The organism is Phytobacter massiliensis JC163 (genome assembly GCF_000321045.1).
In the GTDB taxonomy this organism is placed as follows: Bacteria; Pseudomonadota; Gammaproteobacteria; order Enterobacterales; family Enterobacteriaceae; genus Phytobacter_A; species Phytobacter_A massiliensis.
The window spans coordinates 233,787-290,517 of record NZ_HE578947.1 but is presented as its reverse complement, the minus strand read 5'-3'; the positions used below and the strand labels follow the sequence as shown (position 1 = coordinate 290,517).

The window sequence follows — 56,731 nt, the reverse complement described above, 5'->3', positions numbered from 1 at the left end:
AGACCAGAATAGCCAGCAGATAAACGCTGTAGAAGACCGCAATTTGCGCATACAAACTGTTGAGCATCTCTAGCGCATCTGCGGCCCCCAAATATCTTGCCATTAGAAGGTTGCTGTAGATACCCATACCAAGGAACACCATCAACGCAATAAACGGAATCAGGATACAGAGCGACAATAAGCAAATAACGATGCATTTCTCTGCGCTAACGGTGATATTAAACTTATGAATACCAAACTGCCCGGATTTACCGGTTAAAGCGATCCATTTCGCATATACATAGCCGTTGATAAGGTTAATACCTACGAAGAATATAAGTGCCAGCAGAGCGCCTTTGACAATCATGCCGTTCAGGTCATAATCCCTGAACATTATTTGCGCAAGCACAAACACGACAAGAAACAACGCAAGAAGAAGTACCAGCGGTAGCCCCATCATCACCCACCAGGCGCTTTTCATTGAACAGTTGAAGGCGAAGCGCACATTATTTAAGGTGGTCATCATCGCGTTGTATTGCAGGCTTTTCACCATTAAAAACGGCATCACTAACATCAGTAAAAGCAGCGCCAGCGAGCCGAACGCCGGATGAATTAACCTCATGACGACAATAATGATTGAGTACAAGACAAAAAACAGCAGCCAGCTCGCCAGCAGCGCGCCGCCGGAGGCATGGTAATCAAAACGTACCCCGTTCAGCTCCATATTCTGATAGATATAGCGGCGGGAGCGCACCATTGCCCAGGGCACAAAAATGCCTAACGTCACGATCGATAATAAAAAATTAACCAGACAAATTCCGAAATATTTAAGCCCCTCGCCATGAAACCGAAACGTATGGCGTGAGCCATTATTACGATTAATGACATCGCACATAATTACCTCATCCTTAAAGTTATAAATAAATTTGGCAAATATTTACCATCACTTCCGTGAGCGGATTACGATAGCTTAATCATCTGTAAATAACATCTGAATTAAACCGCTTGCGCCGCTATTCAGAGAGTGCTATTAAATAAATCTATAAATAAGCAAGTTTCATTGAGTATGTGTATGAATGTAGCCGCTGAACAACGCCTGGCGTTACGTAAACTGAGCGCCCCGGATAATGCCGCCATTGCGTCGGTGATCCGCCAGGTCTCCGCTGAATATGGGTTAACCGCCGACAAAGGCTATACCGTAGCCGACCCCAATCTTGATGAACTCTATACGCTCTACAGCCAGCCGGGCCATGCCTATTGGGTAGTGGAGCAGGAAGGAAACGTGGTGGGCGGCGGCGGTATCGCGCCGTTGCAGTGCAGCGAACCGGGTATTTGCGAACTGCAAAAAATGTATTTCCTGCCCTGTGCGCGCGGTCAGGGGATGGCGAAAAAGCTGGCGCTGATGGCCATGGACTTCGCCCGTGAGCAGGGTTTTACCCAGTGCTACCTGGAAACCACCGCCTTTTTAAAAGAGGCGATTGCCCTGTATGAGCATCTCGGTTTCACGCATATCAGCGAGCCGCTGGGCTGCACCGGCCATGTGGATTGCGAAGTGCGAATGCTTAAAGCGCTTTAACGCCCCTTCTTTTCTTTCCGGCTTTCCTGTCGGGGAGTTGAATTCCCTGCGCTGGTCCGACAGCGCAGGGACTTATCGAAAATCTGCATGAATTTGATGCAAAAAATGGGTTATTCCCGGCCTGTTTTCCCCTTTACACTCTGCCCTCAGGATCTGCCGCTCCCGGCAGGCGTTGCTCAGGAAGAACATCATGAAAATATCCCCCCTTCTCGTCACCAGTAGTTTTTTATTGGGCTGTATGGTTACCAGCGTAAATGCCAGCGAGCTGCCTGGCTACACGCCGGGTGCCGAGGTTATCCATATTGATAAACAGCAGGGCCGCATTGATGCGCTTAATGACATTGTCTACAGCCAGGTGAAAAGCGCCACCGCCGTTCGCCAGCTTCATATGTCGCTGCTTGTGCCCCGCAATGACGCGCTTAAACCTGCCATTGTTTACTTCCCTGGCGGCGGTTTCACCAGTTCAGCGTGGAATAAATTTATCCAGATGCGGATGGCGCTGGCAGAAGCGGGATTTGTCGTTGCTGCGGCCGAATACCGCACCGTGCCGGATACCTTTCCTGCTCCGGTGATCGATGGCAAATCCGCCGTGCGCTATCTGCGTGAGCATGCCAGTGAGTACGGTATCGATCCGGCCCGCATTGGCGTGCTGGGCGACTCGGCGGGCGGCTATATGGCGCAAATGCTGGCGCTGACCAATGACGATCGGGCTTTTGATCGCGGCGATTATCTGGCGCGCTCATCCGCTGTCCAGGCGGCCGCCACGCTTTATGGTATTTCAGATTTGCTCAATATCGGCGAAGGCTTTCCTGCCGCTGTGCAAAAAGTTCATCAGTCGCCGGCGGTCACCGAAGCGCTGCTGGTCCATGGCAGCGCCTTTCGCAACTGGCCTGGCGCCGCTATAAGCAGCGACAAAGCGAAAGCGCTGGCCGCCAGCCCCATGGGGCATATCAGCGGCAAGAAACCGCCATTTTTAATTATGCACGGTAGCGCAGATACGCTGGTCTCGCCGGTACAAAGCCAGCAGCTTTACGATGCGCTGAAAAAAGAGGGGAATCCGGCAGAGTATGTTCTGCTGGAGGGCGCGGAACATGGTGATGACAGCTGGTATCAAAAACCGGTTATCGATCGGGTCGTCAGCTGGTTCAAAACCACGCTTGGCGCGCCAGTAGCCGCCAGCAAAACGGCAAAAGAGAAAAACGCAAATCTCTAAATTCAGCAGTAGCAGCGGCGCGCCGTGCCCTGTCGGTTATACCGGCACGCCGCTGTGGAAACGAAACGTCTCATCCGGCGATGTTATTAACGCCGCTTCGACCTCACCAAAGAACCGCACCCGCGCAGAGATATCCTCCTGCGAGACCTGCTGCGCCAGCGCCAGATAGTCCTGGTAGTGGCGCGCTTCCGAGCGCAGCAGCGACAGATAGAACTTCTGTAAATCCGCATCCAGATGCGGCGCAAGGGCGGCAAAGCGCTCGCAGGAGCGCGCTTCGATATAAGCGCCGCAGATGAGTTTATCAATCAGCGTCAGCGGTTCGTGAGTACGCACTTCGCTTAGCATCCCCTTCGCGTAACGGCTGGCGGTAATCTTCACATAGGGAATGTTGCGGGCGACCATCGCTTCCCGCACCTGCCAGAAGTGGTGCAGCTCCTCTTTAATCAGCAGCACCATGCTGTCAATCAGCTGCTGCCCCCACGGGTCATCCGTTTTCGGCATTGCGCTTTTAGCCAGCTGTTTATGCAGCGCGACGAAATCCGGCTCCGGCCCTTCGCGGAAGGTGAACGCTTCATAAGGTTTGAGCCATGCCAGTAGCGCGTCCGCCCCTGCTTTATCCGCCACATATTTACGCACCAGCAGCATCGCGGTTTGCGCCGCCTTTAATTCGCAGACCAGATGGTCAGTGAGCAACAGAGGAAGGTTCGCCGGATCGCGCGCCCGTTCGATCCAGGCCTGGGGCGTCGGGCAGTGCAGAAAGTTGAGTACCGGGGAGAGAATATGCGGGTAATCCATGCCAGTTCCTTGCATTGCGGCAGCCAGCGCTGCCGCAAGGGTAAGACTTAGTGACGCACGCCGTCGTCGTCTTCGTCTTCGAACTCTTCGTCGTCGTCGCCTTCTTCGCCGTTCGGGTCTTCGTAGTAGGTGCCCCAGCCATCGTATTCAACGTCGAATTTTTCAACCAGGTTGATCAGCTGTTCCACCTGCGCGTCGATCAGATCGGCTTTCAGGGCGCATTCGCTGACGATATCGCAGCAGATGACCACTTCGCCCTCTTCCAACTCCAGCTCTTCCGGCTCGGTCACTTCGTAGCCCAGTTTAAAGGCTTCAACCGCGACTTTTTCCAGCGTTTCGAAATCGTCTGCCGACAGGTGATGCTCAATGGTGTACAGCGCGTCAGGATCGCTGCCGTCTTCCAGCAATTCTTCAATAATCAGACGCGTCTCTTCGCGCTGCTCTTCCAGTAGTTCCGGGTTCGCCATGGCTCGTTCCTCTTAATGTGGCAGATAGACTTATTGTCACATACCGCCGCCATTGCCTCCACTCCTGGCGGAAAAGATTTATTGTTAGCGCTTGCAAATGCATATCCATCCATATAAATTGAATTTTAATTCAATAAGTGGCTTTAGCCAGGTGAGGGACCCATGACTACGTTTTATCAGAAGCACTTCTTAAAATTACTCGATTTTACCCCTGCTGAAATCAACGCCCTGCTGCAACTTGCCGCCCAACTTAAATCCGATAAAAAAAAGGGTGTGGAAGTACAGAAACTTAGCGGCAAAAACATCGCGCTCATCTTCGAAAAGGACTCAACTCGCACCCGGTGCTCTTTCGAAGTTGCCGCATTTGACCAGGGCGCCCGCGTGACATATCTCGGCTCAAGCGGCAGCCAGATTGGGCATAAAGAGTCAATTAAGGATACCGCCCGGGTACTGGGAAGAATGTATGACGGCATTCAGTACCGCGGCTACGGCCAGGAGATTGTCGAAACGCTGGCGCAGTTTGCCGGTGTGCCGGTGTGGAACGGTTTGACCGATGAGTTTCATCCTACCCAGCTGCTGGCGGATCTGCTGACCATGCAGGAGCACCTGCCCGGTAAAGCCTTTAATGAGATGACGCTGGTCTATGCGGGTGACGCGCGCAACAACATGGGTAACTCCATGCTGGAAGCGGCGGCGCTGGTAGGGCTGGATTTGCGCCTCGTCGCGCCAAAAGCCTGCTGGCCGCAGGAGAGCCTGGTTGCTGAATGCAAAGCGCTGGCCTTACAAAACGGCGGCAATATTACCCTCACCGAAGATATCGCCGCCGGGGTGAAAGGGGCGGACTTTATCTACACTGACGTCTGGCTCTCTATGGGCGAGGCGAAAGAAAAGTGGGCGGAGCGGATCGCCCTGCTGCGCGCTTATCAGGTGAACAGCCAGATGCTGGCGCTGACCGGCAACCCGGCGGTGAAGTTCCTGCACTGCCTGCCCGCCTTCCATGACGATCAGACGACGCTTGGCAAGAAGATGGCGGAGGAGTTCGGCCTGCATGGCGGTATGGAAGTGACCGACGAGGTGTTTGAGTCAGCGGCGAGCATCGTGTTCGACCAGGCGGAAAACCGCATGCACACCATCAAAGCGGTAATGGTGGCAACGCTGTCTCAGGGATAAGCCCCACGGTGCGCTGCGCTTACCGTGGCTACACTCAGGCGTAGCCCGGATAAGCGCAGCGCATCCGGGACCATTCCCTGCGTATCAAAAATTAAACTTATACCGCTCGGCAACAATAAGCTGCTCGCCGTAGTGAATTGGCTGGTAGTCCGCGTCCAGAATCAGCGTCTTCATTAAAAACAGCGGCTCGCCGGGGGATTGTTCCAGCAACGTCGCCGTCTCGCCGTGAGCGCGCACCATCTCCACGGTGGTCTCCCCGGCGTGGGTCGGCACGATCGCGTACTTCTCCCGTAAAAGCTGATACAGCGATCCGCTCAGATCCTCCTGCTGTAAAAACCCGAACCGTTTAAGCGAATAGTAGTTATTCTCCAGCATCAGCGGCAGATCCCCCGCCCGGCGCAGGCGCTGAATATAGAGCAGCGAATCGTCGTCAGCCAGGCGCAGCGCTTCGCGTACATGGTGGTAATCGTCAAGGATGGCGGTGCGCAGCACCTTACTGGCGGTGGGAAGATGGCTGCTGTCGCAGGCGTCGGTAAAGCTCAGCAGATGCACCACCTTACGCTCGATTTTCGGCAGGCAGACAAACGTGCCTTTCCCCTGCTTTTTCACCAGATAGCCTTCGTCTACCAGCTCTTTGATGGCGTTACGCACCGTCACGCGGCTGATGTCATAAAGCTCGCTCAGTTCGACTTCGGTCGCTATCTTCGCCCCTTCGGCGAGCTTGCCGGAAGAGATATCGCTGAGGATCTTATCCTTCAACTGTCTGTATAGCGGGACAGCGGTATGCTGTTGCAATCCTTTACTCAACATCGCGTTTTCACCAACAGGGCCAATGAGTTAAACCCGGATTATAGTCGATGCGCGCACGGCAAACTATGCCGGCGCGCATAGCCTGTTAAACCCAGGCAGAGATGGCCGCAAAGATCGCGCTGGTCAGCCACAGCAGCGGGAACAGGCGCATAATCACCCGCAGCCACTGGCCAAACCCGACCCGGGCGATAGAGAGCCCGGCCAGCAGCACCCCGCCGGTCGGTGAAATAAGGTTGGTCAGGCCGTTGCCGAACTGATAGGCCATCACCATCGCCTCTTTATTGACGTTGACCAGATCCCCCAGCGGCGCGAGCACCGGCATGGTTAACGCCGCCTCACCCGACGACGACGGCACAAAGAAGGTAATGATGTTATGGCTCACCAGCATCAGGGTGGTAAAAGCGTACTGCGGCAGGCCATCCAGCATCTCCGACAGGCCATACAGCAGGGTGTCGATGATTTTGCCGTTTTCCGCTACCACCAGAATGCCGCGCGCCAGGCCAATCACCACCGCGGCGTAGACGAACTCTTTACAGCCGTCGACAAAGCTTTCCGCCACGTCGCTGACGCGCATTTTATTGACCACGCCCGCAAACAGCCCCAGCGCTAAAAAGACCGTGCCGATCTCCACCATGTACCAGCCGCGGGTGATAAGCCCCCAGGAGATAACCGCCAGCGCCAGCACAAAAGCGATAATGATCAGTTTGTCGCTCAGGGAGAACTGCACGTTGCCGGATTGCGTGCCCATAAACAGCGCGCGGTTCTGGCAGTCGCTTTCATAGGAGGGCGATTTGGTCGGGTCACGCTTCACGCGGTGGGCGTACCACATGGTGAAGATAATCGACATGGCGGTAAACACCACCCAGGCAATGGCCCGTAGCCAGAGCTGCGGGTTGCCCTGAATACCGGCAACGCCCTGGGCGATAAGCACGGAAAAGGGGTTGGTCATCGCGCCGACGTAGCCAATCTGGGTGCCTAAAAACAGGATCAGAATGGCGGTCAGCGAGTCATAGCCCAGCGCGAACATCAGCGAAATGAAGATGGCATAGAGCGGGATCACCTCTTCGCTCATGCCGAAGGTGGCGCCGCCCAGGCTGAAAAGGGTCATCGACAGGGGGATAACCAGAATCCCCTTGCCCGCCAGCCGTTGCGCCAGCGCCAGCAGGCCGCGCTCGATAGCCCCGGTGCGCATAATGATGCCAAACGCGCCGCCCACCACCAGCACAAAGGCGATGACGTCCGCCGCCTTGATAATTCCCTCCAGCGGAGCGGCGAGGATAGCGAACAGCCCCTGGCGTAAGTCGCCATCGGCGGTCACTTTTTCCAGCACATGATAAGAGCCAGGCACGACCAGGCTTTTGGTCTCGCCGCCCGGTAACGTCACTGTGTGATAGTCAAAGCTGCCGCTGGGGATAAGCCACGTTAAAACGGCAACCACAATAATGATGAAAAAGATCAGAGCGTAGCAGTGGGGTACGGCCCATTTTATTGTTGGAATACGCATAATCTGCCTCGGTAAGAATTCGCTTTATTGCCTGTCGACACGTCCGCCAGGGGCGTGCTCGCGGGCGTCTATAAAACATCGTGCGTTGCACGGCCATCCATCAGCGTCAGCACCACGCGGGCCTGCCGCACGTCGTCATCGGCGCAGGCAAGCAGGTTGCGGTCGAATACGGCGATATCCGCACGCTTGCCCACGCGCAGGCTTCCGGTCTGCTCTGCCGTGCCGTGCTGAATAGCGGCATTCAGCGTCCAGGCTTTAAGGAGCTGCGTTCGCGTCATGCCCCGCTCGCGCTGCCACCCCTGCGGCGGCGTGCCGTCGGCAAAACGTCGGCAACAGGCGGCGTACATCGCATCGGGCACGCTGGTGATAAACAGCGGCAAATCGGTGCCGATGGTGACGAGCACGCCCGCGTTAAACAGCGCCGCATAGTCAAAAAACTGCCCCTCGCGGGCTTCACCGCCGCGCTCGCGCATGTAGGCGTCGGAGGCGCTTTGGTTTAGCAGCAGGATCTGCGCGTAAACCTCGGCAGATATCTCCAGCGCGGCAAGGCGAGGAATATCGTCCGGGTGCGGGCACTCCATATCGCTTAAGGCGTGGTGACGCACCCGTGGCGGGTTGGCGTGCTGGCATTCGGCAAAGATATCGATGCAGCGCCGGATGGCGGCATCCCCTTCGGCGTTGAGACAGCAGTCGAAACCCAGCCGGTCGGCTTCCAGCACCTGCTGGCGCAGGGCGGCGTAATCCACAGGTTTAAGGGTGTGGGTCTGCGGCCGGTCGGCGTAAGGCTCCAGCATATCCCCGGTATGATCGGCAATAACGCCGTCCACCATTAATTTAAAGCCGTGAAAACGGAGCCGGTCGGAGTGGAAACGGTCGCGCGCCTGGCGGGCAAAGGGGAAGTTCAGCGGCGCGGCCACCGGCTCGCTGACCAGGCTGACGCGCAGTGCTAATTCGTCGTTCGCCTCCAGTTCGGCCCAGGCGTCGAGCAGCGCGGGCGCGTCATCGAAACAGACATCTTTAATGGCCGTGACGCCGCGCGTCGCCAGCATCGCCATAAAAGCGCGCAGCTCTGCTTTCACCTGCGTGGCGTCGTTAAGCATTTCGGCAAGCAGGTGTACCCTTGCCTCGGCGTTGCAGGCGTCAGGGGTAAACCCGTAGCGCGCCATCGCCGCCTGGTTCATCCAGCAGTAGCTTTTATCGCTGTTGATAGCGACAACCGGGCGGTGCGGGAAAGCCGCATCCAGCGCCGCGCTGGCAGGCAGTTGCCCCCATCGCGCCGTAGACCATCCCCATGCGTAGAGGCTTTTCCCGGCGGGCAGGCTCTGCTCCGCCGCTTTGAGCAACAATAACGCCGCCGCGCTGTTGTCCGTGGCGCACAGATCGACGCCGCGATGCATACTCATATAGCCGGTAAAAAAGGTGTGATTATCGCAAATGCCGGGGCAAATCAGCTTATCGCCGAGGTCGTGATACCGGGTCTGCGGCCCGCGCCACGGGGTAATATCGTCGGCGGCTGGCAGCAGCGCAGCAATAATACCGTCAGCGATAACAATATAACCGGAAAAGAGTGTTTCGCTGTCGGCGGTAAATATACTCTCTGAGCGCAAAATAATATCCGCAGCTTGATGAATATTCATAACTCTGTCCTTGCTGGGGAAAAAGGGCGTAAAACCGCCCCTTCCCCTCACAATATGAGCGAAATAGTAAGTAAAAGCGGAGTTAATTAATAACGCACGCCGTAACCGAAAGCGCCCTCTTTAAGGCATATTTTCGCTGAGAATAGCGCCGCCTGTTTAAGGCTTGCGGGAATCGCCTCTTCATCCGCGACGTTTTGCTGCGCCAGGTAGTGGCACAGAAAAGCGGTGATAAAGGCATCACCCGCGCCCATGGTGTCGACAGGGGCCACATACTCCGGTGCCTGCTGATACCACTGTTTGCCATCAAACAGGATTGCCCCCTCGCTGCCGCGCGTGGCGCAGACGATTCGGCTGCCGCTCTGGTGCGCCTGCTGGATGATATCGCGGGTCTGCTCAAGGCTATAATCAGCGCAGGAGAAAAAGGCGAAATCGACATACCGGCAAAACGGCAGCGCCTCTTCGAGCACAAAGTCATCTGAAAAATCATACGAAACGGGAATACCCAACTGCTGTAATGTCGGAAGCTGCTCCTCCATATAGCTGTAGCAGCCGCTGTGTATCAGCGAAAATTCCCGCAGATAGTCCGTATGGTTAAATATAAAATCCATCGAGGTGGTTTTACGAATTCCCCCGGCGTTCGAGCCAAGAAATATTCTTTCGCCCTGCTCTATTTTAAGCTGCGCGCAGCCATTCTCACCGGCGACATATAAACAGTGCGGGTGTTTTACTCCCAGTTCGTCCAGCACGGAAATAACATGTCTGGCCGCGTTATCATTACCGAAAATACCTAAATACGCCGCCTCATGTCCCAGCATGGACGCATATGCCGCAAAATTCAGCGCATTGCCGCCAGGGTACATAGTGCGAATATGGGCATACTGATCGACGACATTATCGCCAACACCGATCACTTTCATGATGTTCTCCTTAATACGCGACCTGCCCCATATAGCGACGGGTTTCCAGCGGATGCTGACGGATGTCCGCCAGTGCCGCGCGGTACTCGCACATAATGCTGTAGAACAGCACCGGGTTAAAGAACTCCACCACCCGTGCCGGGATCACGCCGATGCCCAATTCTTTCGCATCCACCACTTCCACTTTTTCCGCATAGGTAGAGAGGAATGCGTTCGCCCGTTCGTCCATCACGCGGGTGCGGCCTTCGTTCATCAGCAGAATGAACGGCGTCTCTTTGTCGGTCACTTCAAACGGGCCGTGGAAATATTCCCCGGAGTGAATTGGCGCGGCGTGCAGCCACTGCATCTCCATTAACGAGCAGATAGCGAAGCCGTAGGCGTGGCCATAGGAGGCACCGCTGGAGAGGATATAGAAAAGTTTTTCGTGCTGATAGCGGCGGGCGAAGCGCTGGCAGCGGTCAGCCACCTGCTGACGGGCCTGGGCGATAACGCCGTTAATCTGCGCCATTCCCTGCTGGAAGTCGGCGTAATCAGCATACCCTTCCACCTGGTTTAGCACTTCTACGCACAGGCTGAGGATAATCGCCATCGGGTTATCCACCACATTGGTGTCGTTGCCCCAGGCATAAAGAATATTGTGGCTGGCGTACTCAATCAGCTTCGCCTGTTCGTTATGGGTCAGCGTCACGGTTTGCGCCTGATGCGCGCGCGCCAGTTTTGCCGCGGCCACCGATTCCGGGGTATTGCCGCCGTGGGAGCAGACAATCACCAGTGAATTTTCGCCCAGCGTTTTGGGCGTGGCGTAGACGAACTCATTGGCGGTGTACATGCCCACGTGCAGCGTGGTGGACTCGCTATCGAAGAAGTATTTCGTCGGGTACATATCCACCAGCGAACCGCCGCACGCCACCAGGAAAACCTGACGAATGCCGCCCTTATCTTTCACGTTGCCCGCCAGTTTTTCGATAATCTCTTTGCTATTCATAAGGCTGAAACTCTCCACATAAGTTAGACGCAAGGATGTTGAATTCGGGATAACATTAATACGTTATAATACGTATTAATGAGATCGCCATCATGTTTCTGTGATGAGTGCTGGAAGAGGGGCAGTGGCGTTTGAGAAGAAAACGGGCTGGGAGGGGGTTTCGCCCTCTCCAATTCAGAGAGGGCGGGATGAGGCGGTCAATGCGCGGCGTTTACGCCACCAGCAGCTTAACCACTACCTTACGCACCTGCGCAGGCGCGCCCACGGCGCACAGCGGCTTGTGCACTTCGCCAGGGTAGAAGACCACGAAATCACCGGCGTTCATGGTGAAGGTTTTTTCCTGCTCGCCAGCGCCCAGGAAGGCAATGTCTTTATCGGCCAGCCAGTCGGTATCCGGCGCGCCCGCAGGCAGGGTGCTGAACGTCATCCCTTCCTGCCCTTTCATCACAATCTGGATGTCCAGGTAACGGGCGTGGTATTCGGCACGGCGGTCAGCAAACGGCTCGGTCATATCTTCCGATACCAGGTAAAAGAGGCGGCTGCCGTCGATTTCATGTTTGCCGAGGGGGGTGGTGTCCGTTACGTGCGCTTTAATATGCTCAATAGCCTGACGCAGCTCCTGCGGCAGCCAGCTTTCCAGATGATGAATATTTCCAACGATCATGATTGCTCCTTAATATAAAACATCGTTTCAATTTTTAAGTCGTTATACGAAAAATCCACCCCGCCTACCACCCCTTTTTGCCAAAGATTTGCGGTAGCGCATGTTTATTCTATTCCACTCAGGCTTTTCTGAACTTGCGCAGAAGATACGCTTAAATAGCTATATTTTATGAATTTCTATGCAATTAAACCGTTTGCTTTTCATTTATGCTGCATTAAACGCTTGATCGGAAAATGCAGCTGCGTATAATGCCGGGCAATTTGCCGGGAGGAAGCATGAACCAGTCTGTTCGACAAACTGTCTCTCCGCGCCTGAAAAAAGGCGCTGGCCTGCCGTTTTTCTTCCCGTTGCTCACCCCATCCCAGAGCCCCTCTATTGAGGGGCTTTTTTTTGCGCCGTCGTCAGGAGATAACCATGAATCCGCTCTATCAAAAACATATCATTTCCATAAACGATCTCAGCCGCGAAGAACTCGAACGGGTACTGGCAACCGCCGCCAGCCTGAAAGCCAGGCCGCAGCCGGAACTGCTGAAACACAAAGTGATCGCCAGCTGCTTCTTTGAAGCCTCTACCCGCACCCGTCTGTCGTTTGAGACCGCGATTCACCGGTTGGGCGCAAGCGTGGTGGGGTTCTCCGACAGCAGCAACACCTCGCTGGGCAAGAAAGGCGAGACGCTGGCGGACACCATCTCGGTTATCAGCACCTACGTGGACGCCATTGTGATGCGCCACCCGCAGGAGGGCGCGGCGCGCCTGGCGACTGAGTTTTCCGGCGGCATCCCGGTGCTTAACGCAGGCGACGGCGCAAACCAGCATCCCACCCAGACCCTGCTCGATCTCTTCACCATCCAGGAGACCCAGGGGCGGCTGGAAAACCTCAATATCGCCATGGTAGGCGACCTGAAATATGGCCGCACCGTGCACTCGCTGGCCCAGGCGCTGGCGAAATTCAACGGCAACCGCTTCTACTTTATCGCCCCGGACGCGCTGGCGATGCCGCAGTACATCCTCGATATGCTTGATGAAAAAGGGCTGGCCTGGAGCATTCACGCCAGCATTGAAGAGGTGATGGCCGAGGTGGACATTCTTTATATGACCCGCGTACAGAAGGAGCGCCTGGACCCGTCGGAATACGCCAACGTGAAGGCGCAGTTTATCCTGCGCGCCAGCGACCTGGTCGGCGCGCGCAGCAATATGAAGGTGCTGCACCCGCTGCCGCGCGTGGACGAGATCACCACAGACGTGGATAAAACGCCGCACGCCTGGTATTTCCAGCAGGCCGGCAACGGCATCTTCGCGCGCCAGGCACTGCTGGCGCTGGTTTTGAATAGTGATTTAGCGCTGTAAGAGGATAAGCACATGACCCACGATAACAAACTGCAGGTTGAAGCCATCAAATGCGGCACCGTGATTGACCATATCCCAGCGCAGGTCGGGTTTAAACTGCTGACGCTGTTTAAGCTCACCGAGACCGATCAGCGTATCACCATCGGCCTTAACCTGCCCTCCGGTGAAATGGGCCGCAAGGATCTGATCAAAATCGAAAACACCTTTCTGACCGACGAGCAGGTCAACCAGCTGGCGCTGTACGCGCCGCAGGCGACGGTAAACCGCATCGATGATTACGAGGTGGTGAGCAAATCCCATCCGAATCTGCCGGAGCGCATCAACAGCGTGCTTATCTGCCCGAACAGCAACTGCATCAGCCACGCCGAGCCGGTGGCCTCCAGCTTTGCCGTCAAAAAACGCCCACACGATATCGCGCTAAAATGTAAATACTGTGAGAAAGAGTTTTCCCATTCTGTGGTGCTGGCAGGGTAATCGACGCCCATGAGTACGCCCGGTGCGACATGCCGGGCGCGGATGTATATAATAGCCCGCGAACTTATTACCGCTGTTATTGAGGAGAAAACATGAGCAAAACTATCGCCACGGAAAATGCACCCGCAGCCATCGGTCCGTATGTTCAGGGTGTCGATCTGGGCAGTATGATCATCACCTCCGGCCAGATCCCGGTCGATCCCAAAAACGGCAGCGTGCCGGACGATATTGCCGCCCAGGCGCGTCAGTCGCTGGAGAATGTGAAAGCTATCGTTGAAGCCGCTGGCCTGAAAGTGGGCGATATCGTGAAAACCACCGTTTTCGTAAAAGATCTCAACGATTTCGCGACCGTTAACGCCACTTACGAAGCATTTTTCACCGAGCATAACGCCACCTTCCCGGCACGTTCCTGCGTAGAAGTCGCGCGTCTGCCAAAAGATGTCAAAATCGAGATCGAAGCCATCGCGGTTCGTCGCTGATCGCTGGTAACGCAGATAATCCGCGTAGCCCCGGGCTAGCTTCTGTGTGCGCCATGGAGGGCCGATAATGGCGAAAGCCCGTTTTACCGATGAGCAAATCGCTGACTTTCTGCAGCAGGCTAAAAGCGGCGTTGCCAACAATGAACTGTGCGAAAAATATGGCTTTAGCCTCAGTTCGCTCAGGCGCTGGGAGGCGCAGCACGCCAGCCGCGTTCGCCAGCAGCTAAAGCAGCTGGAGTTTATCGGGAGCGCTGTTTACGCAGGCGGCTTACTTTTCGCGGTCATCCTTGCCGTCGCGGTCTCAAAAGCCGCCGCCGCGTGGACGCTCCCTCTCTTTTTGCTCTATTGCATCGGGTATATCTACCGCTTCCGCCAGCTATCCGCTCGCCATATCCGGGAAGCGGACACCTCTCTTTGCCGCTGGGGACCAGGGGCCTGCAATGCCTTCTACAAATTTTGCTGGGGCTGCGTGGGCATCGTTGTTTTAGCCCTTGGCTATATTGTTGTTTTGCAGTTCCAGTAGAATTATTGCCAGCCGTAGCGGCGGCTATAAAACCCTTTCACCAGTTGCGTTAGCGTCATATACCCCGCAAGGATGGCGACCAGCCACGGGAACCAGGCGAGCGGCAGCGCCTGCAGTTGCAGGAAGCCCGCCAGCGGCGAGAAGGGCAGCGCGATACCGACGGCGATAACAAGCAGGGTCATCACGGTAAGCGGCCAGGCGGCACGGCTCTGGATAAACGGCAGACGGCGGGTGCGGATCATATGCACAATCAGCGTCTGCGATAACAGCCCCACCACAAACCAGCCCGACTGAAACAGCGTCTGCGCTTCCGGCACGTTGGCCTGAAATACCCACCACATAACGCAGAACGTCAGAATGTCGAAAATAGAGCTGATGGGGCCAAAGAAGATCATAAAGCGGCCAAGATCCGTCGGATTCCAGCGCTGCGGCTGCTGGAGCTGTTCGTCATCCACGTTATCAAACGGGATCGCCACCTGCGACACATCGTACAGCAGGTTCTGCAGCAGTAAGTGCAACGGCAGCATCGGCAGGAAGGGCAGGAAAGCGCTTGCCACCAGCACGCTGAAGACGTTGCCGAAGTTTGAACTGGCGGTCATCCTGATATATTTCAGCATGTTGATAAAGGTCTTACGCCCTTCGATTACCCCCTCCTCCAGCACCATCAGGCTCTTTTCCAGCAGGATGATGTCCGCCGCCTCGCGGGCGATATCTACCGCCCCGTCCACGGAGATACCGATATCCGCCGCGCGCAGCGCCGGGGCGTCGTTTATGCCGTCGCCCATAAAGCCCACCACGTGACCGTCACGCTTAAGCAGCGTGACGATACGCTCTTTGTGCATTGGCGTCAGGCGGGCAAACAGCGTGGTACGGCGGGCAAGCGCGGCCAGCTCCGCGTCGTCCATACCCTCAATCTGGCTGCCGGTGACCCATACGCCTGGCTCCAGCCCCACCTCCTGGCACACTTTAGCCGCCACCAGCTCGCTGTCACCGGTAAGAATTTTGACGGTAATGCCGCTGTCGGCCAGCGCCTTTAACGCGGGCGCGGTGCTCTCTTTCGGCGGATCGAGGAAAGCGATGTAGCCTTCCAGAATAAGATCGGACTCCTCCACCCGCTGATAATCGCCGCTGCGCGCCGGCAGGTAGCGGGTCGCCACCGCCACCACGCGCAGCCCCTGACGGTTCTGCGTCGCAGTCACCCGGCGGATTCGGCGCAGCATGGTCTCAGTAAGAGGATGGATCTCTTCGTGATAGCGAACATGGCTGCAAACGCTGAGCACCTCTTCCAGCGCGCCTTTGCAGATAAGCAGATGGACCGCCTCATTTTCGGCCACCACCACCGACATCCGACGCCGCTCAAAATCAAAGGGGATCTCATCGATTTTGCGCCAGCGCGACGAGAGCGACAGCGCCGTCTGCGCCGTTACCCCTTCCAGCACCGCCGTATCCAGCAGGTTTTTCAGGCCGGTCTGATAATGGCTGTTGAGCCAGGCGGCATGCAGCACGCGGTCGCTGGTCTTGCCGACAATATCGGTATGCGTTTCCAGCACGATCTTATCCTGGGTCAGCGTGCCGGTTTTATCGGTGCAGAGGATATCCATCGCGCCAAAGTTCTGGATCGCATCCAGATGCTTGACGATCACTTTCTGTTTCGACAGCCTGACCGCGCCGCGCGCCAGCGTCGAGGTGACAATCATCGGCAGCATTTCCGGCGTCAGCCCAACCGCCACCGACAGTGAAAACAGCGCCGCTTCCCACCAGTCTCCTTTCGTAAAGCCGTTAATCAGCAGCACCACCGGCGTCATAACCAGCATAAAGCGGATGAGCAGCATACTGACGCGGCTGATACCCTGCTGAAAGGCATTCGGCTCGCTCTCCTGTTCCGCGACCCGCCCGGCCAGCTGACCGAACCATGTGCCAGCGCCGGTGGCGATAACCAGCGCCAGCGCGGTGCCGCTCACCACGCTGGTGCCCATAAAGCACAGGGTGTCGCACTCCAGGGGGTTGTTTTGCTCAGGCGCGCGGGTGTGCGCCACTTTTTCGACCGGCAGAGATTCACCGGTGAGCGAGGCCTGGGCGACAAACAGATCCCGCGCCTGAATCAGCCGCAGATCCGCCGGGATCATATCGCCCGCCGCCAGTTTCACCACGTCGCCGGGAACCAGCCGATCGAGCGGGATCGTCTGCCACGCGCTTTCTCCCTGCGCGTTCACCACCCGCAGCACCGTCGCGGTATTGCTGACCATCGCTTTCAGCGCATCCGCCGCTTTGGTGGATCGCGTTTCCTGCATGAAGTTCAGGAGGGTCGAAATCGCCACCATCAGCGCGATCACCCCGGCGGCGAAAAGATCCTCGGAGGCGTAAGAGAAGATGCCCAGACAGGTGAGCAGCAGGTTAAAGGGGTTGCGATAGCAGGCCCACAAATGGCGCCACCAGGGTAACGGCTGCTGTGCCGGAAGCTGGTTTGCGCCATGTTTTGCCCGGGCAGCGCGCACCTCTTTCGCGTTCAGCCCTTCCGGGTGGCTGTGGAGCTCCGTCCAGAGCTGTTCAGGGTTCATCTTCGCCAGCCGCAGACAGCGCTCGCTTAAGCCGGGCGGGATAGCAACGCCGGAAACAGCAGAAGCCTGCGCCAGCGGATCGCGCTGGACCAGGCGGCGGGGTAAATGGCGGTTAAGCCGGGCCAGAAGCCGGGTGATATTTTTCAACATAAGGGTCGTCCTTGCCCCCGCATCACGCGGGTGCATTACACGTTGGGTCCGCAACGGGCGCGACGGCGCCGCGTCGTCAGACGTTACCAGGCAAAGACGATAATGCGTCGCTGCCTGCCGTTTCCGGCAAGACAGCGCAGGCAGGCTTACCGGAAGAGAATTCTCCGTTCAGGGAGAGGGGTGGGATCGGGATCCATTGCGCCTCCGGTAAGGTTGAAAAAAAGGGGTTTGAGTAAAGCGCCGAGATAATAACGCTACTGAATTAAACCAAACGTAAACCAGATTTTACTCATAGGCGTTTGTTGCGGTTATAGCCACACTTGCTTAACCCGACTCTTCGTTTAATGAGGAACAGGACAGTACAGATGCCAAACCGGCTGACTATTAAAGACATTGCCCGCTTAAGCGGCGTGGGCAAATCCACCGTCTCCCGCGTGCTGAACAATGAAAGCGGCGTGAGCGACCGCACCCGGCAGCGCGTTGCCGCGGTGGTGAATCAGCACGGCTTCTCCCCTTCCCGCTCCGCCAGGGCCATGCGCGGCCAGAGCGATAAGGTGGTCGCGATTATTGTCTCGCGTCTCGACTCTCTGTCAGAAAACCGCGCCGTCCAGACGATGCTGCCCGCCTTTTACGATCGCGGCTACGACCCCATCATGCTGGAGAGCCGCTTTTCCGCGCAGCGGGTAGAGGAGCATCTGCATATGCTGCGTCAGCGGAACGTGGACGGGGTGGTGCTGTTCGGTTTTTCCGGGGTGGCGGAGAAACTGCCCTCGTTCTGGCACACCTCGCTGGTGCTGCTGGCGCGCGACGCGGAAGGTTTCGCCTCCGTGAGCTACGACGATGAAGGTGCGATTACGCTGTTAATGGAAAAGCTCTATGCGCAGGGGCACCGCCACATCAGTTTTCTTGGCGTGCCGCACAGCGACGCCACCACCGGCAAGCGGCGTCACGACGCCTACATGGCTTTTTGCCAGCGCCACGCCCTCAGCCCCCGCTATGCGCTGCCGGGCCTTGGGATGAGGCTGGGTTATGAACATGTCGCCAGCGTGCTCTCTACGCACACCTCTGCGCTGGTCTGCGCCACGGACACGCTGGCGCTGGGGGCGAGTAAATATTTGCAGGAGCAGCAGATAACCCGCCTGCAGCTGGCGAGCGTCGGCAACACTCCGCTGATAAAATTCCTGCATCCGGAAATTGTCACGGTCGACCCGGGCTATGCCGAGGCGGGGCAGCAGGCCGCCGCCCAGCTTATCGCCCAGATGAACGAGCAGGCCGAGCCGCGCGAGATTATCATTCCAGCCCGCCTCGCCTGACCGGCTTTTTACTGGCCGTCAGGCGCTGCTCAGCACACTGATTTAGTTGAATAATTAATCAGAATTTTTCCGCCAACATTTACAAAAGCCACAATGCCCGTGGTTTGTACTCTCCCTTGTTTACCTTGTTCTGAATCAAAAAAAGCGCAAACTTGTTTGATGCAAATCACTATATATAGAACTTAGAATGCACGCCGACCCAACATATTGTATTAATCGTCTATTATTTCAACAAGCCGCGCCATAGCCGCGCCACGTGGAATTGTGGATAAAAAGGGTCAGGATTCGGGGAAACCACTGTAACGGCAATGAATATCGGCGGTGCATATTTCCCCACCTCTGTGGATAAACTGTTTTTAAGATGGAGAGATGGAGAGAACATGACACCGCATGTGATGAAACGAGACGGCAACAAAGCGCCGTTTAAGTCAGAGCGCATTCAGGAAGCTATTCTACGTGCAGCTAAAGCAGCGGGAGTCGATGACGCAGACTATTGCGCCACCGTCGCAGCAGTCGTCAGCCAACAGATGCATGGCCGTGAGCAGGTCGATATCAATGAAATCCAGACGGCGGTTGAAAACCAGCTTATGTCCGGGCCTTACAAGCAGCTCGCGCGCGCCTATATCGAATATCGCCACGATCGCGATATCTCCCGTGAAAAACGGGGCCGCCTGAACCAGGAGATCCGTGGGCTGGTTGAACAAACCAACTCTGCGCTGCTCAACGAGAACGCGAATAAAGACAGCAAAGTGATCCCCACCCAGCGCGATCTGCTGGCGGGCATCGTCGCCAAACATTACGCACGCCAGCACCTGCTGCCCCGTGACGTCGTACAGGCCCACGAGCGTGGCGAAATCCATTATCACGATCTCGACTACTCGCCCTTCTTCCCGATGTTCAACTGCATGCTGATTGATTTAAAAGGCATGCTGACGCAAGGCTTCAAGATGGGCAACGCCGAGATCGAGCCGCCGAAATCCATCTCTACCGCCACCGCGGTAACGGCGCAGATCATCGCCCAGGTCGCCAGCCATATTTACGGCGGCACCACCATCAACCGTATCGATGAAGTGCTGGCGCCGTTTGTCAGCGCGAGCTTCGCCAAGCACCGTAAAGTTGCCGAAGAGTGGCAGATCCCCGATGCGGACGGCTACGCCCACAGCCGCACCGAGAAAGAGTGCTACGACGCGTTTCAGTCGCTGGAGTATGAGGTGAACACGCTGCATACCGCCAACGGCCAGACGCCGTTCGTTACCTTTGGTTTCGGTCTTGGCACCAGCTGGGAGTCCCGCCTGATTCAGCAGTCCATTCTGCGTAACCGTATCGCCGGGCTGGGCAAAAACCGCAAAACCGCCGTCTTCCCGAAACTGGTGTTCGCCATTAAAGATGGCCTCAACCACAAGTATGACGATCCGAACTACGACATCAAACAGCTGGCGCTGGAGTGCGCGAGCAAGCGCATGTACCCGGATATCCTCAACTACGATCAGGTCGTCAAAGTGACCGGCTCGTTTAAAACCCCGATGGGCTGCCGCAGCTTCCTTGGCGTATGGGAAAACGAGAACGGCGAACAGGTGCACGACGGGCGCAACAACCTGGGCGTGATCAGCCTGAACCTGCCGCGCATCGCGCTGGAAGCCAAAGGGGACGAGGCGGCGTTCTGGACGCTGCTCGATCAGCGCCTGGAGCTGGCGCGCAAAGCGCTGATGACCCGTATCGCCCGTCTGGAAGGGGTGAAAGCGCGCGTGGCCCCCATCCTCTATATGGAAGGGGCCTGCGGCGTGCGCCTGAAAGCGGACGACGACGTGTCGGAAATCTTCAAAAACGGCCGCGCGTCGATTTCGCTGGGCTATATCGGCATTCACGAGACCATCAACGCCCTGTTCGGCGAAACGCACATGTACGACAGCGAGCAGCTGCGTGCTAAAGGCATCGCCATCGTTGAGCGACTGCGTCAGGCGGTGGACCAGTGGAAGGATGAAACCGGCTACGGCTTTAGCCTTTACAGCACCCCCAGTGAAAACCTGTGCGACCGCTTCTGCCGTCTCGACACCGCGGAGTTCGGCGTTGTGGAAGGGGTGACGGACAAGGGCTACTACACCAACAGCTTCCACCTCGACGTGGAGAAGAAGGTGAACCCGTACGACAAGATCGACTTCGAAGCGCCCTACCCGCCTTTAGCCAGCGGCGGCTTTATCTGCTACGGCGAGTACCCGAACATTCAGCATAACCTGCGGGCGCTGGAGGATGTCTGGGATTACAGCTACCAGCATGTGCCTTACTACGGCACCAATACGCCGATCGACGAGTGCTATGAGTGCGGCTTCACTGGCGAATTCGAGTGCACCAGTAAAGGCTTCACCTGCCCGAAATGCGGCAATCACGACGCCGCCCGCGTCTCGGTCACCCGCCGGGTATGTGGTTACCTCGGCAGCCCGGACGCCCGTCCGTTCAACGCCGGTAAGCAGGAAGAGGTGAAGCGCCGCGTTAAACATCTGGGGAATGGGCAGATCGGTTAATCCTTCGTTTGCCATGCATAAATGCCGGATGGCGGTGTAAGGAGCCGATCTGGCGTACATATTCCAGGCTCTTCGCATTAACATTCGATGCGTTTTTCGCAAAGCAATTAGCGTCAGAGCAAGGCGACAAACGAAGGAATCCCCAGGAGCGTACATTAAGTACGTGACTGGGGTGAGTGAGTGCAGTCAACGCGGCTATGGCGTTAATTGAGAAGCGAAAATGAATTACCATCAATACTACCCCGTTGACATCGTCAACGGCCCCGGCACCCGCTGCACCCTGTTCGTTTCAGGGTGCGTCCATGAATGCCCCGGCTGCTATAACAAAAGCACCTGGCGGCTCAACTCGGGCAACCCGTTTACGCCGGAGATGGAAGATCGCATTATCGCCGACCTCAACGACACGCGTATTAAACGTCAGGGGCTGTCGTTGTCCGGCGGCGACCCGCTGCATCCCCAGAACGTGGCGGATGTCCTCAGGCTGGTGAAGCGTATTCATGCCGAATGCCCCGGCAAAGATATCTGGGTGTGGACGGGTTATAAGCTTGATGAGCTGAACGACGCGCAGAGGGAAGTGGTTGATCTGATTAACGTGCTGGTCGACGGAAAATTTGTGCAGGATCTAAAAGACCCGGCGCTGATCTGGCGGGGCAGCAGCAACCAGGTCGTTCATCATTTGCGTTAATCCACGTCTTCCCGGATGCGGCTACGCCTTATCCGGGCTGGATAGCGCATCCGGGAAAATCATTACTTAGCGACGATAAAACGTTTCTCGTCTTCCATAAACGCTTTGTCGCCCGCTGGCGCTTTCACCGAACCAAAGTTCATATGGCCGCGCAGCTTCCAGCTTGCCGGAACATTCCAGGTACGCTGCACGTCTTCATCCACCAGCGGGTTATAGTGCTGCAGGTTCGCGCCGATGCCTTTTTCCGCCAGCGCCAGCCATACCGCATACTGCGCGATACCGGTGCTGTGTTCAGACCAAATCGGGAAGTTATCAGCGTAGGCGGCAAACTGCTCCTGCAGGCGGGTCACCACGTCCTGATCTTCAAAAAACAGCACCGAACCCGCGGCAGCGGCGAAACCGTCGAGCTTATCGGAGGTGGCATGGAAATTTTCCGCCGGGACAATCTTTCTTAACTGTTCGCGTACCAGTTCCCAGAATTTGTTGTGTTCGTTACCCAGCAGGATCAGCGCGCGTGAACTTTGCGAGTTAAAGGCAGAGGGCGCCTGACGAATGGCTTCCTGGATGGTCGCGATGACTTCTTCTTCCGCCACCGGCAGCTCTTTGCCCAGGGCGTAAATGGTACGACGTTGTTTAGCTAACGCGAGAAAGTTGTCTGACATAATGCCTCCGGAAAGAATAGTGAACTCTGACGGTCTGACGACACGCGCAGCAGGTTCGCCGCGTGATAAAACGTTATTAAGTATTCGTTGAAAGGTGTTCATGGTTCGTCAGTTCCCGTCGTTACCCCTGAAACCGGGCAAGCCGCCTTTCGGCTCTCGCCCGGACGTTTAGAGAGTAATCCTCGTGGCCGCTCAGGGAAAGCAGAACTCTTTGTTTCTATTGTTCAAAAAATAGAAGGAGTGAATGGCGCGGCACAGAAGGCGCAGGCCTGGCTAAAAACGGCTTACGCACTCCAGTGCGATCGCTTTAAACGAGGTAAAATCTTTCGCCGCGCTCAGCCTGGCAGCGGCCCGCTCGCGCAGGAAGGTGACGAAAATATCGTAGATGGCCATCGCCTCTTCGTATTCGCTTTTACTGATGGCCAGCAGGAAAATGACATGGGCAGTCTCCTCGCCCCACGGGATGCCCTGCGGGGCGAGCACGGTGTAGACCACTGTTTTTTTGGCCTGCAAACCCAGCGAGTGCGGCAGGGCTATCCCCTCGCCCAGCATCGTGCTGACAATGGCTTCGCGCTCCGCCACCGAGTCAACAAAGTCAGTCCCGACAAAGCCTTCCTCCACAAGCTGGTCGCACAGCGTTGTAAACAACGTCTGCCTGTCCAGCGGACGGTCAATAATAGTGAAATGGGCGGCGTCGAAATACTTCTCCAGAATCCACGGGCGCGTTCTGTCCACCAGCACCAGTTTGCCAATCTGTTCAAGCTGATACTCTGTCGGGAATGGCGCGATGGTCACAACCGGCTTCGCTTTCTCGCTGATACGGGCCGTGGAGATAACAAAATCTTCGCTCAGGGCATCGCACTGCTCGTAATCACGCAACGTGACCGTGCGAGTGACCTCAATTTGCGGGTATTTGCGCTGCAACACCGCTTCTATCATCCGCGCCATGGCGTTCCCGGCGTCGCACACCAGCAGCACGCGCGGCCGACGCTGATAACCAATATTGTAGTGACGCTCCAGCCCGACGCCGACATGCAGTACCAGGAACCCCACTTCGTTTTCACTGATGGTATAGGGGGTATGTTTACTCCAGCTGGAGACCGCCGCCAGCGTCATGTCCCAGGCCATCGGGTAGTGCTGTTTGATGTTATCCAGCAGCGGATTAAGGATCATAATCTGGTAGCGCAGCCGGGTGATCATGGTCTTGATATGAGTCAGCAGGTCCGCATGAAGCTGAGGGTCATTCTGTAAGTTGTAGTTATAGTGATTGTTGATATAAGACAGAATGTAGTTCACCAGGGCTTCGTCATCGTCGGCGCTGATGGTGCTGGGGGTGATATCCTGCCGCTGCCGGGCGGCAATATGCACCCGCAGCCAGTGTTCTTCGGCGGCGGCCAACGGTTTCCCCGCCAGCTGCTGCAACGCAGCCGCAATGTCGCGCGCCGCGTCGTGCACGTTTTCATCGCCATCGTCGGCGCTAAATTCCGACAGCGGAAACCCTTCGCTAATGCGGCGCACCGCTACGGCGCAATAGAGGCGAATAAAAAGCTCGCCCTCGTCAGTCAGGCGAATATGATGGCGGGAGAAGATCTCCGGCAAAATAACCGCGAGCTGCTCCGGCACCCCCGCATAGACCGCCTCTTCGATAATGAGCGGATGCCGGGCGTTAAGCTGCGCCAGTTCCCACAGCAGATCGGTCATACAGGCGCGGAGCGCCATTTCGCTGCCGAATAACTTCATGCCGTGGCGCGGCCGCGTCTCCAGCGACAGACGATAACGGGAAAACCACTCGCGCACCTCCGCCATGTCATTTTGCAGGGTCGCGCGGCTGACAAACCACTCATCCGCCAGGTCTTCCAGCTTCAATGAAAAAGCCGAGGTCAGAAAACGCAGCAGTAGATAATGCACGCGCTCCGGTCCGCTGCGTGGGATCCGCAGCCCCCGTGGCCGCTCCGCCTGTAGCGTTTGATAGCGCGCGGCATCGTCAATTTTAAGTTGATATCCGCTGCCCCGGTTGAGAATAAACTGCGCCCCATGCTGCGCCAGCAGGGCATTCAGCGCAGCGATATCCGCCCGGACGGTACGTGTGGACACCGACAGCCGCTGCGCCAGTTCATCCTGGGGCAGCGACTCGTTTTGCAACATCTCAAATAACTGCGCTAAACGCTGGTTCGGGAATCGCACGTCGTGTCCTCTTACGTCTCAGGAAGTGTGGAGATAACCATCCCGGATGGGCTACCCACCGGCGTGTACTCAGACTCAAAGCTTAGCTTCCCACCCAGCGCCATGCGAAATACGGCGGCGCATTTAGTATGCTGTAACTAATTTCTTCGTCATCGCCAGTAGCGTGCGAACATCTTCCGGGCGGGTATCGCCGCTGGCGCTATCAATAATCGAGCTGTAAATGTGCGGAATGATTTTGCTGACCCCGGCGTCGAGCGCAATCTGCAGGATGGCCTCAAAGTTCGTGAGATCAATCCCGCCGGTCGGCTCAAGCCAGAAGTCGTGGCGGGCACAGGCCTGCGCCACCGCCTGATATTCCTCCCGACAGCGCAAACCGCCCATCGGGAAATATTTGATTGAACTGCCGCCCATATCTTTGAGCAAGGCGATGGCCGTTTCAACCGGCACAATGGCGTCCTCTGCGCCGCTGCTCAACGGGCCAGTGGAAATTTTCACCTGCCCTGGGGTGCCGGTGGGCGATACCAGACCGTTGACGACCGTTTCGTTCTGCCCCAGCAGCGCGCGGCTGGTCGCCACGCCAGTAAAGACCTGGTTAACGTGCTGCGGCTGGATTTCGCGGGAGATGGCGCTGACCATCGCCGACTGGTTCGGATCGCCCGCCCCCAGCCCCACGGAGATCGCATTGTCGATCAGCGCAGCGTAGTCACGCATGTCCGCCACGGCGCTTGCCACGTCAGGGTAGTTTTTGGAGAGCACGCCTACCAGCACATGCCCTTCGGCGGCCTCGTAAACGGCGCTGGCGTTCGCTTTGCTCCCGGCCAGTACGTTCAGGCAGACCCGGTCGTGATAAAAATTGGGCGTCAGTTTCATGCGACTTGCTCCTTATTCAGTTCTTCGGCAATGCGGCTTGCCACGATAGCTAACTGTTCCGCCGTCACGCTGCGCACATCGGCTTCAATGATCCCCTCATTGGCTTTGTAGCCGCGAAAGTAAATGGCGTACTCACCCTGCCTGAGGGCATCGACCAGCGCGCCCGTGGCGATACCGGTGACGGCCTCATCGAACTTAATTTCGCTGCGGGCAATATCGCGCCCGGCGCTGTCCCACACCACGCGGGCGCTGACGCCAGTGAGGGTGTTAAGCTCGGCGATAAACGGCGTCATTTTCTCGACCATCTCCGCCCCGCTCTCTTTGGCGGCGCTCAGGTAATGTTCTATGGCGCAGGTCAGGCCAAGGATGCCCTCTTTGCCCACCTTCATCGCCCGACCAATGCCTGCCGACTGGCGCTTAACCCATTCCACATACTGCCGTTTACCCAACACCAGCCCGCTGGTCGGCCCCTCGATCGCTTTGGCGCCGCTGTAAATCACCAGATCCGCACCGGCGCGGTAATAGCACTGCAAATCCTCTTCGGCGGCGGCATCGACAATCAGCGGCAGGTTGTGCTGACGCGCCACCGCCACCGCCTGTTCGACGCTGAGCATACTTTTCTGCACGCAGTGGTGCGATTTGATGTACAGCAACGCCGCCGTGCGCGGGGTTATCGCCGCCGCCAGCTGCGCGCTTGAGCATTCGTTGGCGTAGCCTGCCTCGACCAGTTTGCCGCCGCCCAGCGCCACCATCGTCCCCACCGGCGCGCCGAAGTTGACGTTATGGCCTTTTGGCAGCACGATTTCGTTGTTTTCAATTGCCGTCGTATGCAAGTTTTCCAGCAGCCAGTCGCTGTCTCGTACCAGCACGGCAGCGACCGACTGGGCAATTCCCGCCGAGGCGCAGGCGACCACCGTCGCCCCTTCAACCTCCAGCAGCTTCGCAATGTAATCGCCGGTTTTATTGACCAGATCTTTCATTTCGAAGTAGTGGTTCATGCCGCTCAGCACCGCTTCCGCGACTTCCGGGCGCGGGGTTGAGACGCCGAGCGCCGTCATTCGCCCGGAGGCGTTAATCACTTGCTTAAGCTGATACTTTTCATAGATCGAAGACATGCTCTGCGCTCCCTTGTTCGGTCATATAGCCTCTGCCCGCCCGAATGGCGGCCAGCGGCGTCAGTAACTGGTCGGCCTGTAAACTGTCGTTTTCCGCATCACGGAAAAGCACCGGCTGGCGACGCAGGTCGAAAATAGTCAGGTCGGCGTCATAACCCGCCGCCAGCCGCCCTTTCCGGCGCAGGCGCAGCCCGTCGGCGGCGTGCTCGGTCACGCAGGCGATGACCTGCGGCAGCGTCATGCCAAGGGCGAGGAATTTGGACATCACTTTCGCCAGGGAGTAGACCGGGCCATTGATGCGGTTACGGCAGTAGATATCGGAACTGATGGTGTGCGGCAAAATCCCCAGCCCGATGGCCTGTTTTGCTACCGCAAAGCTCAGGCTGGCGCTGCCGTGGCCGACATCCAGCCGCACGCCACGGGCGATGGCGCGGGTTATCGACGCGCGCAGTTCGCCTGCGGGCGTAAGAATACGGTTCGGTTTGCCGTTGTAGCAGTGGGTGATAATGTCCCCTGCGCTGAGCCGTTCGGCAATCTCATCCAGGTCTGGCGGGTTATTGCCGATGTGTACCATCAGCGGCAGATTGCCATTCTCCTGCTGAAGAGCTTTAGCGTGCGTCAGCGGCGCAATGCCGTTATCGCCGACCACGCTACTGCTCATTCGCGCTTTCAGGCCAACAATAAAATCCGGGTGGCGCTTCACCGCCTGTTGCAACGCTTCGGCGTTAATATTGTTCATATCCGCCAGTTCGTTTTGCGCGATCAGCCCCACGCGGGAGATATTCAGCAACGCATAAACGTCGGTAACCGCCTCGCGGGTCAGCGTGTAGAAGTCATCGATATCATCCGCCCCGGTGCTGCCCGCATCGATGACCGTCGTCACGCCAGTGGCGATACCGATAATATCCGGCTGGTCGTGATAGATAGGCGAGCGAGGGTAGCAATGGACATGGGCGTCAATCCAGCCCGCGCTCACATAATGTTTACCCGCTAAATCAACCGTTTTGGTCGCCTGCCCCTCTGTTATACCCATCTGCGCGATTTTGCCGTCTTTAATGGCGATATCGGTTACCGTCTCATCCACCAGTCGCGCCTGGCGCAGAAGTAAATCAAACATGCGTTTCTCCAGTCATAACGGGCGCTTTCGCGCCCTGGCAGGTCAAAGTGAGACCGGGAAGATGGCGCCCAGCAGCATCGCGCCGAGGATCGCGCCGCCGGTAATGGGTTTCTGCCACAGGTAGAACAGCAGCGCGCCAACCAGCGAGCCAATGCCGATAGGAATCGAGGCGGTCATGGCGCTTAAGATAATCAACGGCCCAAGGAAGCGACCGGAAGCGTTGCCTGCGCCCATCATCACATCCGCTCCATAGGTGGAGTCGCTCTGGTTGATGGTGAACTTACGCGCCAGAATGATGATGTAGCCAATCGCCAGACCAATCACCAGGCCGGTGGCCAGCGAGGCGATAAAGTTCTCTACCGGGAAGATAATACCCGCGCCGAGCAGCAGCGCCGGGACGCCTAAGCCCACGCCCGTCTGGATCGCGCCGCCAATGTCGAGGATCCCCACCAGCGAGCCTTCGATAATACGCGCGAACAGGAAGCTCGCGCCGAAGGCGGCAACCGCGCCGTATGCGCCGGTGTCGATCCCCGCTTTCAGCATTGCCACAAAGGCCACTTCGTTAAACGCGCCAATACCGTAGAGGTAGTACATGTGCGTCCCGGCGAAGACGCCGGAGGAGAGCAGACCGACAAAAATCGGGAATGACCAGTCGGCGAACCAAAAACCTTTATTCTGTTCCATAACCTTTCCTTACTTGCCGCTGAGCGAGTTGTGGATGAGTTCGAGCCAGTTCGGCGCGCCCAGATGGAAGGATTCGAGCATTTTCAGGTCGAAGCCGCGGAAGAAGGCGCTCAGCACAAACAGGGCGACAATGGCGCTCATCATCACTTTGGTAACGCGGTTCCAGCCGCTCTCTTCCACCCCTTTGCCGATCAGAATGCCCAGCACCAGGCCCGGTACGGCGTTGCCCATAATAAGCTGCGCCGCGCCGCCGAAGACGGTGGCCCAAAAGCCGGATTTTTTACCGGCATCAATTGCCGCCAGCCAGAAGATCACGGGCATCACGGTGTTCACCAGCAGGTTTGCCGCAGGGACCAGCACTTTGACCGCCGTCACCTGTAGGGCAGCCGGCACGGAGGAGGCCGTGAGGTTAAGGAAGGTCACGACGATCATGCCGATCAGCCCGCAGGCGATGGCCATTTTTTTAGGATCGTGCAGGGTTTCGCCAACGTTGCGGTTTTTTACCATCAGCGCCGCCGCCCCCCAGTTAGGGATGATGCGGTGATCAACATCCTGGGTGAAAGACCCCGCCGCCACGGACGAAGCCCAGGCGTTGAAGAAGAACCCCAGACCAAAGGAGAAGTGGGAAGCGGGATCGCCTTCGCAGGAGTTCAGCTCGCCAAGTGTGCGAAATGCGCCCATGCCCTGAGTGGTGGGCGCGTGAAACATGCGTGCAGCCCCGGCGCCAACCCCAACGCCAACAAGGCCGCCGATGATGAGCGATTTTATTAGTATGAGTAAGAACATTTGTCTGCCCTTTTAGTAAGAATCAGCGTTGCGTGACGAAAGCCACCTTGTCGAGATTGATGGCGGTCACGTTGACGGTGACGTCCAGCTCCACGCTGTACGTCCGCCTTTCCCGGCGCAGAAAGAAGAACAGAAAAGCCTCTTTACGCGTCGCTTCATGCGCATGAACAACCTCCACCTCCTGCGGCTCTATGCGCAATAAAATGTGCGGCGATGCGTTCATCACCGCGGCCTGAACATGGTTTAACGCATCGGAGAAGGCGCGCGCTTTCGTCTCGCCTTTCCCTTTCACCCTGACCGTGGTAATAAACTGTTCTTTCATGGTTATTCGCCGTATTTTTTCTGCCACGCCTGCACCAGGCGCTCGCCTAACTCTTCTTTATCCATAAAGCCAAAACCGAGCACGTTGCAGCCTTCGTTGATAGCGGTCACGCCTTCATCCACCGAACGCATTCCGTATTTGGCTTTGTAGCCGTGTTTGTTTTGCGCGGTAATCGCGCCTGCGCCGCCGCTGCCGCAAAACGAAATACCGAAGGTCGCGTTTTCCGCTTTCATGACATCGCCAAGCTTCATGTCAGCCGCCACACCCGGTACCACAACCGCGCGCCCACCTGCCTTCTCAACGCCTGCGGCCACTTTCTGCCCTTTGCCCAGACGATCGCCAATCACTACGGTAATCTGTTCCATTGCTCGCTCCTTACAGGTTGTCTTTTGCCACTTCGAAGTGCACCGACAGCAGCCAGGCTTCTTCTTCCGCGAGATTGCTAAATTGCGCCACCACCTCGTGGGCAAGGCGCATAGACTCAGGGGAGATTTCGTCAAACAGGCTGGCGTCTACTTCCGGCAGCGGCTCGCCGGTCACGGACCGGTGCGCCATTGCGCGAACGTGAGAGGTCAACATCTGTTGCTGTACCGCATCAGGCGTGATGTGGTTATCACTGAGCAGGCTGTAGACCTGCGTCAACATGCGTTCGGCCAGGTTTGCCGTTTGCTCCGCCCGGTTTCCAGCGTCTTTCATTACCGCTCCGTTATTCACTCGTCTTACCCCGTTGATGACTTAGGGATAAAACTAACGTCACCGTTTACGAGTTTGTAGGCAGGAGTTTTCCACTTCGAAGTGGAAAGCCGGAGGGCATTAGTGATCTACGCCGCATAATTTGCTCGCTCGCCGATTTTTGGCTGCACAACGGTCACATTTCTGCCGGAAAACAGCGGTCATCGCCGTGAAAATGAGCATAAAAAAAGGGAATGAAGAAGGGAAAATGTGATGCAATAAGGGTTTCTTATCGACGGGGCGAGCGTTCGCCCCGTCTAAAAGCGTTAGCGGAACTTCTTGTGGTTGCTGTTGCGGGTGGCTTTAAACGCTTCCGCCGCCGCCTTCGCCTCCTGGACTTTGCCTTCGTTAGCCAGCTTCAACGCGCCGTCGATCTGGGTGATAAGCGTTTCCATACCCTGACGATAATCTTTCATCTCCGGGCTGTCCGGCGCTTTGTCTTCCAGCTTCGGCGGGGTCGCTTTCTGCGCATCCTGCGCGGCGGTGCGCATTTTGGTTAGCGCCTCTTTGATCGTCGCCGCGTCATCGGCTTTTTCAACAACTTTCAGGTTTTCGTTCAGGGTGTCCATATCATCTTCAAGGTCGGCGGCGAAAGCGTGCGCCGAACCAAGAACAAGGGTAGAGACGGCCATCATCGCCAGCAGTTTTTTCCGCATTGCTCACTTCCTTTTTTATTATTGAAGTTACGGGCGCAGGGCTGCGCCCACAGAATTACTGACCGGCGATTTTCATCTCCGGTAATAACACTGAACCACACTGGATATTGCTGCGTGTTTCGATATCGTCAGCAATCGTCACGATATTACGCCACATATCTTGCAGATTTCCTGCAATGGTTATCTCGCTTACCGGATACTGAATCTCGCCGTTTTCTACCCAAAAACCGGCCGCGCCGCGGGAGTAATCCCCGGTGATGCCGCTCACGCCCTGCCCCATCAGTTCAGTCACCACCAGCCCGGTGCCCATCTGTTTGAGCAGTTGCTCAAAGCTTAACCCGCGCCCGGCGATGCGCCAGTTGTGGATGCCGCCCGCATGCCCGGTACTTTTCAGCCCTAATTTACGGGCGGAATAGTTGGTTAACAGCCACTGGGTCAGCACGCCGTCTTTAATGATATCCCGGCGCTCCGTGCGCACCCCTTCGCTGTCGAACGGCGTGGAGGCCAGCCCTTTCAGCAGATGCGGATGCTCTTCAATGGTCAGCCATTCGGGAAGGATCTGTTTGCCAAGCGAGTCCAGCAGGAAGGTGGATTTACGGTAGACCGCGCCGCCGGCAATCGCCCCCACAAGGTGACCGAACAGCCCGGTGGCGACTTCATGAGCAAAAATTACCGGCGCTTTCATGGTGGAGAGCTTACGCGGCGAGAGGCGCGACAGCGTGCGGCGCGCGCACTCCTGCCCTACCCATTCGGCGCTCTGCAGGTCGCGGATATCACGGCCAATGGTGTAGGCGTAATCCCGCTCCATATCGCCATTTTCTTCGGCGATAACACAGCTCGATAAAGAGTGGCGCGTTGACGCGTAGCCCTGCAGCATGCCGTGGCTGTTGCCGAACACTTTAATACCGTAGTGGCTGTTGAAGCTGCCGCCCTCGGTGTTGGTGATACGTTTGTCCGCCTTAAGCGCCACCTGCTCCGCGCGGGAGGCCAGTTCAATGGCTTCTTCCGGCGAGACTTCCGCCGGGTGGAACAGGTCTAAATCCGGGGCGTCAAAGGCCAGCAGCTCTTTATCCGCCACGCCCGCGCACGGGTCGGGGGAGGTGTAGCGGGCGATATCCAGCGCTGCCTGCACGGTGCGGGCGATGGCGTCGGGGCTTAAATCGGTGGACGAGGCGCTGCCTTTGCGGTTCTGATGATAAACCGTGATGCCCAGCGCGCCGTCGCTGTTGAATTCGACGTTCTCTACTTCACCGTAGCGCGTGCTCACGCTGATACCGGTGGTTTTGCTGACGGCCACTTCCGCACCATCCGCTTTACCAGAGGCTAACTCCAGCGCGGTGGAGACCGCTTCTTCCAGTGCTTTGCGTTGTTGTGCAACTTGTGTGATTACTTTCATCGCCAATGCCATAATTAAAGAAGAGAATCTTTGAAGTCTAACAGAGAACCGTTTTTCAGTGCGCGCCTTAACTGGTAACATTAGCCTCTTTTTTAAGGAGCCTGAGATGACAAAGCAGCCCGACGACTGGCTCGACGACGTTCCCGGTAACGATATCGAGGACGAAGATGACGAGATCATCTGGGTCAGTAAGAGTGAAATTAAACGCGACGCCGAGGAGCTAAAACGCCTGGGCGCCGAACTGGTGGATCTGGGGAAAAACGCGCTGGACAAAATCCCGCTCGACCCGGATCTGCGCGACGCCATTGAGCTGGCGCAGCGTATCAAAATGGAAGGACGCCGCCGCCAGCTACAGCTGATTGGTAAAATGCTGCGAAACCGCGACGTTGATCCTATCCGCCAGGCGCTGGACAAGCTCAAAAATCGCCATAACCAGCAGGTGGCGTTTTTCCATAAGCTGGAACAGCTTCGCGACCGTCTGATTGAAGTGGGCGACGACGCCGTGCCAGAAGTGCTGGCCCTGTGGCCGGATGCTGACCGTCAGCAACTGCGTTCGCTTATCCGCAACGCTAAAAAAGAAAAAGAAGGCAACAAACCGCCTAAATCCGCGCGTTTGATCTTCCAGTACCTGCGTGAGCTCGCTGAGGCTGACCAGTAGTTTTCTTTACGGGATGCGGGTTCGCCCGCATTCTGCTTCCTTTTTTCCTTCCGTATTAACATCTGTCCACGCTTTTTAGCCCTCTCATATAAAGCTGAATCGTTAAAGCAAAAAATCATTTAAATCACACTTAACCTGCAATAAATACCTGTCTTTCATCTTTTAATGTGATGCAAAGCCGACTACAGCACTCTTTTTTGCATTTATTTTCACCAGAAGAAGACGATCACATTTTTAAAGCAGGCGAGACAGTAAATTTCCTGAGCCTTACACATAATCGATTCAGCAAAAAAGGACTAAAAATGAAAAAGACTCTGGTGTTTTCTACCCTCGCACTCCTGATCTCCGGCAGCGTTAGTGCAAAAACATGGGTGCTGACAGGTGCTGAAAGCGGCGTAGAACAAGGAAACTGGAAGGTAACCAGCCAGCAGCTGAAAATTAAAGACCAAACGTTCAGCATTGAACAAAAAGTCCTTCATGGCGGTAAGCAGGAAGGCAGCAAAGTGATCACGATTACCAGCCAGAACGGCCTGACTATTGCTCTGAGCCCCACCCGCGGCATGAACCTACTGCATGTTGAAGGTTTTGGCGTCCGCATGGGCTGGGATTCACCGGTGAAAGAGGTGGTTAACCCGGCGTTTATCAATCTGGAGAGCCGCAACGGCGTGGGCTGGCTGGAAGGTTTCAACGAAATGCTGGTGCGCTGCGGCTATGAGTGGACGGGCCATCCGGTGACTGCTGACGGCCAGATTTACACCCTGCACGGGAAAGTCGGCAACACTCCCGCCTCGCAGGTTTCCGTTGATGTCAGTGAAAAAGCGCCATATGAAATCCGCATTCGCGGCCTGGTGAAAGAGAGCACCTTTAAGAAAGCCGATCTGCAAACTGAAATGACGCTCAGCTATATTCCTGGCAGCAACAGCTTTACCCTGCACGATGTGCTCACCAACCACGCCGACTATGCGCACGATTACCAGATTATCTACCACAGCAACTTTGGCACGCCGATTCTGGAAGAAGGCGCGCGCTTCGTTGCGCCGGTGGAGAGCGTCAGCCCCTTTAATGATTACGCTAAAGCGGGCCTGAAAAACTGGCAGACCTATGCCGGGCCGACGAAAGACTTCGATGAGATGGTGTTCAACCTGAAACCGCTGGCCGACGCCAGCCAGAATACCGTCGCCGCGGTTATCAACAAAGCAGGCGATAAAGGGGCGGCGATTAGCTTTAACACCACGCAGCTGCCGGTGCTGACGCTGTGGAAAAATACCGACACGCTTAAACAGGGCTATGTGACGGGTATTGAGCCGGGCACCAGCTATGCCTACCCGGTGACCATCGAACGTGAACAGAAACGCGTTAAGCAGCTACAGCCAGGCCAGAGCACCCGTTTCGACCTGACCTACACCCTGCTGCATAACGCCGGCCAGGTACAGGAAGTGGAAAAACGCGTGGCGGAGATTCAGGGGGATAAAGCGCCGCAGGAAAACGAAACGCCAATCGCGAAAGAGTAATATAAACAGTATCCCCGGCAGGTGTTGCGCCGCCGGGGAGTTTTGCTACGCGTTTGCTGCCGCGTCGGCTTTCTTCGCCAGGCCGTCCAGCAGCTTCTGATGAATGCCGCCAAAACCGCCGTTGCTCATCACCAGAATATGATCCCCCGGCTGCGCCGTTTTCAGAATCATATCGCAAAGCACGTCGACGTCGCCGCTCCAGTGGGCGGGCTGTACGCAGGCATCCGCCACTTCCGCCACCTGCCAGGGAATATGCGACGGTTGCAGCAGGAAGACCTCATCCGCGCGCCCCAGCGACGGAGCCAGGTCATCTTTGCAGACGCCCATCTTCATGGTGTTGGAGCGCGGCTCCAGCACGGCGATAATACGCGCGGTTCCACCGACTTTGCCGCGCAGCGCCGCCAGCGTTGCCAGAATGGCGGTAGGATGGTGCGCGAAATCGTCATAGACCTTCACGCCGTGCGCTTCACCGCGCAGCTCCAGACGGCGGCGGGCGTTAACAAAGCTGCCCAACGCGTTGGCGGCGTCAGCCGGGGCGACGCCCACATGGCGGGCGGCGGCAATCGCCATCAGCCCGTTATGCATATTGTGTTCGCCAACGAGTTCCCACTTCACCCGGCCTACGGTTTCGCCATCCAGCAAGACTTCCCATTCGGCAGCATCGGTGGTCAGCTTTTTCGCCTGCCAGTGGCCCTGTTCGCCCACCAGTTCCTGCTCGCTCCAGCAGCCCATCGCCATCGTCTGTTTAATATTGATGTCGTTTTCCGGCCAGATGATCTTGCCCTGTCCCGGCACGATCCGCACCAGGTGATGGAACTGTTTCTGGATCGCTTTCAGATCGTCAAAGATATCCGCATGATCGAACTCAAGGTTATTGAGGATCAGGGTACGCGGGCAGTAATGGACGAATTTGGAACGCTTGTCGAAAAAGGCGCAGTCATATTCATCGGCTTCGATAACGAAGAACGGGCTTTCGCCCAGCCGTGCGGAGACGTCGAAATTTCCCGGCACGCCGCCAATGACAAAGCCGGGCTTGTAGCCGCAGGCTTCCAGAATCCAGGTGGCCATGCCGGCAGTGGTGGTCTTACCGTGCGTACCGGCAACCGCCAGCACCCAGCGGTCGCGCAGCACGAAATCGTGCAGCCACTGCGGGCCGGACATATAAGGAATATTCTTCTCCAGCACCGCTTCAACGCAGGGATTACCGCGCGTCATGGCGTTACCAATGATGACCAGATCCGGCGCGTTATCGAGCTGGCTGGCGTCGTATCCCTGAATCAGTTCGATACCTTGCTTTTCGAGCAGGGTGCTCATCGGCGGATACACGTTAGCATCCGAACCTGTTACTTCATGGCCTAACGAGCGCGCCAGCAGCGCCAGCCCGCCCATAAAGGTGCCGCAAATCCCCAAAATATGAATGCGCATACGTCTCTGTCCTTTTCATCTTCGGCGCACATTTTACCTGTATGTTCTGCGCGACGGAAATGCATTTCAGGATAATCCGTATCATGCTGGCGCGATTCACCTGTGCGCGAACATTTGAATCTTTGTTAATATTGTTGCAGTCAATTACTCCACATAAAATGCAGGGACAGGGTTATGAAAACGTTAGGTGAGTTTATTGTTGAAAAGCAGCACGAGTTTTCTCACGCGACCGGTGAGCTGACCGCGCTTCTCTCAGCAATAAAGCTGGGTGCCAAAATCATCCATCGCGATATCAACAAAGCCGGTCTGGTTGATATCCTGGGTGCCAGCGGCGCCGAGAATGTGCAGGGAGAGGTGCAGCAAAAGCTCGATCTGTTCGCCAATGAAAAACTGAAAGCCGCGCTGCGGGCGCGTGATATTGTCGCCGGTATCGCCTCGGAAGAAGAAGATGAGATTGTCGTCTTTGAAGGGTGCGAACATGCGAAATATGTCGTGCTGATGGACCCTCTGGACGGCTCAAGCAACATTGACGTTAACGTATCGGTCGGCACCATTTTCTCTATCTACCGCCGCGTTACCCCGGTCGGTACGCCGGTTACCGAAGAGGACTTCCTGCAGCCCGGCAACAAACAGGTTGCAGCAGGCTATGTGGTTTACGGTTCGTCCACCATGCTGGTTTACACCACCGGCTGCGGCGTCCACGCCTTCACCTACGACCCGTCTCTCGGGGTATTTTGCCTGTCCCAGGAGCGTATGCGCTTCCCGGAAAAAGGCAACACCTACTCCATCAACGAAGGCAACTACATCAAATTCCCCAACGGGGTGAAGAAGTACATCAAGTTCTGTCAGGAAGAGGACAAAGCGTCGCAGCGTCCTTACACTTCCCGCTATATCGGTTCGCTGGTGGCGGACTTCCATCGTAACCTGCTGAAAGGCGGGATCTACCTCTACCCCAGCACCGCAAGCCACCCGGAAGGTAAACTGCGCCTGCTGTACGAATGCAACCCGATGGCGTTCCTCGCGGAACAGGCGGGCGGTAAGGCGAGCGACGGTAAAGAGCGTATTCTGGACATCCTGCCGGAAAGCCTGCACCAGCGCCGCCCGTTCTTTGTCGGCACCGAGCATATGGTGGATGATGTAGAGCGCTTTATTAAAGCGTTCCCGGACGCGTAAACACAGCCTCCGCTCCCGGATGCGCGGCGCTTATCCGGGCTACGCCTTGTAGCCCGCGCATCCGGGATGTTATTCAGGCCGACTGCAAACGGAAAGAGGCCATCGCCTCCAGCAGTTCACGGGACTGCTCCTCCAGCGAGCGGGTGGCGGCAGAGGACTGCTGCACCAGCGCCGCGTTCTGCTGGGCGGTCTCATCCATCTGGCTTACCGCAATATTAACCTGCTCAATGCCACGGCTCTGCTCCTGCGACGCGCTGGCTATCTCACGCATCAGTTTAGTCATGCGCATCACCTCAGAGGCGATCTCATCCATGGTTTCGCCCGCCTGCATCGCCAGGTCACTGCCTTCCGAGACGTGGGCCTGCGAACTGCTGATAAGCTGACGGATCTCTTTCGCCGCGTCCGCGCTGCGGCTGGCGAGGTTGCGCACTTCCCCTGCGACGACCGCGAAACCGCGCCCCTGTTCGCCCGCACGCGCCGCTTCTACCGAAGCGTTCAGCGCCAGGATATTGGTCTGGAAGGCGATGCCGTCGATCACGCTGAGGATATCGGCAATCCGGCTGGAACTGCCGGAGATGTCCTGCATTTTTTCAATCACATAGCAGACCATTTCGCTGCCGCGGTCGGCGGTGTCAGAGACCGTTTTCGCCAGCTGATGCGCCTGCTCGGCGTTGTCCGCGTTCTGCTTCACGGTGGCGGTGATCTCCTCCATGCTGGCGGCAGTTTGCTCAAGCGAGGTGGCGGTGGATTCGGTCCGCTGGGCCAGGTCGACGTTGCCTGCCGTCAGCTCCCGGCTGCCGGTGTCGATTTGCGAGCTGGCGTCGCGCACGCGGGTGACCGAGTTGACCAGCGCCTCACGCATCTCGTCAATCGCCGCGTTCAGACGGTTAAATTCATGGCTGGCGGTGCGCATGCTGACCACCGTTAAGTCCCCGGCGGCGACATGCTCCAGTTGAACGATAGAGGCATTCAGCGGCTTAAGCAGCATATGGCGCAGGGAGAGCCATGCCAGCATAATCACGCCCGCCGCCAGCAGGGCGACCACCACAATCATTACCATCACGGCGCTCTTGTTTGCCTGCACGGCGCTAACTTCGGCTTTGCCGCGCGCCTCGCCCCAGGCCTGGAAGGCCTGCATATCGTTATCAAACTGGCGCGAAACCGGGATCAGCTTGTTCTCCAGCAGATCGTAATAGTTATCGGCGCTCTGCTGGTTTAACGCAGCCTGCATAGGCGTGATGCCCTGCTCAACGTAGGCGGCATAGCTGTTAGCGACCTTCGTCAGTAGCTGCCCGCCCTCTTCGTCGTCGACGCCTGCTTTTATCACGTTTTCCAGCGCCTTGCGGCCCTGCGCTATCTCAGCGTTGATGCTGTTTACCGATTTACCGGCGTCGTCCATCAGGCCCACTTCCATCATGCGGACGGCCTGCCCTGCCTCGTTACGCGCGCGGAGGATGAGGGTGTAGCCTTCGTTCAGATGGGCCATCTTTTCCCCCTGCAACACGCTGATGCGCTCCAGGGAAGAGGAACTTTTATTGAGAGCATAAAGGCCCATGCCGCTCACCAGCAGCAGCAAAAGGGTCATCACGGCGAGTAAGGAAAGTAAACCAGTGCGAAGCGAAAGCGTTCTGAGCATGATATTTTTCCAGTAGCGGGGATTATTTCACCTGAAAATAAGGCGCATTGGCTACTTATCGGCCGCTACCGGAAAAACTTTACTTCTTTTTAATCAATTCAAGGTGTTACTGCTTTGTTGCTCTGTGGGTTAACCCGTGTAACAGGGGAACTTTGCCGGTTTTCCCACAGCACGGTAAGGCCACGTTGTAAGGCGATAAAAATAAACAATAAAATACCAATAGCGATTTTGGTCCACCAGGAACTCAGCGTACCGTCAAAATTGATATAGGTCTGGATTAGCCCCTGGATCGCCACGCCAAACAGGGTGCCCAGCACCGTCCCTACCCCACCGCTCAGCAGCGTGCCGCCAATCACCACCGACGCAATAGCGTCCAGCTCCACCCCAACCCCCGCCAGCGCGTAGCCCGCCTGGGTGTAAACGGAGAAGACAATGCCCGCCAGCGTCGCCAGGCCGGTGGAGAGCATATAGATGCGAATGGTGGTGCTGCGCGTTGAAATGCCCATAAGGTTTGCCGACGTGGCGCTGCCGCCAATGGCGTACACCTGGTTGCCAAAGCGGGTGCGATGGGCGAGGAAAATGCCGATGACCACCACGCCGAGCATCAACAGGCCCATCGCGCTCAGACGCCCGCCGCCGGGGATTTTCCACGCCAGGCTGGAGAGGGTGTCATATATCGGGTGGTTAATGGGAATTGACTCTTCCGAAACCAGATAGCTGACGCCGCGCAGAAAGAACATTCCGGCCAGGGTGATGATAAACGCGGGGATTTTCAGCGCGTCGATCAGAAGTCCCATAAACGCGCCAAAGGCGCAGCCCATCGCCAGCACCAGCGGGAACGCCAGCAGCGGCGAAATGCCCCAGTAGCCGATGGCTTTCGCCAGGAAAACGCCGGTAAAGGCGATCACCGAGCCCACGGAAAGATCGATGCCGCCGGAGAGGATCACAAACGTCATGCCGACGGCGATAATCCCTAAGAAGGCGTTATCGGTCAGGATGTTGCAAATAACTCTGGTGGAGGCAAACCCCGGAAACTGCGTCAGGCAGTAGAGATACCCCAGCACGAACACGCCCAGGGTGATCATCAACGGTAAATTACGTTTTATCATGGCCGCGCGCTCCTTTAATCAATGCGATAAAGCGCGGCGACTGAACGATCAGTACGCACAGCACCACCACCGCTTTCACCACCTGGTTAAGCTCCGGCGGAAAACCGGAAAGCAAAATCCCCGTGTTCATCCCCTGGATAATCAGCGCCCCCACCACCGACAGCAGCAGGTTAAAGCGCCCGCCCATCAGCGATGCGCCGCCAATCACCACCGCCAGAATGGCATCCAGCTCCAGCCACAGCCCGGCGTTGTTGGCGTCCGCGCCGCGAATATCCGCCGCGACAATCACCCCGGCAATGGCCGCGCAAACGCCGCTCAGCACGTAGGCCAGCATCACCACCAGCCGGGTATTCACCCCGGCGTTTTTCGCCGCGCGGATGTTGATGCCCACCGCTTCGATAAACAGGCCAAGCGCCGTTTTGCGGGTAAACAGCCAGAAAATAACCAGCGTCGCCAGCGCAATGATCACCGGCGTCGGGAAAAGCAGCAGATTACCGCTGCCGATCCAGGCAAGATTCGGCGCGTTGAAGGTGACGATTTGCCCGGAGGTAATAAGCTGCGCCACCCCGCGCCCGGCCACCATCAGGATAAGCGTGGCGACGAAAGGCTGAATCTTCAGAATGGCCACCAGCACGCCGTTCCATAGCCCGGCGAGCACGCCTGCCCCCAGCGCGGCAAGCAGCACGACCGGCAGGCTGTGCCCGGCAACGGTCATTGACGCCGCCGTGGCTCCGGCAATTGCCATCACCGCGCCAACGGAGAGGTCAATACCGCCCGTGGCGATAACCAGCGTCATGCCGATGGCCAGCAGCGCAACGGGCGCGGCGCGGTTAAGGATATCGATCGGGCTGCCGAACAGGCGGCCATCCTGCAATATCACCTGGAAAAAGTGAGGCGCGACCAGGCTGTCTACCAGTAATACCAGCAGCAGCGCCGCGACTTGCGGCATGCCTGTCGGCCACTTAAAGCGGCGCTTCGGCTGCCCGGTCTGCGGGACGGATTGAGGCATCACATACTCCTCCTTATGCCGCGATGGCATTCATGATTGCCGGAACCGACAGGTCGGCAAGGGGGATTTCCGCTATCTGCTTGCGATCGCGCATGATGATCACCCGGTCGGCATAGCCCACCAGCTCCTCCAGTTCAGAGGAGATCACCAGCAGCGCCAGCCCGTCAGCGCACAGGGTTTCGATAAGGCGAATAATCTCCGCATGGGCTCCTACATCAATGCCGCGCGTCGGCTCGTCAAGGATAAGGAACTGCGGTTTGGTCAACAGCCAGCGCGACAGCAACACTTTTTGCTGATTGCCGCCGGAAAGGAATTCAATGGGCTGCTCTGCGCTCGGGGTGCGAATGCCCAGCTGGCGAATAAAGCGCTCGGCGATGGCGTTCTGATCTTTGCGCGGAATCGGCCGCAGCCAGCCGCGCTGCGCCTGGAGGGCCAGAATGATGTTTTCCCGTACCGAGGCGGCGGCGATGATGCCGTCCGTTTTGCGATCCTCCGGGCAAAAGCCGATACCCAGACAGGAGGCCTGATGCGGCGAGCGCAGGCTTTGCTGCTTGCCTTTAATCAGCGCGCTGCCGCTGTCGGCGGGCCGGATGCCGAAAATGACCTCGGCGGTTTCGGTACGCCCGGAGCCAAGCAGGCCGGCCAGGCCGACGATTTCACCGGGGCGCACGTCCAGATCGAACGGGGCGATAAGCCCTTTTTTACCGAAGCCTTTAAACGAGGCCACGGGTTTGTCGCTCAGCAGCGTGCGGCCAGCGCGTTGCAGCGCGTTGCTCTCCAGTTCGCGGCCCAGCATCATCTTCACCAGTTCGATTTGCGGCAGCTCGCGGGTTTCGCGGCAGCCGACAAAGCTGCCGTTTCGCAGCACGGTGATGCGGTCGCTGACCTCGTAGACCTGGTCAAGAAAGTGGGTGACGAAAATAAGCGCCACCCCCTGCTCGCGCAGCTGGCGCATCAGGGTAAAGAGCATCTCCACCTCCTGGGTATCCAGGCTGGCGGTGGGCTCATCAAGAATAAGCACTTTTGCCGACAGGTCGATGGCGCGGCAAATGGCCACGATTTGCTGCATCGCCACCGAGTAGCGGTTCAGCGGCTCGCGGACGTCCAGCGAAAAGCCGTAGGATTCCATCAGTTCACTGGCGCGTTTCTCCATCTCTTTGCGGCGTAGAAAGCCGAACCGACGGGGCTCCCGGCCAATAAACAGGTTATCCGCCACCGACATATTGGGCAGCAGGTTAACCTCCTGATACACCGTGCCAATACCCAGCTGCTGGGCATGGGCGGTGTTTTTCGGGCGAATTTCATTCCCTTCCAGCCAGATAGCGCCTTTATCGGCATGGTAAACGCCGGTTAACGCTTTGATTAAGGTGGATTTGCCCGCGCCGTTTTCGCCAAGTAACGCCATGATCTCGCCTTTGCGCAGGCTGAAATCGACGTTATCCAGCGCCTTAACGCCGGGAAAGAACTTACTCAGGCCTTCTGTACGAAGGATCTCCTGGTGTGCCGTTGTGTTCATAGTGTCCCCTCACCCTGACCCTCTCCCGGCGGGAGAGGGGATCGACGTGCCGTTATGAAGAAGCGGGACTCAGTAGCCCATGTTTTTCTTCTTCTCTAACTCTTCTTTCGCCGTGTCCGGCAGGTAAAGCGTGGACTTGGTGATGGTCAGCTTTTCAGGCTGGGTGCCGTCTTTTTTGAATTTCTCCAGCGCGTCAAAGGCCGGGCCAGCCATGTTTGGCGTCAGCTCGACGCTGGCGTTGGCTTCGCCGTCGACCATCGCTTTAAAGATATCCGGTACGCCATCGATAGAGCCGGTGAGAATATCTTTACCCGGCTTCAGCCCGGCCTCTTTAATGGCCTGGATAGCGCCAATCGCCATGTCGTCGTTATGGGCGTAAACCATGCAGATGTTCTTGCCGTTATTCTCAGCTTTGATAAAGCTCTCCATGACCTCTTTCCCTTTACTGCGGGTGAAATCGCCGGACTGAGAACGGATGATTTTAATATTGGAGGCTTTAGAGATGGCCTCGGCGAAGCCTTTTTTACGGTCAATCGCCACGCTCGCGCCAACGGTGCCCTGCAGCTCCACCACGTTACACGGCTTGTCGCCAACCTGTTTTACCAGCCATTCGCCAATCAGCTTGCCTTCCAGCACGTTGTCAGCGGTAACCGTGGTCATATAAAGGGATTTGTCTTTTACATCAATGGAGCGGTCGAGGAGGATCACCGGGATTTCCGCGTCTTTGGCCTCTTTCAGCACCGGCTCCCAGCCGGTCGCCACCACCGGCGCGATGAAAATCGCATCCACGCCCTGAGCGATAAACGAACGAACGGCTTTGATCTGGTTCTCCTGCTTTTGCTGACCGTCAGCAATCTTAAGCGTGATACCGCGTTTTTGGGCTTCGCTTTTCGCGACGTTGGTTTCCGCGGCTCGCCAGCCAGACTCAGAACCAACCTGTGAAAATCCCACGGTTAAGGGGGCGGCCATCGCCATAGACGACATGGCTGCTGAAACTGCTGTGACAAGAAGTAAGCGCTTCCACATAAGTGTGTCCTCGTAGGGTTATTGTTGGCTACAACTTCACCTGCGGGGAAACTATAGACAATAAGAGATGTAACAAAATGAGTTACATCACAAATCAGAAAAGTGAATGAATTGTTAGTTCTTAGTTGAGATCTGACGCGCGAAATTGTCCGGGCCGATCGTTCTGCCCTGTCCCTTGATAAGACAGAAAATTTAGCTGCAACAAAATTGTTATAAATCCAGTGTAACCGCTTCCATATTTTTATTAATGATGCAGCTATCTTTATGGACAATTCGACTGAAAAAGGGGGAATAAAAGCCAAGAGAAATGGCGGCGGAGGATAAAACAGCCCAAGACATTCCTGAGGAGTTGGCTATAATACCCGGCACTTGTTTGCCACACATCTCAAAGGAAACAAACATGAGCTTACTCAACGTCCCGGCGGGCAAAGAACTGCCAGAAGATATCTATGTAATCATCGAGATTCCGGCAAACGCCGACCCGATCAAATACGAAGTTGATAAAGAGAGCGGCGCGCTGTTCGTTGACCGTTTCATGTCTACTGCAATGTTCTATCCGTGCAACTACGGTTACATCAACCATACCCTGTCTCTGGATGGCGACCCGGTTGACGTTCTGGTCCCGACCCCGTACCCGCTGGAACCCGGCTCAGTCATCCGCTGCCGTCCGGTTGGCGTACTGAAAATGACCGACGAGTCTGGCGAAGACGCGAAGCTGGTTGCGGTACCGCACACCAAGCTGAGCAAAGAGTACGATCACATTAAAGATGTGAACGACCTGCCGGAACTGCTGAAAGCACAGATCACCCACTTCTTCGAGCACTACAAAGACCTCGAAAAAGGCAAATGGGTGAAAGTTGACGGCTGGGACAATGCAGAAGCGGCTAAAGCTGAAATCATTGCTTCCTTCGAGCGCGCAGCGAAGAAATAATCCGTTTTAGTGAAAACCGCCTCTGTCACCAGAGGCGGTTTTTTTATGCCCGTAGTGCTGGCTTTTGCGTTCAAAACGGCTGAATGCCAGGCTGTCATAAAAGTGCCATAAAACTCTTTTCGTTGCGTTATTAACGGCATAGCGATAAACCCCGCCAGTAGCGTACTTCCGCCCTGTAAAGTCCCTTAGCGGATGGTCGATATCCCAGTGAGTAAACGATATATCCACCTGCTAACGGAATCTGTATGAAACTAAATCAATTCACCATCGGGCAACGACTTGGCCTTCTGGCAACCCTGTTGCTGCTGGCGACGCTCTTTATCGGGCTGCGCGGAATGGCAATCAACAGCGCCAGCAATGCGCAAAACCAGCAGATGATGGCCACTGAAAGGGTGCTGGCAGACAGCATTGATACCGCCCGCAATGCCCAGGTACAGTTTAAAATCCAGGTGCAGGAGTGGAAAAACACCTTACTGCGCGGCAGCCAGAGCCAGGAAGCGTTCGATAAATACAAAAACGCGTTTGTCTCCCAAAGTCAGAAAACCCAGCAGCTGTTGCAAAAGCTCAGCGGCCTGCTGCCGCAGCTGGGCATGGATAACGGGCTGGTTGAAAAAACGCGCCTGCTGCATGCAGATTTAGAGCGGCACTATCTGAGCGCGCTGCAGCAGTATGCGCTGACCGATCCGGGTAGCGCTCAGCGGGTGGACGGTCTGGTGACCGGCCTCGATCGTGAGCCTACCAAAATGATCGACGAGGTTGTCGCCCGTACGCTGGCGCACGCCAGCGCGGTTCATGCGAAGACAGAGGCCCAGAACCTGGCCCAGTATCAACAAACCCGCCTGATGCTGCTGCTGGCTATGGCGCTGACCATGCTTGCGGGGGCGATTATTACCTGGTGGCTGGTGCGCAGCATTACCCATCCGCTGGCACAGGCGGTGGCGGTCGCCCGCACGGTAGCGGCCGGGGATCTGCAAACGACCTTTAACGTTTCCGGGCGCGATGAGACGGCAGAGCTGATGCAGGCGCTGCAGGAGATGAACGGCAATCTCACCCGCATTGTGTACGGCGTTCGTCATAGCACCGAATCCATCGCTTCCGCCTCGGTGCAGATTGCGACCGGCAGCCGGGAGCTCTCCTCCCGCAACGAGGCGCAGGCCAGCGCGCTGGAGCAGACCGCGGCCTCAATGGAAGAGCTGACCTCAGTGGTAAAAAGCAACGCGGAAAATTCCCGTTTCGCCAGTACCATCGCCCGCGATGCCTTCGCGATTGCCGGGCAGGGTGGCGAGGCGGTGGAGCGCGTGGTCCAGACCATGAGCGATATCCACCAGCTTTCCAGTGAAATCAACAGCATTATCGGCGTCATTGACAGTATCGCCTTCCAGACCAATATTCTGGCGCTGAACGCCGCGGTGGAAGCCGCCCGCGCTGGCGCAGAAGGCCGGGGATTTGCGGTCGTTGCCGCCGAAGTGCGCGCGCTGGCGCAGCGTTCAGCCTCGGCGGCGCGGGATATCCGCGCGCTGATTGATAACTCGGTAAACCGCATCGCCGAAGGCAATTCGCAGGTTCAGAACGCCGGTTCGGCCATGGCCGATATCCTGCGTAGCGTGCAGCAGGTGAGCGAACTGGTGGAGGCGATTTCTGCGGCAAGCAAAGAGCAGAGCACGGGCATTGACCAGGTTAACGTTGCGGTCACGCATATGGATACGGCCACCCAGCAGAATGCCACGCTCTCTCAGGAGTCGTCTGCCGCCGCCCATGAGATGCAGCGCCAGGCACAGGAGCTGCTGGAGGCGGTGAGCCTCTTCAAGCTGCGCCAGAGCGCGGCGTAAAACCCGCGCTTTTCGCCCGTAAAAACAACGCCACCCGAAGGTGGCGTGTGAATAATGTTTCAGGGGACAAACTAATACTGCTCTCTGTCCAGCCAGTTGCCGGTAGGGATAAACGTTCTCCCCTCTACCGACCGCTGGTAGACATACATCCAGGCGCTGCCATAGGGCGTCTGGATCAACTGGCGTTTGTATTCGCCCCCCGCCGTGCGGAGCGCATCCAGTTCGCTCAGGGTTGCCGCATCAATGCGATACACTTCGCCTTGCACATTTCCATCGCCCGGCACAGCGCCGGGGTAGTGCCCCAGACTGTAGAGTTGATAATGTTCAACGCTGTGATCGCCCAGCCACTGAGCGTTGGTCATCCAGTGGCTGTTGCCCTGCTTGCGTCGTAAACTGCCGTAGACAAATATTCGCATTGCTAAAACTCAAACTGATAGAGCAAATCAAGTGCCTGATCTATGCCAGACACCGCTTCCAGATACAGCTTAGGCATCAGGCGATAACGTAACGTGAGAGTCGCCAGCGAGTCAAAAATTCCCACACCATATTTTACCTGCAGACCCGGCAATACATAGCCGCTGACCACCACCTGGGATGAGTCTCCCACCCCTTCGGTATCCAGCGCCAGATTACTGACGCCAAAGGTCTCGCCGATTTTACCCACAACCTGCCCACTTTGTGCAACCCCCAGGCCCACCAAAGCGGATGTCATTGCATCGCTGTCGCTCTGACCGCTCTCCAGCCCCTGCCCGCGCAGCAGATAGGAAAGCGCCTCCTGCTGCGACATTGCCGGGTCGGAGAAGATCTCCGCTTTCGGCTCATCGGCGTAGCCCGTCACCCGCACGCCGGCAATCACATCGTTTTCCGTGGCCTCCGGGTTACGAATAGCCTCAATGTTGAGCAGCGGCTGGTCCGGCGGCCCGGAGAAGAGAAGCTCCCCTTTACGCACCAGCAAATCCTGGCCGTAGGCGTGGTAGCGCCCTTCCGGGATGTTGATCTGCCCGTTCAGCCCCAGCCCCTGTTTGTCCTGCGCCACTTTCAGATCGCCGGTCAGGCGCGCTTTCAGGCCAAAGGCGTTCATGCGCACATTGTTGCCGACGTGGACAATCAGGTTGCTGTTGATAGGGATCGCCGCGCTTTTCGCCTCTTCCGGCTGCAGATTGGCATCAAGCATCACCTCATCGCTGGAGGTGTCTACGGCGCTCTCCGGCAGTTCATGAACCACGATGCGCGCCCACGGCACGTCGACCCGGCCATCGAGCGTAAACAGGCTCGGCGTGGCTTCAAACACCAGATCCGGCGAGACGTCCAGCCGCACCATCGGCGGCACGGTAATGCGCACGTCACTGCCCTTCGCCGTTACCCTGGCGCGCCAGTTATCAATCTGGCTCCAGTCCGCGTTACCGCCAAGGTTAATCTGCCCCTGGCGGGTGCGCACAACGCCCTGCAGCGTCGAACTGGTGCCGTTGAAGTTCATCGCCAGCTGGCTGGGCTGCATCTCAAACGGCATAAAGTTGCCTTCGACATCCACGCCGTTAAGCTGCATCTGGCCGAAAAGCTGCGGGCTTTGCAGGTTGCCGGCAAGGCGCAGGTTGGCGTTCAGCAGGCCTGCCGCTTTCTCGCCGCGGGTAAAGATAGCGTTCGCCATCGCCAGCGAGAAGTTGCGGATGTTGACGCTGCCGCCCAGGTTACGCTGCCCCTGCGGATCGGTGACCTGTACCTGACCATCGAACTGGCCGTTGTTGTTGAGGCGCATCGTCCAGCCGAGGTCGGCGCGGTTGTTTTTCAACTGCGCGTTCAGGTTCAGCAGATCGAACGCCACCAGCAGCGGCGAGCCGTTAATGATCTGCGTGACGCGCACGTTACGCCCGTTGAGCGTCACCGATCCCTGAGGCAGCCCCTCTTTGGTGGTGTCCCAGGCCACGTCGGCCTTGCCGCTAAAGGTGCCGCTGGCCTGAGTGACCTCCGGCAGATACGGCTTAATCATCGCCAGATCGAAGCGGTTCAGATTGACCACCGCATGCCCTTCCGCGCCCGCGTCGACGGTCTGCGGCACGCACAGCTCGGCGTTGGGGTTGCTCCAGCAGTGCGGCCCGATGCTGATTTTCTGCTCCTGGTTGCGATAGTCCAGCGCGACGCTGCGGTTCAGCGTTACCGGGCCGACAGGGGTAGTAAAGCGGGTATCGCTGAGGGTGCCTTTCCAGCGCTGCTCATCACGATCGAAACTGCCCGCCAGCCTTAGCTGCCCGGCCACCGGCTCGCCCTGCACCCGCAGCTCAAGCTCATGCTGCTTCTCGCTGCCTTTGGCCGCCAGCGTCACCAGGCTGAGATTGACGTTCGGCTGCGACAGGCGTTCCACCCGCACGTTGAGCGTGCCGCCAAGCTGATCGGTGGATTTCACATCGCCTTTCACCAGCACGCGGGCGACGCGCAACTCCTGCCAGCGCAGATTGTTGGCGGTGATATCCGCCAGCACCTGCGGGGCTTCTACCGTGCCGCGAATATTCACCAGCCCTTTCGCCGTACCGCCTAACCCAGGCAGGGCGTTATCCAGACCCGGCGCGTTAATCTGCGCGTCGAGGTTTAAGTCTTTCACCCCCAGCTCGCCTTTGACGTCCGCCGTGTTGCGCCCCAGCGTCAGATGCAGGCCAGGAATGGTCCACTGCATGTAGCTGTTGCCCCGCACTTTGCCGTCAACGCTCACCTTGTTTTGCTTCACGTTGCCCGCAAGCTTCAGCTCAGGGATATCCACCTGCCAGCTACCGCCATACAGGCTGCCGCGCATCTTCGCCAGCCCGTCCAGCTTCGCCGGCCAGTCGGGGAACGTTTTGGCGGTATTGATACCGTCCAGCGTCAGTTCGCCGCGCCAGCTAATGGCCTGTTGCCAGTCAAGCAGGGCTTTCAGTTCGGTTTTTCCTTCCAGCGCCGCCACGCTCAGCTTGTCGATATTGATCTGCTGTTCATTGCCTTTGCCGTCGAGGGTAATCGCGGCGGGCGGAATATCCTGCCCCTTCACCGCCGTGCGGAATGAGAGCGTGTAGTCCGTCATTTTGCCGGTCAGCTTGAGTTTGACATCGTCGGCCTGGTACTGTTTTTCACCGGTAAACGGCCAGTAAAGCTGCTCGCTGGTGATGTCGAGATTAAGCGGCAGGCCGGCTTCGGCAAGCTGGGTCTGCCCGCGCAGCACCACATCCACCGGGCCGGAGAGATTCACGCCGAACTCAAGCTGCTTGCGCACCTCGCCGCCGACTTTAATCTTCACCTTTTCGCCTTTGATCGGGTCGACGTTGAGGGTGCTGTTAAGGGTGAGGTCGACCGGCCAGTCGTTCTGCAGTTTTGCCGTACCGGTGGCGTTCAGCGTCCCCTGGGTCGAGTCGATATCCAGCGCATCGAGCCGCATGTTGCCATCTATACTGCTGACCTTAAGCAGCATATTGCTGACGGTAATATCGGTATCGCCGGTCAGGCGTAGCTGTTCGCCGCGAAACTCTTCAATATTGAGGTTAAGCGGCAGGTGAACATCGGTCATTTCCGGCAATACCGGCTTTGAGAAAAGCTGCTTTAAGGACTCGCCCAGCGGCAGTTCATCCGGCTTCGGGTTATCGATCTTCGGTTCCACCACCTCTTCCTGCGCCACGTCCGCCACTTTCGGCAGCGCAATCAGCAGGCCGCGCAGAGAGGTGGGTTTCAGCGTCAGGTTCTTCTCTTCCCAGTTCAGACCAGAGGTGAAATCCATAACCGACACGGTGGTGTCATCAATTTTGATATTAACGTTGTTGAGCGCCACCCGGCCCAGGGTTATCGGATACGGCGTGGAGAGATCAAGCGGGCCGCTATCCTCCTCTTCAACCTGCGCCGCGGGCGGCATCTTTTTGGTATCGACAACCACGTTAATGTCTTTCAGGGAGATATCGTTCACGCACAGGCTGCTGTCGCGCAGGCAGGCGAGTTTTACCGCCAGGTGTAATTCTCCTGCGTTAACCGCCACGCCGGGCTGGTCGTAGCGCACATTTTTCAGGGTCAGGTCGCGCCAGCCGCCCGTGACCTGGCCAATCTCCAGCCCCGGCACCCAGCGGTTAGCCGCCTTAAACAGAATATGTAAACCGCTTGTCGTGCCGACGAGGAAAATAACCGTCGCCAGCAGCAGGATGATAAACGCCAGCACGCCGAGGCTGATTTTCTTCCATAAACTCATAATTCAGGCCCCAGACCGAGGTAAAACTGTAAACCGTGTTCGTCTTTATCGCCCACCGGAACGGCGAAATCGAGCTTAATAGGGCCGACCGGCGACTGCCAGCGCACGCCGACGCCGGTGCCGGTTTTAAAGTCGCTGCGGCGGATATCGCTCACCGCCTCGCCGCTGTCGACGAAGACCGCGCCCCACCATTTCCCCGTCACGTTGTACTGATACTCCAGCGATCCGGTCGCCAGCTTCGAGGCGCCGATAAGCTTGCCGTCGTCATCTTTTGGCGAGATCGATTTGTACTTATAGCCGCGAATGCTGCGATCGCCCCCGGCGAAGAAGCGCAGATCCGGCGGCACGCGATCGAAGTCGTCGGTTTCGATCCAGCCCAGATTGCCGCGCGCCACAAAGCGGTGGCGATCGTAGAGGGTGCGGATCCAGACGTTCTGCGCCTGGGCGACAACAAAGTCCACATCCGATCCCCAGAGGGTGCTGGAGTAATCCACCGAATAGCGCTGGGAGTCGCCCCAGGTGGGCATCAGGCCGCCGCGCGAGCGGGTGCGGCTAATCATCACCCCTGGGTAGAGCAGCATAGTGGTGTTGGTGACGCTGGCCTGGGTAAAGTGGTCGAGGCTCCAGCGCAGGTTGATGGCGCGCTGCCAGCCGCTGGACAAATCCCAGTAGCGGGAGACCGCAAGGGTGGTGGAGTCCGCCTCGGTATCGTTAAGATCGGTGCGTTTAAAGCCGCCCTGCACCAGGTAATACTGTTCGAGCGGGTTTTTCAGCAGCGGCATTTTATAGCTGAAATCGAGCTGCTGTTCTGGCGCGGAGAGGCTGGCTGTGGTGGAAAAGCTGTGGCCGTAAGAGTTGACCCACGGCTTACGCCAGGTGGCTTTTACCCGCGGCCCGACGTCGGTGGAGTAACCCACCCCCGTCTCTACGGTGTTTTCAATGCGTGGCGAGACTACCGCTTTCAGCGGCAGCACTTTGGTTTTGCGCGCTTTATCGAACTCAGGGGCGACAATAACCGAGTTAAACCAGCCGGTAGCCGACAGGCGACGGTTAAGCTCCCCCAGATCTTTGGTCTGGTAATAGTCGCCCTTTTCAAACGGCACCAGGTTTTGCAGGTATTCGTCGCGGATCTGCGACCCGGCGAAGGTAACATCGCCAAAGCGGTAGCGCTCCCCGCTGTCGTAGTCGATATCCCAGAAAGCCTGATGCCGGTCCAGCGACACGCCGAGCTGGCTGTGGTTGTACTGGCTGTCAAAGTAGCCTTTACGTAGGGCAACGCGGGTCAGGGACTTTTTAAACGACTCATAGTCGCCATGATTAAGCACGGTGCCGGTCGCCGGGCGCGTGCTCAGCAGGGAGATATAATCGTCGTCGGTACGCGCGCCGCCGCGGAGCACCACATTCGTGCCGCCAATACGCACCGGCTCGCCGGGGGAGACCCGGGCAATCAGAACCTGGCGTCCTTTCGCCGGAGGCGGACGCAGATCGAAGACAATTGTCGGCTCATAGTAGCCGAGCGCTTTTAGCCCTTCACGAATGGCATCATCCACGCGCGCCTGAAAGCGCCGGTCCGGCGTCACTTCATCGCTCTCAATGGTGGACAACTGCGCGCGGACATTTTTTTGCAACGCGCCAGTCAGCCCTTCCAGCTGCAAACGCACGTTTGCCGCCAGGGCGCTATCGCTCGCCAGCAACAGGCCGGCAAAGCATAAAACACGGATTTTTGGCACGTTCTCTCCTGAATATCCCTTGTTTCCACCCCGGGAAGAAACGTCTACGCCGCTCCACGGCCTGTAAAAATCCAAAATATGGATTGAAAAACGGACGATACCCCAAATATTTCTTATGTTTAAATCTAGTCTCATTTATCACGTTTATTGTGTTAAAAGAGACGCTTCGTTACAACCTTCACCGCACTTCGTGATTCCGGGAGGCCTCACCATGAGTCTATTTGATAAAAAACACCTTGTTGCTCAGTCGGATGCACTGCCCGGACGTAACACGCCGATGCCTGTCGCCACGCTACATGCCGTTAACGAGCACTCCATGACCAACGTACCAGAGGGGATGGAAATCGCCTACTTTGCGATGGGCTGCTTCTGGGGCGTGGAGCGACTTTACTGGCAATTGCCGGGCGTTTACAGCACTGCGGCGGGCTATATGGGCGGCTATACGCCAAACCCAACCTATCGGGAAGTGTGCAGCGGGCAGACCGGTCATGCCGAAGCGGTACGCGTCGTTTACGACCCGGCCGTCGTCAGCTACGAGCAATTGCTACAGGTTTTCTGGGAAAATCACGATCCAGCCCAGGGGATGCGCCAGGGGAACGACCACGGGACGCAGTACCGTTCCGCCATCTACCCGCTGACGCCGGAACAGGACGCCGCCGCGCGTGAGAGTCTTGCGCGTTTCCAGGCCGCCATGCGCGCCGCCGGTGACGATCGCGCTATTACCACCGAAATCGCCACCGCCCCACCCTTCTATTATGCAGAAGACGATCACCAGCAGTACCTGCACAAAAATCCGTACGGCTACTGCGGGATCGGCGGCATTGGCGTCTGCCTGCCGCCGCAAAGCTAACGGGTAGTTAATGCTCTGGCAGCGTTAGCAGGCCTTACGCTATACTACCCCTCGAAATTGCCGGTTCACCGCTTCGGACCGGCTTTCATTGTGTTTTACCACATGGATATTTCAACTTCCCTTCCGAGGATCTGGCGAATAGCCGGATAAGATATGTTAAACAGCATCTTAGTCATACTCTGTCTGATAGCTGTGAGCGCGTTTTTCTCGTTATCCGAGATATCGCTTGCCGCTTCCAGGAAAATCAAACTTAAACTGCTGGCCGATGATGGCAATATCAACGCCCAGCGCATCCTGAAAATGCAGGAGAACCCCGGCACCTTCTTTACCGTGGTGCAGATTGGCCTTAACGCCGTCGCCATTCTTGGCGGTATCGTGGGCGATGCGGCCTTCTCTCCGGCGTTCTACAACGTGCTCATTAAGGTCGTCTCGCCGGAACTGGCCGAACGCCTGAGCTTTATTATCTCGTTTTCGGTGGTCACGGGGATGTTCATCCTTTTTGCCGACCTCACCCCGAAACGCATCGGTATGATTGCGCCCGAAGCCGTGGCTTTGCGTATCATCAACCCGATGCGCTTCTGCCTGTTTATCTTCCGCCCGCTGGTCTGGTTCTTTAACGGCATGGCCAACAATATCTTCCGTCTGTTTAAGCTGCCGATGGTGCGCAAAGACGATATTACGTCGGATGATATTTATGCGGTGGTGGAGGCCGGGGCGCTGGCCGGCGTGCTGCGTAAGCAGGAGCATGAGCTGATTGAGAACGTCTTTGAACTGGAATCGCGTACGGTTCCCTCTTCAATGACCTCCCGCGAAAACATCATCTGGTTCGATCTGCATGAAGATGAACAGAGCCTGAAAAATAAAGTGGCGCAGCATCCCCACTCGAAGTTCCTGGTCTGTAACGAAGATATCGACCACATCGTGGGCTATGTGGATTCGAAAGATCTGCTTAACCGTGTGCTGGGCAACCAGAGCCTGGCGCTTAATAGCGGCGTGCAGATCCGCAACACCCTGATCGTGCCCGATACCCTGACGCTCTCCGAAGCGCTGGAAAGCTTTAAGGCCGCCGGGGAAGACTTCGCCGTGATCATGAATGAATATGCGCTGGTGGTGGGTATCATCACCCTGAACGACGTCATGACCACGCTGATGGGCGATCTGGTAGGCCAGGGGCTGGAAGAGCAGATCGTCGCCCGTGACGAAAACTCATGGCTGATTGATGGCGGAACGCCGATCGATGACGTGATGCGCGTGCTGGATATCGATGAGTTTCCGCAGTCCGGCAACTATGAAACCATCGGCGGCTTTATGATGTATATGCTGCGAAAAATCCCGAAACGTACCGATTCGGTGAAGTTTTCCGGCTATAAGTTTGAGGTGGTGGATATCGATAACTACCGTATCGATCAGCTGCTGGTGACCCGTATTGACGCCAAAGCCACGGTGTTAACGCCGAAGCTGCCGGACGCTGAGAACCAGAGCGAAAGCTAAATCCCTTCCCCTGAAAATACCAACGGCTCCGTTACGGAGCCGTTTTTATTACTGCGATTACTGCATAGCACAAGTGATTACGCCATCTCAGTGTTCAGATGCATAACCTGACGGTTGACTTCTGACATCACAGCATAGTGCTGCTTATCCTTCACTTTCGGGACGAGGATTTTGCCTTTATCGAACTCGAAAGCGCCAACATCCTTGATATACAACCGTCCACGAAACAGGATTTTCACGTACTTCGCCACTTGACGTGGGTTGTAACGCTGGAAAATTTTCATTTTTGTATCTCCTGCTGAGTATTACGCCCTTGCGGTGCCACATTTGGCCCGACAGTGATGAGCGCAAATTTTGTTGCTCAATGACTATAGTTCAGAAACCTGAGGACACCTAGTCTGTATAAGTTTTTTACCTTTTGATTACAGTTATTCAGAATTTTCTTTGCAGCTTGTTAATGTCAGCAGTATAAGCCGTCGTTTTTACACAGATATGTGCGTTCACCCGCAAACTGGCATCCTGCTTGCGGGAAAAGTGCCTCGATCGCACATATCATTAAAAGGTTAAGCCAAGTGGTCGGATCACCTGCAAACATTACAAGGAAACACCATGACTTTACGAAATATTCTGGCAGCGAGCTGCCTGCTGATGCCGCTTCTGGCGCAGGCGCATAACTTTGAGAACAACCAGCGCGTACCGCCCGTGGGCATCGCCGACCGGGGGGAGTTGTTTTACGATAACGGTAAGTTTAGCTATAAAAAATGGAATAGCGCGCAGCTTCCTGGCAAAGTGCGACTTGTACAACATATTGCCGGTCGGACCTCTGCCAAAGAGAAGAACGCCGCGCTGGTCGAAGCGATTAAATCGGCTAATCTCCCCCACGATCGCTACCAGACCACCACCATCATTAATACCGATGACGCCATTCCCGGCTCGGCCATGTTCGTGCGCAGCAGCATTGAAAGTAATAAAAAGCTCTATCCGTGGTCGCAGTTTATTGTCGATAGCGATGGCGTAGCGCGCAAAGCCTGGCAGCTTGAGGAAGAGGGATCGGCGGTCGTGGTGCTGGATAAAGACGGGCGGGTGCAGTACGCCAAAGACGGCGGGTTAACCCAGCAAGAGGCGCAGCAGGTGGTTGCCCTGCTGCGTCAGTTACTCAGTAAATAGAGACCCTAAAGCCGGGGTTCAGGAACGATTCACGCGGCGTGTAATCCAGGGTCCGGCCCTGCCAGTCGTGAACGTGCGCCCCGGCAGCTACCGCCACCGCATGGCCTGCGGCGGTGTCCCAGACGTTAGTCGGCCCGAAGCGGGGGTAGAGCTGAGCCTGCCCCTCCGCCACCAGACAAAACTTCAGGGATGAGCCAATGGCCGTGGTCTGGTGTTCCCCGAGCTGGGTTAGATACTCCTGTAGCTCAGTATCCTGCTGCGCATGGGAGCGGCTAATGACCACCAGCGGCGGGCGCGCGTCGCGCACCTGAATAGGGTTGCGCACCCCGCTCTCCTCCTTCCACGCTTTCCCCTCCGCGGCGCTGTACATCACCTTCAGCACCGGCGCATAAACCACGCCCAGCACCGGCTTACCCTGTTCAATCAGAGCGATGTTCACCGTGAACTCACCGTTGCGTTTAATAAACTCTTTAGTGCCATCCAGCGGGTCCACCAGCCAGTAACGCTGCCAGTGCTGGCGCACCTCCCAGCCGGGGGGATCTTCTTCTGAGAGCAGCGGAATGTCCGGCGTGAGCGCCTGCAAACCGCGCGCAATGACGCCATGCGCTGCAATATCCGCCGCCGTGACCGGAGAGTCGTCTGCTTTACTGGTCACCTCCATCGGCTGGTGACCGTCATAAACCTGCATGATGGCATCGCCTGCTTCTCGCGCAAGCTGACAAATCGCTTCTAACATCATCCACCTCTTTGTTATGGCAGTGGGATCTAACTCATTGTTTTACTTATATCGCATTACGTCTGATTCTGCCAGGTGTGATAGTTGTTGCATTTATGTGTCGTTTTTCATGGCAGAATTCACAATTCTGTAAGCAACAAAATGTAAATATCATTCTCTTTTGTGGCTTAGATCGAAAAAGGACACCTCTGATGATCAAGTTTAGTGTAACGCTCCTTGCCACGCTGATTGCAGCCAGCGTGCAGGCCGCAACAGTGGATTTACGCATTCTGGAAACCACTGATTTGCATAGCAACATGATGGACTTTGACTATTACAAAGATTCTGCGACGGAAAAGTTTGGCCTGGTGCGTACCGCCAGCCTGATTAACGCCGCCAGACAAGAAGCCAAAAACAGCGTGCTGGTGGATAACGGCGACTTAATCCAGGGCAGTCCGCTGGGGGACTATA

At 56.9% G+C, this 56,731-nt stretch carries 53 protein-coding genes and 1 pseudogene (2 of these 54 only partly in view); 20 read left to right on the top strand and 34 right to left on the bottom strand.

Annotated features, from left to right (window positions below):
- Nucleotides 1–874: the 5' portion of a YjgN family protein gene (locus tag ENTHG_RS15510; RefSeq protein WP_044181541.1), read on the bottom strand. Its footprint begins 320 nt before the window's first position; only the first 874 of its 1,194 coding nucleotides appear in the window; it begins with the start codon at nt 872–874; the stop codon falls past the left edge of the window.
- Nucleotides 875–1,051: 177 nt separating this feature from the next.
- On the opposite strand from ENTHG_RS15510, the gene ENTHG_RS15505 reads away from it, so the two are divergent.
- Complete coding sequence (locus tag ENTHG_RS15505) at nt 1,052–1,555, top strand: GNAT family N-acetyltransferase (RefSeq protein WP_044181538.1); 504 nt, start codon at nt 1,052–1,054, stop codon at nt 1,553–1,555.
- Nucleotides 1,556–1,745: 190 nt separating this feature from the next.
- On the top strand, nt 1,746–2,768 hold the full coding sequence (locus ENTHG_RS15500) for an alpha/beta hydrolase (protein ID WP_044181535.1): 1,023 nt from the start codon (nt 1,746–1,748) through the stop codon (nt 2,766–2,768).
- Between the two features lie 36 nt (nt 2,769–2,804).
- On the opposite strand, the gene miaE is transcribed toward ENTHG_RS15500, so the two are convergent.
- A complete protein-coding gene (miaE, locus tag ENTHG_RS15495) occupies nt 2,805–3,563 on the bottom strand; it encodes a tRNA isopentenyl-2-thiomethyl-A-37 hydroxylase MiaE (RefSeq protein WP_044181530.1) in 759 nt (252 codons plus the stop codon).
- 47 nt (nt 3,564–3,610) lie between these two features.
- Entirely contained in the window at nt 3,611–4,030 is a 420-nt protein-coding gene (gene rraB, locus ENTHG_RS15490; protein WP_044181526.1) for a ribonuclease E inhibitor RraB, read from the bottom strand.
- Nucleotides 4,031–4,192: 162 nt separating this feature from the next.
- Between rraB and argF the strand changes: the two genes are divergently transcribed.
- Nucleotides 4,193–5,200 carry an ornithine carbamoyltransferase gene (gene argF / locus ENTHG_RS15485; RefSeq protein ID WP_044181523.1) on the top strand — a complete coding sequence of 336 codons (1,008 nt, stop codon included), beginning with the start codon at nt 4,193–4,195 and terminating at the stop codon, nt 5,198–5,200.
- Between the two features lie 84 nt (nt 5,201–5,284).
- On the opposite strand, the gene ENTHG_RS15480 is transcribed toward argF, so the two are convergent.
- The 6 genes from ENTHG_RS15480 to ENTHG_RS15455 form a co-directional block, all read right to left on the bottom strand.
- Nucleotides 5,285–6,010, bottom strand: a complete 726-nt coding sequence (locus ENTHG_RS15480) for a GntR family transcriptional regulator (protein ID WP_044181521.1) — start codon at nt 6,008–6,010, stop codon at nt 5,285–5,287.
- Nucleotides 6,011–6,095: 85 nt separating this feature from the next.
- Nucleotides 6,096–7,514, bottom strand: coding sequence for a YfcC family protein (locus ENTHG_RS15475; RefSeq protein ID WP_044181517.1), 1,419 nt, complete (start codon nt 7,512–7,514; stop codon nt 6,096–6,098).
- Between the two features lie 68 nt (nt 7,515–7,582).
- Complete coding sequence (locus tag ENTHG_RS15470; RefSeq protein ID WP_044181515.1) at nt 7,583–9,151, bottom strand: amidohydrolase; 1,569 nt, start codon at nt 9,149–9,151, stop codon at nt 7,583–7,585.
- An 86-nt stretch (nt 9,152–9,237) separates the two neighbouring features.
- A complete protein-coding gene (locus ENTHG_RS15465) occupies nt 9,238–10,068 on the bottom strand; it encodes a PfkB family carbohydrate kinase (RefSeq protein WP_044181512.1) in 831 nt (276 codons plus the stop codon).
- Between the two features lie 10 nt (nt 10,069–10,078).
- The gene (locus ENTHG_RS15460; RefSeq protein ID WP_044181499.1) at nt 10,079–11,053 is read right to left on the bottom strand and encodes an SIS domain-containing protein; all 975 of its coding nucleotides are present in this window, start codon (nt 11,051–11,053) and stop codon (nt 10,079–10,081) included.
- A 211-nt stretch (nt 11,054–11,264) separates the two neighbouring features.
- Complete coding sequence (locus ENTHG_RS15455) at nt 11,265–11,717, bottom strand: YhcH/YjgK/YiaL family protein (protein WP_044181497.1); 453 nt, start codon at nt 11,715–11,717, stop codon at nt 11,265–11,267.
- 275 nt (nt 11,718–11,992) lie between these two features.
- Between ENTHG_RS15455 and ENTHG_RS26445 the strand changes: the two are divergent.
- The 5 genes and pseudogenes from ENTHG_RS26445 to ENTHG_RS26290 form a co-directional block, all read left to right on the top strand.
- Nucleotides 11,993–12,115 (top strand): annotated as a pseudogene (locus ENTHG_RS26445) (pyrBI operon leader peptide); the annotation flags it as partial.
- Nucleotides 12,116–12,131: 16 nt separating this feature from the next.
- Nucleotides 12,132–13,064, top strand: coding sequence for an aspartate carbamoyltransferase (gene pyrB / locus ENTHG_RS15450; protein WP_044181494.1), 933 nt, complete (start codon nt 12,132–12,134; stop codon nt 13,062–13,064).
- 12 nt (nt 13,065–13,076) lie between these two features.
- The gene (gene pyrI / locus ENTHG_RS15445; protein WP_044181493.1) at nt 13,077–13,538 is read left to right on the top strand and encodes an aspartate carbamoyltransferase regulatory subunit; all 462 of its coding nucleotides are present in this window, start codon (nt 13,077–13,079) and stop codon (nt 13,536–13,538) included.
- A gap of 92 nt (nt 13,539–13,630) precedes the next feature.
- The gene (gene ridA, locus ENTHG_RS15440; RefSeq protein ID WP_044181490.1) at nt 13,631–14,017 is read left to right on the top strand and encodes a 2-iminobutanoate/2-iminopropanoate deaminase; all 387 of its coding nucleotides are present in this window, start codon (nt 13,631–13,633) and stop codon (nt 14,015–14,017) included.
- A gap of 67 nt (nt 14,018–14,084) precedes the next feature.
- Nucleotides 14,085–14,540, top strand: coding sequence for a transposase (locus ENTHG_RS26290; protein ID WP_044181488.1), 456 nt, complete (start codon nt 14,085–14,087; stop codon nt 14,538–14,540).
- A gap of 2 nt (nt 14,541–14,542) precedes the next feature.
- On the opposite strand, the gene mgtA is transcribed toward ENTHG_RS26290, so the two are convergent.
- Nucleotides 14,543–17,248: a magnesium-translocating P-type ATPase gene (gene mgtA / locus ENTHG_RS15430; protein WP_044181485.1), complete on the bottom strand. Its 2,706-nt coding sequence runs from the start codon at nt 17,246–17,248 to the stop codon at nt 14,543–14,545.
- Nucleotides 17,249–17,613: 365 nt separating this feature from the next.
- Between mgtA and treR the strand changes: the two genes are divergently transcribed.
- The 3 genes from treR (at nt 17,614) to nrdG (ending at nt 21,765) form a co-directional block, all read left to right on the top strand.
- Complete coding sequence (gene treR, locus ENTHG_RS15425) at nt 17,614–18,561, top strand: trehalose operon repressor TreR (RefSeq protein ID WP_044181482.1); 948 nt, start codon at nt 17,614–17,616, stop codon at nt 18,559–18,561.
- Nucleotides 18,562–18,941: 380 nt separating this feature from the next.
- Complete coding sequence (gene nrdD, locus ENTHG_RS15420; protein ID WP_044181479.1) at nt 18,942–21,080, top strand: anaerobic ribonucleoside-triphosphate reductase; 2,139 nt, start codon at nt 18,942–18,944, stop codon at nt 21,078–21,080.
- A gap of 220 nt (nt 21,081–21,300) precedes the next feature.
- Entirely contained in the window at nt 21,301–21,765 is a 465-nt protein-coding gene (nrdG, locus tag ENTHG_RS15415) for an anaerobic ribonucleoside-triphosphate reductase-activating protein (protein WP_044181473.1), read from the top strand.
- Nucleotides 21,766–21,827: 62 nt separating this feature from the next.
- Here nrdG and ENTHG_RS15410 read toward each other — a convergent pair whose 3' ends face one another.
- From ENTHG_RS15410 to pmbA, 12 genes are all read right to left on the bottom strand, one after another.
- The gene (locus ENTHG_RS15410; RefSeq protein WP_044181469.1) at nt 21,828–22,427 is read right to left on the bottom strand and encodes a nitroreductase family protein; all 600 of its coding nucleotides are present in this window, start codon (nt 22,425–22,427) and stop codon (nt 21,828–21,830) included.
- 273 nt (nt 22,428–22,700) lie between these two features.
- Nucleotides 22,701–24,611 carry a BglG family transcription antiterminator gene (locus ENTHG_RS15405; protein ID WP_044181467.1) on the bottom strand — a complete coding sequence of 637 codons (1,911 nt, stop codon included), beginning with the start codon at nt 24,609–24,611 and terminating at the stop codon, nt 22,701–22,703.
- A gap of 123 nt (nt 24,612–24,734) precedes the next feature.
- Nucleotides 24,735–25,481, bottom strand: coding sequence for a 2-dehydro-3-deoxy-phosphogluconate aldolase (gene dagF / locus ENTHG_RS15400; RefSeq protein ID WP_044181464.1), 747 nt, complete (start codon nt 25,479–25,481; stop codon nt 24,735–24,737).
- Nucleotides 25,478–26,596, bottom strand: a complete 1,119-nt coding sequence (locus tag ENTHG_RS15395; RefSeq protein ID WP_044181461.1) for a DgaE family pyridoxal phosphate-dependent ammonia lyase — start codon at nt 26,594–26,596, stop codon at nt 25,478–25,480. The genes dagF and ENTHG_RS15395 overlap by 4 nt, the downstream gene beginning before the upstream one ends.
- Complete coding sequence (locus ENTHG_RS15390; RefSeq protein WP_044181458.1) at nt 26,580–27,713, bottom strand: amidohydrolase/deacetylase family metallohydrolase; 1,134 nt, start codon at nt 27,711–27,713, stop codon at nt 26,580–26,582. Before ENTHG_RS15390 ends, ENTHG_RS15395 begins: the two co-directional genes overlap by 17 nt.
- A 42-nt stretch (nt 27,714–27,755) precedes the next feature.
- Nucleotides 27,756–28,397, bottom strand: a complete 642-nt coding sequence (locus ENTHG_RS15385) for a DUF4310 family protein (protein ID WP_044181455.1) — start codon at nt 28,395–28,397, stop codon at nt 27,756–27,758.
- A 9-nt stretch (nt 28,398–28,406) separates the two neighbouring features.
- Nucleotides 28,407–29,183, bottom strand: coding sequence for a DUF4311 domain-containing protein (locus tag ENTHG_RS15380; RefSeq protein WP_044181452.1), 777 nt, complete (start codon nt 29,181–29,183; stop codon nt 28,407–28,409).
- A gap of 22 nt (nt 29,184–29,205) precedes the next feature.
- Nucleotides 29,206–29,505 (bottom strand): DUF4312 family protein, encoded by a 300-nt coding sequence (locus tag ENTHG_RS15375; RefSeq protein WP_044181449.1) that lies wholly within the window; start codon nt 29,503–29,505, stop codon nt 29,206–29,208.
- A 2-nt stretch (nt 29,506–29,507) separates the two neighbouring features.
- Nucleotides 29,508–29,870 (bottom strand): SFCGS family glycine-rich protein, encoded by a 363-nt coding sequence (locus tag ENTHG_RS15370; protein ID WP_044181447.1) that lies wholly within the window; start codon nt 29,868–29,870, stop codon nt 29,508–29,510.
- Between the two features lie 10 nt (nt 29,871–29,880).
- Entirely contained in the window at nt 29,881–30,219 is a 339-nt protein-coding gene (locus tag ENTHG_RS15365) for a glycine dehydrogenase (protein WP_071825885.1), read from the bottom strand.
- Between the two features lie 284 nt (nt 30,220–30,503).
- Complete coding sequence (gene cybC, locus ENTHG_RS15360; protein WP_044181441.1) at nt 30,504–30,893, bottom strand: cytochrome b562; 390 nt, start codon at nt 30,891–30,893, stop codon at nt 30,504–30,506.
- Between the two features lie 55 nt (nt 30,894–30,948).
- A complete protein-coding gene (pmbA, locus tag ENTHG_RS15355; RefSeq protein ID WP_044181439.1) occupies nt 30,949–32,301 on the bottom strand; it encodes a metalloprotease PmbA in 1,353 nt (450 codons plus the stop codon).
- Between the two features lie 94 nt (nt 32,302–32,395).
- Between pmbA and yjgA the strand changes: the two genes are divergently transcribed.
- Together yjgA and ENTHG_RS15345 are read left to right on the top strand one after the other, a co-directional pair.
- Entirely contained in the window at nt 32,396–32,947 is a 552-nt protein-coding gene (gene yjgA / locus ENTHG_RS15350; RefSeq protein ID WP_044181435.1) for a ribosome biogenesis factor YjgA, read from the top strand.
- 302 nt (nt 32,948–33,249) lie between these two features.
- Nucleotides 33,250–34,458, top strand: coding sequence for an aldose 1-epimerase family protein (locus ENTHG_RS15345; RefSeq protein WP_044181432.1), 1,209 nt, complete (start codon nt 33,250–33,252; stop codon nt 34,456–34,458).
- A gap of 45 nt (nt 34,459–34,503) precedes the next feature.
- Here the strand turns inward: ENTHG_RS15345 and mpl are convergent, their stop codons facing one another.
- The gene (gene mpl / locus ENTHG_RS15340) at nt 34,504–35,883 is read right to left on the bottom strand and encodes a UDP-N-acetylmuramate:L-alanyl-gamma-D-glutamyl-meso-diaminopimelate ligase (protein ID WP_044181428.1); all 1,380 of its coding nucleotides are present in this window, start codon (nt 35,881–35,883) and stop codon (nt 34,504–34,506) included.
- A 174-nt stretch (nt 35,884–36,057) separates the two neighbouring features.
- Here mpl and fbp point away from each other — a divergent pair, with 174 nt between their 5' ends.
- Nucleotides 36,058–37,056: a class 1 fructose-bisphosphatase gene (gene fbp / locus ENTHG_RS15335; RefSeq protein ID WP_044181426.1), complete on the top strand. Its 999-nt coding sequence runs from the start codon at nt 36,058–36,060 to the stop codon at nt 37,054–37,056.
- A 73-nt stretch (nt 37,057–37,129) separates the two neighbouring features.
- Here the strand turns inward: fbp and ENTHG_RS15330 are convergent, their stop codons facing one another.
- From ENTHG_RS15330 to ENTHG_RS26065, 6 genes are all read right to left on the bottom strand, one after another.
- Nucleotides 37,130–38,692, bottom strand: coding sequence for a methyl-accepting chemotaxis protein (locus tag ENTHG_RS15330; RefSeq protein ID WP_044181422.1), 1,563 nt, complete (start codon nt 38,690–38,692; stop codon nt 37,130–37,132).
- A gap of 98 nt (nt 38,693–38,790) precedes the next feature.
- Nucleotides 38,791–39,801, bottom strand: coding sequence for a galactofuranose ABC transporter, permease protein YjfF (yjfF, locus tag ENTHG_RS15325; RefSeq protein ID WP_044181419.1), 1,011 nt, complete (start codon nt 39,799–39,801; stop codon nt 38,791–38,793).
- A complete protein-coding gene (gene ytfT, locus ENTHG_RS15320; RefSeq protein WP_106403286.1) occupies nt 39,788–40,813 on the bottom strand; it encodes a galactofuranose ABC transporter, ATP-binding protein YtfT in 1,026 nt (341 codons plus the stop codon). The genes yjfF and ytfT overlap by 14 nt, the downstream gene beginning before the upstream one ends.
- 10 nt (nt 40,814–40,823) lie before the next feature.
- Entirely contained in the window at nt 40,824–42,326 is a 1,503-nt protein-coding gene (gene ytfR / locus ENTHG_RS15315; protein ID WP_044181415.1) for a galactofuranose ABC transporter, ATP-binding protein YtfR, read from the bottom strand.
- 69 nt (nt 42,327–42,395) lie between these two features.
- Nucleotides 42,396–43,352: a galactofuranose ABC transporter, galactofuranose-binding protein YtfQ gene (gene ytfQ / locus ENTHG_RS15310; protein WP_044181412.1), complete on the bottom strand. Its 957-nt coding sequence runs from the start codon at nt 43,350–43,352 to the stop codon at nt 42,396–42,398.
- 210 nt (nt 43,353–43,562) lie between these two features.
- Nucleotides 43,563–43,754 carry a hypothetical protein gene (locus ENTHG_RS26065; protein ID WP_237567493.1) on the bottom strand — a complete coding sequence of 64 codons (192 nt, stop codon included), beginning with the start codon at nt 43,752–43,754 and terminating at the stop codon, nt 43,563–43,565.
- Between ENTHG_RS26065 and ppa the strand changes: the two genes are divergently transcribed.
- Nucleotides 43,753–44,283 (top strand): inorganic diphosphatase, encoded by a 531-nt coding sequence (gene ppa / locus ENTHG_RS15305; RefSeq protein WP_044181410.1) that lies wholly within the window; start codon nt 43,753–43,755, stop codon nt 44,281–44,283. The two genes, ENTHG_RS26065 and ppa, sit on opposite strands and share 2 nt — an antisense overlap.
- Before the next feature lie 245 nt (nt 44,284–44,528).
- Nucleotides 44,529–46,112, top strand: coding sequence for a methyl-accepting chemotaxis protein (locus ENTHG_RS15300; RefSeq protein WP_044181407.1), 1,584 nt, complete (start codon nt 44,529–44,531; stop codon nt 46,110–46,112).
- A gap of 71 nt (nt 46,113–46,183) precedes the next feature.
- On the opposite strand, the gene ENTHG_RS15295 is transcribed toward ENTHG_RS15300, so the two are convergent.
- The 3 genes from ENTHG_RS15295 to tamA are packed head-to-tail and all read right to left on the bottom strand — an operon-like array spanning nt 46,184 to nt 52,037.
- Nucleotides 46,184–46,528: a gamma-glutamylcyclotransferase family protein gene (locus tag ENTHG_RS15295; protein ID WP_044181404.1), complete on the bottom strand. Its 345-nt coding sequence runs from the start codon at nt 46,526–46,528 to the stop codon at nt 46,184–46,186.
- 2 nt (nt 46,529–46,530) lie between these two features.
- Nucleotides 46,531–50,307: an autotransporter assembly complex protein TamB gene (gene tamB / locus ENTHG_RS15290; protein WP_044181402.1), complete on the bottom strand. Its 3,777-nt coding sequence runs from the start codon at nt 50,305–50,307 to the stop codon at nt 46,531–46,533.
- Complete coding sequence (gene tamA, locus ENTHG_RS15285) at nt 50,304–52,037, bottom strand: autotransporter assembly complex protein TamA (protein ID WP_044181400.1); 1,734 nt, start codon at nt 52,035–52,037, stop codon at nt 50,304–50,306. Before tamA ends, tamB begins: the two co-directional genes overlap by 4 nt.
- A gap of 211 nt (nt 52,038–52,248) precedes the next feature.
- Here tamA and msrA point away from each other — a divergent pair, with 211 nt between their 5' ends.
- Together msrA and paeA are read left to right on the top strand one after the other, a co-directional pair.
- Complete coding sequence (gene msrA, locus ENTHG_RS15280) at nt 52,249–52,887, top strand: peptide-methionine (S)-S-oxide reductase MsrA (protein WP_044181397.1); 639 nt, start codon at nt 52,249–52,251, stop codon at nt 52,885–52,887.
- A 153-nt stretch (nt 52,888–53,040) separates the two neighbouring features.
- Nucleotides 53,041–54,378, top strand: a complete 1,338-nt coding sequence (gene paeA / locus ENTHG_RS15275) for a polyamine export protein PaeA (RefSeq protein ID WP_044181395.1) — start codon at nt 53,041–53,043, stop codon at nt 54,376–54,378.
- 77 nt (nt 54,379–54,455) lie between these two features.
- Here paeA and ENTHG_RS15270 read toward each other — a convergent pair whose 3' ends face one another.
- Entirely contained in the window at nt 54,456–54,662 is a 207-nt protein-coding gene (locus ENTHG_RS15270; protein WP_044181393.1) for a DUF1107 domain-containing protein, read from the bottom strand.
- A 325-nt stretch (nt 54,663–54,987) separates the two neighbouring features.
- On the opposite strand from ENTHG_RS15270, the gene ENTHG_RS15265 reads away from it, so the two are divergent.
- Nucleotides 54,988–55,545 carry a YtfJ family protein gene (locus ENTHG_RS15265; RefSeq protein ID WP_044181391.1) on the top strand — a complete coding sequence of 186 codons (558 nt, stop codon included), beginning with the start codon at nt 54,988–54,990 and terminating at the stop codon, nt 55,543–55,545.
- On the opposite strand, the gene cysQ is transcribed toward ENTHG_RS15265, so the two are convergent.
- Nucleotides 55,535–56,281, bottom strand: coding sequence for a 3'(2'),5'-bisphosphate nucleotidase CysQ (gene cysQ / locus ENTHG_RS15260; protein WP_044182498.1), 747 nt, complete (start codon nt 56,279–56,281; stop codon nt 55,535–55,537). The genes ENTHG_RS15265 and cysQ overlap by 11 nt on opposite strands.
- A 191-nt stretch (nt 56,282–56,472) precedes the next feature.
- Between cysQ and ENTHG_RS15255 the strand changes: the two genes are divergently transcribed.
- On the top strand, nt 56,473–56,731 hold the 5' end (the start) of the coding sequence (locus ENTHG_RS15255; protein WP_044181388.1) for a bifunctional 2',3'-cyclic-nucleotide 2'-phosphodiesterase/3'-nucleotidase. It continues 1,685 nt past the right edge of the window; 259 of the gene's 1,944 nt are visible here — the first part of the coding sequence; the start codon lies at nt 56,473–56,475; the stop codon falls past the right edge of the window.

What these genes read in the sequence shown, in the direction of transcription:
- treR (WP_044181482.1), top strand. Translation starts at nt 17,614, where the DNA reads ATGCCAAACCGGCTGACTATTAAAGACATTGCCCGCTTAAGCGGCGTG.
- miaE (WP_044181530.1), bottom strand. Translation starts at nt 3,563, where the DNA reads ATGGATTACCCGCATATTCTCTCCCCGGTACTCAACTTTCTGCACTGC.
- ENTHG_RS15300 (WP_044181407.1), top strand. Translation starts at nt 44,529, where the DNA reads ATGAAACTAAATCAATTCACCATCGGGCAACGACTTGGCCTTCTGGCA.
- ENTHG_RS15410 (WP_044181469.1), bottom strand. Translation starts at nt 22,427, where the DNA reads ATGTCAGACAACTTTCTCGCGTTAGCTAAACAACGTCGTACCATTTAC.
- ENTHG_RS15500 (WP_044181535.1), top strand. Translation starts at nt 1,746, where the DNA reads ATGAAAATATCCCCCCTTCTCGTCACCAGTAGTTTTTTATTGGGCTGT.
- pyrI (WP_044181493.1), top strand. Translation starts at nt 13,077, where the DNA reads ATGACCCACGATAACAAACTGCAGGTTGAAGCCATCAAATGCGGCACC.
- ENTHG_RS15295 (WP_044181404.1), bottom strand. Translation starts at nt 46,528, where the DNA reads ATGCGAATATTTGTCTACGGCAGTTTACGACGCAAGCAGGGCAACAGC.
- ytfR (WP_044181415.1), bottom strand. Translation starts at nt 42,326, where the DNA reads ATGAACACAACGGCACACCAGGAGATCCTTCGTACAGAAGGCCTGAGT.
- ENTHG_RS15345 (WP_044181432.1), top strand. Translation starts at nt 33,250, where the DNA reads ATGAAAAAGACTCTGGTGTTTTCTACCCTCGCACTCCTGATCTCCGGC.
- ppa (WP_044181410.1), top strand. Translation starts at nt 43,753, where the DNA reads ATGAGCTTACTCAACGTCCCGGCGGGCAAAGAACTGCCAGAAGATATC.
- ENTHG_RS15330 (WP_044181422.1), bottom strand. Translation starts at nt 38,692, where the DNA reads ATGCTCAGAACGCTTTCGCTTCGCACTGGTTTACTTTCCTTACTCGCC.
- ENTHG_RS15265 (WP_044181391.1), top strand. Translation starts at nt 54,988, where the DNA reads ATGACTTTACGAAATATTCTGGCAGCGAGCTGCCTGCTGATGCCGCTT.
- tamB (WP_044181402.1), bottom strand. Translation starts at nt 50,307, where the DNA reads ATGAGTTTATGGAAGAAAATCAGCCTCGGCGTGCTGGCGTTTATCATC.
- ENTHG_RS15385 (WP_044181455.1), bottom strand. Translation starts at nt 28,397, where the DNA reads ATGGAACAGAATAAAGGTTTTTGGTTCGCCGACTGGTCATTCCCGATT.
- ytfQ (WP_044181412.1), bottom strand. Translation starts at nt 43,352, where the DNA reads ATGTGGAAGCGCTTACTTCTTGTCACAGCAGTTTCAGCAGCCATGTCG.
- cysQ (WP_044182498.1), bottom strand. Translation starts at nt 56,281, where the DNA reads ATGTTAGAAGCGATTTGTCAGCTTGCGCGAGAAGCAGGCGATGCCATC.
- ENTHG_RS26065 (WP_237567493.1), bottom strand. Translation starts at nt 43,754, where the DNA reads ATGTTTGTTTCCTTTGAGATGTGTGGCAAACAAGTGCCGGGTATTATA.
- yjgA (WP_044181435.1), top strand. Translation starts at nt 32,396, where the DNA reads ATGACAAAGCAGCCCGACGACTGGCTCGACGACGTTCCCGGTAACGAT.
- ENTHG_RS15390 (WP_044181458.1), bottom strand. Translation starts at nt 27,713, where the DNA reads ATGTTTGATTTACTTCTGCGCCAGGCGCGACTGGTGGATGAGACGGTA.
- fbp (WP_044181426.1), top strand. Translation starts at nt 36,058, where the DNA reads ATGAAAACGTTAGGTGAGTTTATTGTTGAAAAGCAGCACGAGTTTTCT.
- ENTHG_RS15455 (WP_044181497.1), bottom strand. Translation starts at nt 11,717, where the DNA reads ATGATCGTTGGAAATATTCATCATCTGGAAAGCTGGCTGCCGCAGGAG.
- ENTHG_RS15470 (WP_044181515.1), bottom strand. Translation starts at nt 9,151, where the DNA reads ATGAATATTCATCAAGCTGCGGATATTATTTTGCGCTCAGAGAGTATA.
- dagF (WP_044181464.1), bottom strand. Translation starts at nt 25,481, where the DNA reads ATGAAACTGACGCCCAATTTTTATCACGACCGGGTCTGCCTGAACGTA.
- mpl (WP_044181428.1), bottom strand. Translation starts at nt 35,883, where the DNA reads ATGCGCATTCATATTTTGGGGATTTGCGGCACCTTTATGGGCGGGCTG.
- pyrB (WP_044181494.1), top strand. Translation starts at nt 12,132, where the DNA reads ATGAATCCGCTCTATCAAAAACATATCATTTCCATAAACGATCTCAGC.
- mgtA (WP_044181485.1), bottom strand. Translation starts at nt 17,248, where the DNA reads ATGTTGAAAAATATCACCCGGCTTCTGGCCCGGCTTAACCGCCATTTA.
- ENTHG_RS15475 (WP_044181517.1), bottom strand. Translation starts at nt 7,514, where the DNA reads ATGCGTATTCCAACAATAAAATGGGCCGTACCCCACTGCTACGCTCTG.
- ENTHG_RS15380 (WP_044181452.1), bottom strand. Translation starts at nt 29,183, where the DNA reads ATGTTCTTACTCATACTAATAAAATCGCTCATCATCGGCGGCCTTGTT.
- ridA (WP_044181490.1), top strand. Translation starts at nt 13,631, where the DNA reads ATGAGCAAAACTATCGCCACGGAAAATGCACCCGCAGCCATCGGTCCG.
- nrdG (WP_044181473.1), top strand. Translation starts at nt 21,301, where the DNA reads ATGAATTACCATCAATACTACCCCGTTGACATCGTCAACGGCCCCGGC.
- pmbA (WP_044181439.1), bottom strand. Translation starts at nt 32,301, where the DNA reads ATGGCATTGGCGATGAAAGTAATCACACAAGTTGCACAACAACGCAAA.
- ENTHG_RS15270 (WP_044181393.1), bottom strand. Translation starts at nt 54,662, where the DNA reads ATGAAAATTTTCCAGCGTTACAACCCACGTCAAGTGGCGAAGTACGTG.
- ENTHG_RS15370 (WP_044181447.1), bottom strand. Translation starts at nt 29,870, where the DNA reads ATGGAACAGATTACCGTAGTGATTGGCGATCGTCTGGGCAAAGGGCAG.
- nrdD (WP_044181479.1), top strand. Translation starts at nt 18,942, where the DNA reads ATGACACCGCATGTGATGAAACGAGACGGCAACAAAGCGCCGTTTAAG.
- msrA (WP_044181397.1), top strand. Translation starts at nt 52,249, where the DNA reads ATGAGTCTATTTGATAAAAAACACCTTGTTGCTCAGTCGGATGCACTG.
- cybC (WP_044181441.1), bottom strand. Translation starts at nt 30,893, where the DNA reads ATGCGGAAAAAACTGCTGGCGATGATGGCCGTCTCTACCCTTGTTCTT.
- ENTHG_RS15505 (WP_044181538.1), top strand. Translation starts at nt 1,052, where the DNA reads ATGAATGTAGCCGCTGAACAACGCCTGGCGTTACGTAAACTGAGCGCC.
- ENTHG_RS26290 (WP_044181488.1), top strand. Translation starts at nt 14,085, where the DNA reads ATGGCGAAAGCCCGTTTTACCGATGAGCAAATCGCTGACTTTCTGCAG.
- argF (WP_044181523.1), top strand. Translation starts at nt 4,193, where the DNA reads ATGACTACGTTTTATCAGAAGCACTTCTTAAAATTACTCGATTTTACC.
- ENTHG_RS15375 (WP_044181449.1), bottom strand. Translation starts at nt 29,505, where the DNA reads ATGAAAGAACAGTTTATTACCACGGTCAGGGTGAAAGGGAAAGGCGAG.
- ENTHG_RS15395 (WP_044181461.1), bottom strand. Translation starts at nt 26,596, where the DNA reads ATGTCTTCGATCTATGAAAAGTATCAGCTTAAGCAAGTGATTAACGCC.
- ENTHG_RS15480 (WP_044181521.1), bottom strand. Translation starts at nt 6,010, where the DNA reads ATGTTGAGTAAAGGATTGCAACAGCATACCGCTGTCCCGCTATACAGA.
- rraB (WP_044181526.1), bottom strand. Translation starts at nt 4,030, where the DNA reads ATGGCGAACCCGGAACTACTGGAAGAGCAGCGCGAAGAGACGCGTCTG.
- paeA (WP_044181395.1), top strand. Translation starts at nt 53,041, where the DNA reads ATGTTAAACAGCATCTTAGTCATACTCTGTCTGATAGCTGTGAGCGCG.
- ENTHG_RS15465 (WP_044181512.1), bottom strand. Translation starts at nt 10,068, where the DNA reads ATGAAAGTGATCGGTGTTGGCGATAATGTCGTCGATCAGTATGCCCAT.
- yjfF (WP_044181419.1), bottom strand. Translation starts at nt 39,801, where the DNA reads ATGATAAAACGTAATTTACCGTTGATGATCACCCTGGGCGTGTTCGTG.
- ENTHG_RS15460 (WP_044181499.1), bottom strand. Translation starts at nt 11,053, where the DNA reads ATGAATAGCAAAGAGATTATCGAAAAACTGGCGGGCAACGTGAAAGAT.